The sequence below is a fragment of the Bradyrhizobium sp. Unk1 genome (assembly GCF_059512345.1).
In genome coordinates, this window is the sequence record NZ_JCAMOP010000018.1 from 115344 (window position 1) to 173014 (window position 57671).

Consider the following 57671-nt stretch of genomic DNA (forward strand, 5'->3'; position numbering starts at 1 on the left):
AAGACGGCACGACAAGCGCTGCGGTCCGTCAGCCAGAAACTCACTCCGGTTGAAGTGAGCGAGCTGAAGTCCGCCGCCTTTTCATTACCAACTTGGCTTGCTGAACCGGTAAGCGAACTGCGTGTCGGATAAGTTCTTAAATCTATCAGACACCGAGCGTCGAGAGGCGCTCGGTGTTGCTGCCTCAAACTCCGGACGGCCAGCCCATCTGCTTGAAAAGGATGTTTTGGTCGTCTGGTGTTTAAACACGCTCTTTTCCTCGCCGTTGGGCGAGCATCTCGTCTTCAAGGGCGGAACGTCCCTCTCAAAGGCATACGGCGCAATCCGCCGTTTCTCGGAAGATGTCGATCTCACTTACGACATCCGGGCGATCGCACCTGATCTCGTGAACACAAACGAGGATTATCCTGTTCCCCAGAATCGTAGCCAGGGCAGGAAGTGGAGCGCCCATGCTCGAGAGCGTCTTCCAATCTGGGTCAGAGACAAAGCGTTACCCGTTCTCAATCAACGATTGCAGGAAGATAAGCTCAACGCAAAGGCTGAAGCCAAGGACGACAAGATCTTTGTTACCTACGATCCCTTGGAAACCGGCAGCGGTTATGTGAGCTCCGCTGTCATGCTCGAATTCGGCGCACGATCAACGGGCGAGCCGAGCGAAGTTCATGACGTCGTTTGCGATGCTGCCCAATATCTTGAGATGCTCGAATTTCCGACGGCCAAGCCGAAGACGATGAAGGCAGAGCGTACCTTCTGGGAGAAGGCTACTGCGATCCATGTTTTTTGCGTTCAGGGCAAATTGAAGGGCGAGCGCTTTGCGCGCCATTGGTACGATCTTGTACGATTGGACGAGGCCGGTATAGCAGAGAAGGGTCTGAAAGACCGGAAGCTGGCTGGGATTGTCGCAGAACACAAGTCGTGGTTTTTCTCAGAGAAGGACGCTACGGGATCGTTCATCGATTATCGCGTGGCCGTCGGCGGTGCATTGAAGCTTGTTCCCGAAGGAGAGTCCCGAACCGTCTTGGAGCAGGATTACCAGCACATGATTGATGACGGGTTGTTGTTAGATGTGCCGGACACGTTTAACCAATTGATGCGCCGCTGCGCGGAGATCGAAACGCGCGCGAATAAGCCGGCTTGAATTTTCTCTTAAATTGCAGGCCTGGCCGATAAACGTCTACTGGTGTGCTCCGCATTGAGAGTGGGTATCGCTGACGATCCAGGTATTGGGCTTAGGAACCTCAGTAGAGAGTTAGCAGCCAGTCTGCTCCAAGCGTCTACCTGACCAGCATCTAGTGGCAGCATAATAAACAGGAGCAACGCCGGCTTCTCCACCAGAGGAACTGCAACAGAATAAGAGATTCTACGGCGAAGGCCGCTTCACAGGGGGGGGCCGTGCTCATTGAGCACCTTGTCTCTAAGAGCCCCCTTGACCTCACGGGCGATCTCTTTGCGAATTGCGGGGCCCAACGTTCGCTTGGCATCTTCAACCAGGTCAGCTTCAGCCCCGGTCAACCCTTGGTCGGCGAGCTGTTGCTCCAGTCTGCTGTCGAACTCCGTCCCCATTGCATCAATGAGCTGGTCCTGCGCCTTGGCGTGGTCTTCAGGTGCGATGCGACGCACCACATCGTCCCAAGGCTGCCAGTCCATTGCCAAGTAGTCGGCAAATTCAACCGCCTCCCTGTCCCTTACGGATGTCTCTGCGCGGTCAACGTCGGCGTCGGTGACGCCGGAGACCTCAAAGAAGCGCATCTCGGGCGCGACGTGTTGCAGGCCCAGCCGCTCGCGCAGCTTGTTCTGATAGGCAAGGAAGATCTCAATATCCTCGATGTCTTCGACATCGTCAGCCGAGCCGAGAGAGTGAGCCTTCTCGCGCGCAATCGCCTCGAGCGCGTCCATGCGGAACATGACACGCCCCAAATCGACGAGATCGGCAAGCCGTGCCTTGTCGTCATAGAAGCCGTTCTCGACTTCTGCGATGAGGCGCGCGGTCTGCATGCCGTTCCACGTTAAAGTTCTACGATCCTCGCAGCTTTGGTTGGCATCCCACGCCAGTTGAAAGTACTGCGCACGCAATTGCGGGACTTTTGTCGCCTGCCGCAGATCATTGGCCACCGACTGCCGGAATCCTTCATTGCTAGAGTTGACGGAATTGAACAGCTTGCCGAGGAAGAGCCCATACTCCCGGGCGCCCGGCTCTTCTGCAAAGTTCCGCCAAGCGGCGAGCACCTCCCGATCGCCCTCCCGTGGATCGCTCTTGAGCCATTCTGCAACCGTTTCAGCGAGGGCTTCCGCCTGCTCATCGTCTGTCCCAGACGTTTCACTTTCGTCGTCGCGCGAAAGGTGGACGGTCGGACCGGCATAACCATCCGCGCTTAGGACTGTATTCAGGTGCGTCAGCACGTGCTCGGATAGCGGATTTTCCGTCAAAACTATGGTGGCGCCAGCGTCCAACCCCGTCAGTAGGTCCCCGGGTAAACTAGTCAACTGGTTTAGGCTTGCGTCGAGAAACTCGAGCGAAGCGGGGAGAGCCTCAGGCAGCTCCGTCAGCTGGTTTTCGCTGACATCGAGAAACCGGAGCGTAGCAGGAAGGAGCTCTGGCAGATTTGTTAGATGATTGTGGCTGGCGTGGAGAAATCGGAGCGAAGAAGGGAGGCCTTCGGGCAGGTTCGGCAACCGATTGTGGTTGGCGCACAGAAACTGAAGCCCGGCAGGCAGCACGGTAGGGAGACTCTCCAACCGGTTGGAGTTTACGTCGAGGCCTCTGAGCCCGCTTGGCAGCGCGGGCAGGCTGCTCAGCTGATTGCCACTGACATTGAGACGCTGGAGCGAAGCAGGAAGTTCGTCAGGCAAATTCGTAAGCCGGTTGAAGGGCACATCGAGCACAACGATTTCGCTTGGAAGTCTGGGCAGACTGGTAAGGGACAGCGATTCGAGATCCAGTATGGCGTCTTCACCCAGGGCATTCATCCGCCTTGCCGCTTCTTCCCGGTCCTCGAGGGGACCCACGTCCTGTTCGGCAAGCCAATTTTCGAGCGCCTCGTCTTCTTCAGCCGCCCCCTGGGGTGAATGCCCAGAGTTCGATGCGAAGCCAGTGACGACTTCATCCCACTGTGCCGCTCCCCCGTCTTCCCCCGCGTCTTGTCCGGAAGATGCAGAAGAAATGCTTTCGCGGCGCCGAATCTGTCCTGCTTCAAAAGGATCCATTCCACTTTCCTTACCACACCGAGCCAATCCGGCCCGTGACAACGCGGTCCAGGACTTAGGACACTTATCTTTCGACAAGCTGACAGACCTATCGTGGCAAGGTTATCGATGGCTTCGAAGCCGACATGACTTCGGTACAACGATTTAGAATAGCGAATCGATCGCGGTCGCGGGCAGTCATCTCCCATCCATACGTTTCGGCATCTAACCGACACAGCGGCGGCTTAACATCGCGCCCCAGCGCGGCAGCGGTGCATTATCTCAATGGCAGCCAAAGGAGCTTCTTTCGGTTGAGTGCGTGAAAAGGAAGAGCAGCAGTCGCTCGAACGCTCAACTCCGGAGCGGTCCTTTCATGTGGTAAGGCAATCGGTGCAACGCTGGTCTTTTCCTTGGGTAACAAATCGTGCAACTTTGTATTTTGCCGCGAGACCCGTCAGCTAATCGACAGGTGGCCGTAATAGGGGCAAAACGCTTTCACGTTGGCGGTCCCCTAGATCTGTCCGGTCAACGGAACGGCAGGAAACGTTGCAGCCGCATCGATTCATTCGCCACCTCAAATCGCGTGAAGCTGTACCGCTTCGGCCAGGAGTGGGTCGACGCGTCGCACGTGCGGCCGCTCGAATGATTATTGCGCCAGCGCGCAAACTCCTGCTTCGCAGCATTGCGCGGCGGCAGGCGTATTCCTTAAGTTTCTGATGATGGAGAGAAATGGTGGACACCGGACAGGCACAGCGGAGCGCAGGTTCCAGCCCGGACACTTTTGAAGAAGGAGAGCGTGAAAGCTACATCGGCGGCTTCAACCGTGCCCTGGCGAATTTGGTCGAAAGCTTGACAGGATATCGGACCCCGGCCTCCGCTCGCGCGCGAATCCTGGACGACTGGGTCGCCGAGCAGGGGCAGGGCGATGTCGAGAACAGGCGACAGGGGCGCTCGCGAATCAGGGCTGCGGATAACATGCGCTCGAACTCGGTCGATTTGTCATCCCTGTCTTTAACCGCGTTGCCCGACGCCCTTGCGCCGAGGCTACTGAACCTCGGCGCCATGCACAATGAGCTAAGTAGCCTGCCCGCAAGCCTTCCACCTGGTCTCCGCGAGCTTCTTATAAGCCACAACCAATTGACCAGTTTGCCGGATGCTCTTCCGGCGAGCCTCTATCGCCTCGAGGTAAGCGATAACAGGTTGACCAGGCTCCCAGACAGCCTCCCAGCGGAGCTGGGGATCCTGAACGCAAACAACAACCGACTGAGTAGCCTGCCCGAGGCTCTTCCAAGCAGCCTCACCTCGCTGTCGGTTAGTGACAATCAGCTGACCGAGCTTCCCGAGTCCCTCCCATGGGGTCTCGTTGAACTCGATGTCAGCAGCAATCAATTGGCCAACCTCCCCGAAACCCTTCCGAATTGGCTTCAATCAATCAATCTCAGCGGTAACCGTCTCACCAGACTGCCTGAACATCTCCTACCGGGAAGTTTGAGCTATCCGCTGGAGAACGTCGAATTCGGCGATAATCCATTCCCGGACGAGGTCCGCGTTCGCCTTGCGGCACCGCATCTTGGGCAGCTGCCTCTGTACGAGGCTGCCGCGCACTGGCTGGGGGACGATCCGGCGGCGCTGGCCGAATGGCTGCACTTTGCGGATGAGCCTGGCGCCCAAGACTACACCCGGTTCCTAGATCGGCTACGCGGGACCGTCAATTATGGAAGTCCCGAGTTTCGGCAGGCCGTGGCTGATGATCTGCGGCAGGCGGCGGCCAATCCGAGATTGCGCGAACAGTTTTTCACACAGGCTTCCGAAGCTAACGCCAGTTGCGAGGATCGTGTTACCCTGCACTGGAATGGTATGCGGACCGCGCGCTTCAATGCTGACGTGGAGAAGGGGGTGTATGATGATAGGCTCGACCAACTGATCCAGCGCGGCCGCGTTGCATTCCGCCTAGACGCGCTGGACGGGATCGCGCGCGACCGAGTGAACTCGCTCCTCGCCCTGCACCCGAACGTAGACGACGTCGAAGTCTACTTGGCCTATCAACATCTTCTGCGCGAGCCGCTGGAGCTGATCCACGTCGCCCCTGACATGCGCTTTCTGACGGTTTCTCACGTGACGTCCGACGATGCGGCGCGCGCTCTGGACTTGGTTCGCGAGCAAGAAGCGAACCAGTTTACCGACTACATGGCAACCCGCTGGCAACCCTGGGAGACGGTGTTGGGACGAATCGCTCCGGATGAATATGAAGCGATGCAAGAACGGCTCGTCGAAGCCATGGGCGAGGAGTTTCAAACCCGCTTGGATCAGCGACTGGCCGAGCACGGTCTTCTAGGCGATCCGGACGCCGAGCGGGTGCTCGGAGCCCAAGTCCGAAACGAGCTCGCCAGCGAGATTAAAGGCGAGGTCATGCACCGCGTGCTGGCCGCGCGGGGCGGCCTCGAGTTATGAAGTCTCAAACCGTCGCAGGTATATTATCATTGCTCTGCGGCGGAAGCCAAAGATCAATGCTGCAGTCTCGCCAATCGCTGACGAGGTGCTTTTGCGCTTCGAAGGCGCGCTGCGTCGATCAGTTCCTCCCGGTCTTGCCGAGCTATGAAAGCTGGGACGCAAGGCTAGTTTTTACTCCGCTCGAAAGCCTCGTCGGGACGAGAGCTCCCAGTTGAAAGTTGTTGATAAGACCAAGATGGCGCGGCGGTGAAAGGAGTGCTTCCATAGGCGCTACCGCAGCGAACCAACTCGCTTTGGCTGACGTTCAAGACAAAGGTCGCCGGAGTGGCCGGAACTTAATTGATCTGTGACTGCGCGATAATCCTTGTCGAGGCTGAGTGATCCCCGCTGTGATGTTTGAATTCCTCTCACGATCGACAGGGCGGTCCATTGATATCTCGTTGATTGGAATAGGTCCGGCGAAGAGGTGCGGAAAAGCGGGAGCGCCCCTGTCCTGTCGCCAAGCGGGCGGCCGGACGAGAGGCCGTCGATCGCGCAGCAATGTCCTGATCTCGTCAGCTTTTCGAAAGGTTGCAGCTACAGCGATCGAGAATCGTGTCTCGCTAGACGATCTGCTAGCGGCCGTGCGGATTGCTGCATTGCCAATAAAAACATGAGGAGAGCAGGATGGATCCGGTTGACCCTTCTTGAATTCAGGAGCCTGGATGCGGGAGTACGCTGCTTTGCAGGGGCGAAATGGGCAGCGAGAGGGTAATCCCTCCGAGAAGGGTGAATTTGAAAGGCGGCTGGAGGGCTTGAACCTCGATCCTTCTGATGAAACCAAATCAACGTCGCCTGATCGGGCTCACCTCAACAATCCGCCCGATTTCCCTGGAGAACTAATGACATCCTTTTCCATAATCCTTTTAGCTGGCCGTCCCCTCATATCCGACCTAACCGGCTCGTCTGGCGCAGATGCGGCCGATCCTTTCAAAGAGATCGCAAAGCTCAGGTCCCATGCGTCACGATAAGGTGGGAGCAGAAGGGCGCTTGCGATGATCAGAAGAAGATCAAAGTAGACACTAACAGATTCAGCGCGTGTTCCGTTTGGGGCGTATGTGTGATGCTGGTCGGGTGATGAACGTATGACAGTCCGACGCTTGCATATATCCCCGGAGCGAGATGCGCCGTGTATGTTCCCGTGATTGCCGTGCTATCCCGGTGCGCAAGCTGGCCTTTAGCCAGGGCAGCATCCACTGCAAGCTTGCTCCAGGCCGTGTTGGTCGCAACGAGAGCAATCAGATCACTGGGCCGGTTATCAAAAAGCCCCTTCGCATAAAGACGCAGCTCGTAATACCGGCTAATCCTGTTGCGCTCAGGTGGAGCTCCCATGACGGAGAAGCCGCCGTAGATGCCGCGAGACGGCGACCCAAGGGTGTCACTCTGCCAGAGCTGTCGGTCGGCGGCGATGTAGTGAAAATTATTCCCACTCTCCCTTTGTTGTTTGGGATCCGCCAGATTCGTGTAGCGGCTGCTGTTCAAACCAACGCCCGCCCGCAGCCACGTGTCGGGTACGCCGGGTGCAGCCTTGCTCTTGTAGCCGGCTTCGTCGACGAGAAGGATGCCCGCATTGGCCGTGCTCCAGTTCAAGCCGGTGGGATTCTCGGCTATGTGGGCATAGGCACCATCTGGACTGATTGAGCGCTGGACCGAGACCTTGTTGTACAAGCGATCGTCAAAATTGTACTTCAAGTTGACCGCCGGCGTCGGCGCCGCATTGGTGCTCATCCCTGCCTGGAACAAGGCAGACATGTTCGATCCTGTAATGCCTCCGAACAATGTGCCGGTGAACTCATTTTGGTTTCTGAGGTAGCCAAGTTTGAGTTCTACTGTCCTGTCGAAGAAAGTCTGGTAGTAGGCGAGCGTATTGATTCCCACTCGATCTGGCCCCGGGCGATCCCACGTCCAGTATTGCTGCTCGGCTCCTACGACAATCTGTCCGTCGGCGATGCCAAACCGGCTGAGATCGTAGGTGACGATCATGAAGTTTGCCGACGCGAAGGTCGGATTCTGGCCCATATAGAGCTGGTTTGCGATAGTGCTTCTGGCCGCATTCGGCAGCTGGTTGTTTGCAAAGCTATTGTGTGTCCAGCCGATGTAGCCGATGCCGACGTCTGCCAGCGCCGATCTAACGCCGTCCTTGTCCTGGTCAATCGTGTCCGCAGGGCCAGGTATGTTGAGCCACAACGCTTTTTCACGCAGGTTGTCGTACCTTGCGAAGGGATCGATCGTCTTTTGCGGTCTCGTCTGAGCAGCCCTGTCCGCATTGCCGCGCTTCTCGAAAGGCACTTCGGGACCTGCCGCTGGCGCCGGGGCAGGAGGGCGGATTGCCTGACGAATCAGGTTGATCGGGAGCTTTGCGGCCCGATCGGAGGTCTTTCCTGTCTTGCCGGCCTGATCCACAGGGAGGTTACCAGGATCAAGTCCGCTCACGGTTTGTGCCAGTACGGAATTGCCGACCAGACAAGCCGCTAGCGAAAATGCGATAACAAGCGCAGATTGCTTTCCCCTTGGTCTGACATTGAAAGAAAGTGCTGCCGTAGCCGAGTATGTCCGAGGCGAGGTCGTCGCAAGAAGGCAATCACGCATGGCGTACTTCGGGTCCATCTCTGCCGGCCATGAATAAATTGAACTGCGGAGTGAGCTCCCGGCGCTTTCGCGTCCGAGGGCGAGGGGACGAGCCACAACTCGATCTATCCGAAGGGAACCACTCAGGCTTCCTGAACCTCTCAGTTCGCGGCGCGATGATGATCCGGTCCGAAACTTTGCTTGTGCATGACGCCGGTGCCCGAGAGCTAGCGGAGAGCGCTGGCTCGGCAAATGCTCACGACTAGCACGCGGGGGGGGGCTGCCCTGGCCACCAAAACATTGCGGATGTCCACCTTGCTCACTGTGAGTCAGGCGAGTCTGGCGGTGCCGCGCGTTTGAATCGAAGGCGGCTTTCTGGACGAAGCGGCAGCTACCAGAAAGCAAGGCTCGCCGTGCAAGAGTCTTCGCTTCACGAATCGCTTCATTAATATCGTTGTCAGCGAAACAGGAGACAATCGCCGGGCTTAAAGGCCGAAGAGCCTTAGAATTTGCGCGCGCGGCAACCACCCCACAACATCCAACGTGATGGCGCAGGAGACCGAAGGAATCAGCCGTCAAGCAGCTTTGGCGGGTATCGGCGAGCAGTTGCTGGCTGCCGTCAGCGCCGCAAAACCTGTCTTGCATCCGAATCCTTGACGTGCGCGGCGGTCGTTGATCACGCTTGCCACGTGCCCGTCATTTCGAACAACCTGCCGGAATTGGCAGTTGATCAGGTGCAATGGTTGCCGCTCCAATTCGCCATCATAGGAGCAGGGCAGCCTATCGGGAGGCTCGGCAAGATTGATTAATTTCAAGGCTGGCAGCTCCTGGAGCGCGTGAGCATCGCAGCCTATCGCGTCGAGATCTTGAGCGAGGGAAAATGGACTTGATTGATCAAGCGGCCGCTTCAGACTTGCGGCCGCTCTTGCACGGGCCGTCAAGACGGATTCTCCCGGTTTTGGTGCTCCCGCTTATTCTCGTCGGCTCGTGTGCTGCTGGCGCCTGGCTTTGGGCTAACCTTGAAGCGTTTGCACCGGAAGCCCGGGACATCGCTTCAACGATGAGCCTGTCACTGGAGGACAGGGCAGCCTTGTTTGAGATAAACTGAGCACAGCAGAAAACTGGCGATGAGATCGCAGTACTCAACAGCCGGATCAATGCCCAGCGGGATGACCTCAAAGGGATCCTGGATCAGATCACCGTGCTGACTTCGCGGATCGATTCGCTGCGGAGTTTAACGCCTGTCCCTTCTGCTGCTTCCGCGCCTCCTTTTTCGCCAGCCCGGGCTGTTTCGAGCGTCGCAAGGAAACGCTTCGGGCGGTCCATACCACAGGCACCTGTTTCCGTTGGAGGCGCGCCAGTGATCGCCGGACCGAAGACAGCCGAGCCTTGAGGTCTGAGACGCTGCAGGCGTGGTCAACTGTGCTCGATGAAGTGGACCGTAGCTTCGCAAAGCTGCCTCCGGCCGTAAAATACCCGAAGCTTGTGCGGGCGCCGTCGTCTCCAGCGGCATGTCACTGAGGCCGTCACTATCATCGAGCGCACTCCAGGACAGGTGGCGCAGAGCACTTTCCGCATGATCGAACCGTGGCCCTGAACGTCGGAATCCGCTGCCCTTTCCTTTAAATCAGCTCTCTTCTATTCAGTCCCCGCCAGTTTTGAGATCATATGTGAAAGGTCGTGTCATCACACCGCCGCTGCATCTTCGAAATCTGGCTGTCGGCCCGAGGCGCTTCTTCGGATCGCTCCCTCGCGAAGAGCTGAGAGGTTTGGGATCTGCTCACATGCGTGGCTTAGTTAATAGGGATGCGGTCGAGATAAGCGTCGAACGCGGCAGCAACAGCGCGAATGACAAACCGGTGCTCCTGCTTGACTCGAATGAATCCCTCTTCAATCTCCACTATCCCATCTTCTGCAAGCATTCCCAGGCGGTCGGCCGAATCGAGAAGAGGAATCGGATCAAATCCGTGAGCAGCACAGATCGCTGGTACGTCGGCCTGCAAATCGCACATCAGACGCTCGATGATTGCGGCGCGGAGGCGATCTTCGGCGGCGAGACAGTGGCCTTTTGAGGTTGCCAGACGGCCAGCCTGAATGTGTTGGTGATAGGAAGCGGTTGCGATCTCATTCTGGACGTAACCGTCACGCAAACGGCTGATGGCTGACGGACCTAAGCCGATCACGGTGCTGCATGTATCAGCCGAATAACCCAGGGAGTTGCGGCGCAGCCGACCAACTTTCTGTGCCAGCGCGAGCTCGTCATTGGGCAGGGCGAAATGGTCGAGCCCGATCTGGCGGTAGCCGGCCGAGACCAGCGTATCTGCAATAGCCGCGGCTTGCTCGGCGCGGGCGACATTATCCGGCAGCGCCGTCTCATCGATCTGGCGCTGACGTTTCATATAGAAGGGGACGTGAGCATAACCGAAAACCGCAAGCCGGTCTGGCCGCATGGCCAGAGCCGTCCGCGCGGAGTCCACGCAGGACCGCACCGTCTGATGTGGCAGTCCGAAGAGAAGGTCGAAATTGATGCGGCTTATGCCATGCCGGCGTAGACTTTCGACGACAGAAGCTGTTAGCACCTCGCTCTGCACGCGGTTGACCGACCTTTGAACCACCGGATCGAAGCTTTGCACGCCGATGCTCGCGCGGCTGATCCCGGCCGCTTGTAACATTTCAACCATCTCGGCCGTGACCCCACGCGGATCGATTTCTATCGCGATGGAAGCTGATTTTCTGAATGCAAAGCAGTGGCGCAGGAGTTCCATTAAGGCGAGAAAATCGCTCGATGAAATGGTGGTCGGCGTCCCGCCGCCGAAATGCACGTCGCTCACCGGCAGAGCACGCGGCACTTGCTCTGCGACCAAGCCTATCTCGTCCCGCACTGCTGCCAAGTAATTGCGGACCGGTCGCTCGCCGCGAGTGAGGCTTGTAGGGAAGCCGCAATACCAACATATAGAGCGACAGAACGGAACATGGATGTAGAGCGATACAGGTTCCTCGGGCGGCAGTCGCCTCAGCCATGTCTCACAAGTCTTGGCACCAACCATCGCGGAGAAATCCGGTACGGTTGGATAGATGGTGTACCAAGGCAGGCGAGCATCGCAATATTTGTTTAGAAGGGAGGTCTGCAAGGCCTAACTTTCCCATGCTCAAACAGCATGAAGCTGACGGATGCCCTCTCTAATGTCTTTGCGTTATGTCAAACCCGCCTAATGGCTTCTGAGATCTGGTCCCGTTTTCGATGTTACTGCCAAAGCGGCTTAGGGGCAGGGCAGGGATGAGACCCGCTCGTCGGCGATTATCTGGACGTTTAGGATATGAAGTTTCTCGTGCGAGCCGGTTGAAGCGGCTAGTCGTGCCCGACGAGCCGGCGCGAACGATCAATCGCTCATCCGAGGGCACGTCGTTTCGCATTGGCTGACGGCCAGTCATTTTTACGACGAAAACATGGACTTGTAGGTCTCACCAGGAGCAGCTGAGCTTGCCGCTGGATCTTCAAACCTGGTTTTCAAGCAAGAGCCGATTTGGTTGCTCACAGAGTTCAACGGATGCCTCCCGTTCAAGGCCGGCGTGCCACGGAAGATAAGTTGGTTGCTAGATGAGAGCGCGAGGAGGGCAATAGCACAACCTGACGCGACGTGCGGTTAAAGTCCTTTGGCGCAACCGACGAACAAGTTTTGATCCCTAGTATCGAACGCATAAGCCTCAATTCCGCCACGCTGGTTGTCTCATTGCCACAAGCATCATCACGGATGTACTGATGATGTTGGGGCGACCCCAGCGCACTTTCAGCCCCCCCGGCCAAGTGCGTCGGGGCGCCTTGGTTCAGCGGCGTCTCGTCGCTGTCTAATGCAGCTCAGCAACTCACAACGACTTTGGACGTCGTGTGGTGGCAAAGCGAATCCCGGCCAGATGCATCGGACGAGACGCTATCTGCAATAGTTTCTATTCCGCTTCACCAACTCGGTTGGTTTCTTTTTAACATCGCCTTTGCAGCTATCGATCCTGCCAGATCGCGCATATCTATTCCGTTAGCCTTCATTGGCGTCGCATCGATGCGATGCACCTGCAGCTTTCAGCTTCACATAGACCGCCTGGTTAGGCCTCGACCATCCCGTCACTATGTTCTCGATGCTGCGAGCCGGAGCCGTCCATGCAGGAGCCGGCTGGGAAAACTTGCGCCTGTTCATTGCTTGAAAATCGCCTTCGCATCCTGGCATTCCAGTCCATCCACGATGGATTGAGGAAGTTTGTGGTTCGGTAGGCTAATCGAACTGAACGTGGAGCTCGTTCTCGTGCGAATGAGAGCTGAGCCTAACCAGGCGTCAAGGAGATTGCTGCCAAACGGCTTGATCGGTCGAAAAGTGGGCACCCCACCCAACCTCTGTTGTACAACGCCGACGGCATCGAGCTCATCGGGGACCGGTAAAAGGATGACTATTTTGGTGCGTCCTGATTTCAAAGGCAGCACGCGCGACATTTTGATGGCTTCGTGGCCGAGGGCTCTCATTGCCGCGCCTTCGCATCCATGCCATCTCGAATTGACTGCGACTTTCTGGCGCTGAGCACATCATCTTCCCTGACATTCTCCATGAGAATGTAACCGACACACGCGCGGGAAACGAGATTGCGCGGCGTTGCAGTTCTACATTGAAGTAGATCTTCCGGGCCCCTACCGCTCTTGAGGAAGTCGAATGCGCCCCTCTGTCGCGATCCGCAGGATAGCGAGAGCTTGCCCGATCGCCTCCCATCAGATGCTCTTCTTCCTGCAGTTACTGCGCGCCAGATAGAGGGCCGCGCAAGCTATAGACGAGATGAAGGTACGCCTCATCCCGCTCGCGCGCCCCGCCAACATTGACCCTCCTGTCAAATGGGAAGCGCGAACGGGATGCGACTAGGTGCGGACCGCTCGGCTCATGACGATCAGCTGGGATGCACGAGGTGACCCGCCCCATTGTCGCTCCACCCTACAGCTTTTCGTAGTCCGCGCTGGCGGCTTTCAGAGTTAGGCTAGGCGCGCGGACCAGACTTAAGCTGCGGCCTCCATCATGTTGCCCCCCGATTTGACCGTGCTGGATCTCCTGCCAATCCCACGAAAGATGGGAGTTGAGACTTTCAAGCGAGAACCAATTGGATGCCGGCAACGAGCAGAACCGCCACGAAGATAAATCTGATGCCTGCCGGGTTCAGCCAGTTCAGGCTGACTACCGTTCCAGCGACCGCACCCGCCAGCGCGGAGATAGCGTAAAGAGCCAAATCCGGAGAGGGAAATTGGCCGCTGAAAAGAGCTCCGACGAAGCCGACTGTGGAATTGGCCAGAATAAAAGGCGGTGATAGCGCGACGGTCTGCTTCGGTGATGCCAAATTCAGTGTGATGAGCGTCGGCGCGAGGAACACTCCGCCGCCCACGCCGGTCAGGCCGGAAACCAGGCCAAGGGCCGCGCCAATGCTCACGCTTAGCGTGAGCGGAGTTTCGCAAATGCGATCGGCAGCTCGTCCCCGCTGCGTGATCATCACTGCGCTCGCCAGAAGAAGAACAAGCCCGGTCAGCGTCTTGTACATGTGGTCTTGGAGTACAATCAAGCCACCGGCAAGCGACGCTGGCATCGACGAAAAGAGAAGCGGGCGCAGGATTGCCCAGTCAACGACCTTGTTGCGGTTGAAGAGCCACGTAGAATAAGTCGCGACGACAATGTTGAGACCGAGCGCCGTCGGGCGCATCTCTGTCGATGACACACCCAAAAATGCCATTAGCGAGACGAATGCAGTGCCACCAGCCTGGCCAACGCTCGCATAGAGCAGTGAGATGATCGCGAAAAGCAGAGTAGCCATGCTTCACCGATCTTGGTGACGATCTTCGCCGCTTTCCACCGAGCCCATCATGATTCGTGCCTCAGGTGCGGTCTAACTGTATTTCTGCTTGGGGCGGATCTAAGCGCTTCGCCGGAATCGCTGGCTCGAAGTGCAGTCAGTCAAGTTCCTTAACGAGTGCCATGTTTGGACCGTCCCATCAATTGCCGAACTTGGTACTTGACTGGGCTGGAATAAGGCTGCGTTTGGGTCCTAAGGGGGCGGCACTCGAGGGGGCCGCCGAGGTGAGCTGCATTTCTTGCTGTAGCTCACCTCGTGCCGCGCCTCGCAATGGTGCTGTCGCCTTTCCTCCGGATGTCATAAATGCTTCGACGCTACTACGTCGCAACCAACCGTGAGCGTTCGAAGCCCTTTCTGCGACGTTTGATTTTGGTGAAATCAACAGTTGGTATGAGGCTTGCTAGTCTGGCGCCGGTCCTCTCCCTGCTGGAGAAGCGCATGCAAAGTGTCCTCCGCATCAAGCAGATCTCGCGGTTACGAGTATCTCTCGTTGCGCCTTTAACGTGGCCCCTTTCTGCACGTTCGGTACGTTTGCGCCAAGCCTGCCGGACGGAATCGATCAGACGCCGCACAATGAGGCGAGGAGTATGGCTTCTGCCTCGACTGTTCCGTGTTGCTCATCGATCGCGTCCCCGGCGCCGTCGTACGGCGGAGAATCGGCGAACGGTTAGCGATGGCAATTCGCAAGATTGCGAAAAGACATGACTCTCCTGTTGTCTTCGTCTCTAAGCAGAGAATGGATGCTGACAGGACGCTCCTCGAGTCCCGCGCCGCCAAACCGCTCGAGCTTAGCTGTATCGCGCAGATCAGAGCCCAGGATCTCGTCGTGCTCCGCCTCGAGAAAAACCAAAGCGTCGTTCGGCTGCGTTTTCTCGCCATGCAAGCTCAACAGAGCCAAGCCTCTAGCCGCTGGAGCTGTTTGGAAGTGCAGTCCAGGACCCGCGGAGCTTCTATCGGTGCCGGCATCATCAAACGGGACACCGTTGGGTATGGATGACGGCCGATGATCTCCGATTTGGCCAGTGCGCTATCGGCGAACTGGACCGATCACTTCCGTTCAGCCTCGGAGGTAGGGATGATGGCGCTATCTCGGGTGTTTGATGCGTTCATACCGGCGCATTCGGCGGCTGGGCAGCGAATTCGGTGAATGGCGCCACAGCGCGAGCGCTCAGACTGCACGAATAACTAACCCTCGAGTTCAGCTCATGGACTGGAATTTGGCTCCGCCTGAAACAAGCGCAATCGAACACGATGACGGGGAGCTCGATCGTCGTACTGAAGCGCCCATCATGGACCTCTTTAGCTTTACCGAATGCGCGAACCAGACGCATTCACTCAGAGCGCTATTCGAGCTTCTTGTAGGCTGTGCCACCAAGGAAGGCTTCAGTGAAGTCGCATACGGCGCTCTCAACTTCGTTGAGCCACTTCGGCTGGCGGAGTACCCACCCCCGACTGTGGCTGTGAAGTGGCCGCCAGACTGGTGCGACCGATACTTCAAGCGCAAGTACCATACTATCGATCCGGTGGTCCGGCGGACGCCGATGCTTTCCCGGCCATTTTTGTGGGATCAACTCGCCGACCACTATCAGCTTCAACCGGACGAAAGACGCGTACTGGATGAGGCGAGAGAGGCGGGGCTGAAACATGGCATGAGCGTGCCGTTGTTTGGCCCGTTGGGTCGGATATCTGTGGTGTCGTTTGCATCTGCGTTCGACGATGCTGATCCTCAGGACCGCATCGGTCATCTCAACGCGCTGGCCTGGCAGTTTCACACCGCCTATGGCGACATCGCTCGTCCCTGCGATAATGGTTGCGAAAGAAAAGTGGCATTATCGAAGCGAGAGATCAGTTGCATGCGGTGGGTGGCAGAGGGGAAATCGTCATGGGAAATTGGGAAGATCCTGGGAATCAGCGACAATACAGTCAACTTTCATGTCAAGAATGCGACGCGCAAGTTAGGTGCGACCAGCCGAATTCAAGCGGTCGCTATGGCTATTCGCCTCAATGTTCTTTGAATTTTGAGAACGGGGCACTAACAGTCAAATCGTGGGCTTCCAGCTTCTGGCATGTTGAGCGTGGCGCCTTCGGCGAGCTGGCAGATACGACGCTCCTTGGAGCAAGCCCGCTATCTCACGCTGCGTGAGGTTGTGGGACTTCATGAGATCGATGAATTGTCGAATCGACTGACCTGTTCCCCCAGTGTGTTGGCGGCATCTCGGCCACACTCCAGCCAGCCTCTGGATCCAGTGCTACAGACGAGCTCGCATCTGGTGCTTCGGAATTGGATTGGGCCGGAAGGGAGAGGAGAGCTGAGGGAAGAACCCCGACCGGGGGTCGGGGTTCCGATTCACGCAACCGCGTGGAGGTCTCTATTTGGCAAAGGGCGAGCCAAACTTGTAATTGAGCCGTGCCGTGATGAGATCGATGTCCTGGTGGGCGCGGTCCGTGCCGAGAAACCCTGGAAAGCTTATGTTGCTGCGCTGCATGAACAAGTGGTTATACTCGACGCCAGCTGACCAGTTCGGCGTGAGGCTGACTTCGGCACCGGCCCCGAGCACGCCACCCCAACGCACATCATTGCTGTTGGCAAGTTCGGTGCGAGAAGCGACCGAATTGAGGTGATAGGTGTTGCTGGTCACCGCAGCACCACCCTTTCCGTAAAGTAGGACGGCATTGAACGCGTAGCCGATATGTCCCGTGAGTAGACCGAATGCGTCTGTCGTGGTGCCAACGGTGGTTGCCGGAAAGGCGGTGCTGACATTGGAGCCGCTGAGGTCGGCCCAGTTGCCCTGACCTTCGATGCCGTAGACCATGTTGAAGATCTGCCAACGATAGCCAATCTGGCCGCCAATGGTCCCGCCAGTCGAATTATGGCAGCCCTCGGAAGTGACGCCATTGAAATCCCAGCAATTGTGGCTCGTTCCCCAACCGCCATTGACTCCGATATAGTAGCCGGACCAGTCGATAATCGGGGCTGCGACCGGCAGCGGTGGCGCCTTGACGTTGACGGGCTGCCCGGCCAAGTCCGTGCCGAATGCCGGAGCGGCCGCAGCGAGTGCGCCGATGCTTGCGGTCAGAATCAGAAAAGTCTTCATTCGAGTTCGTTCCTTTCGATGCCCCCCGGTGCCGTGCGTTTAACAATATGATCGCGAATTGCTGTAACTGCTGCACAACATGTCTTCGAAAGAAATGGGTCGAATCGCACGCCGCGTCAGATTGTGAGCGCGCAACTTGGCACTGCCTCGACCGAAATGCTGGGGCCTGCCACTGGTCGCTTCGCGCAGATGCTTCTTTGAATACGATCCGTTCGTGATGGCCTGTGACGGGACGCAAGGCTGCGAGCTGTTTGGCTCCCGCTGTCGCTGACTAGTGACAAAGCCAGGCGGCGCCAACACGTCACGTGCACGCTCGCTATTCAGAGAGTTCGGCAAATGAAGACCGCTGATCGAGGACGCGTCTCGTGCGCTCCAAGCTCATTCCTCCGGCAGGACGGTCGTGCTGCTTGCAATCGTGAGCGATGCGGCGATGATCAAAGGCCTGGATCGCTTTGGCTTAGGACCTATCGCAAGTGTAGCACGATGTTCCTCAACCTCGACGTCGATCGACGGATGTCAAGGAGCCGATGCGGCTGTGCTTGACGAGGCTCTTGCTTGAACTTGCGCAAGCTCGTGCCTGGCGGCAGCGAATATTTCTCGGCTGTCGCGTCTGGTCGCCGACTTGCTCTGAGTTCCAGGTTACTGGTCTGGGGTCACCAGAAGAGCTGCATAAGTGACAGTCGTCGCGAACGTGCTCGTCTTCCGCGGGGCTGAACATGAGTGGAGGAAGGTCAGCTCCACCACGCCCTGCCCCGGTTGTTTTCCCACCGCATAAAGTCCCCAAGAGCCTTAACAAGCCAAGCTCATGTGGCAGTAGAGGTGCAAGCGCCTTATTGCTCGGTCGACGGCGCCAGTTCAGCCCGCAAGCTGCGTATCGCCTCGTTTGCCAGATTAAAAGTATTCCGTTCGCCCTTCCTCATCGAAGACTCAAGGAAAGTGCGCAACCGGCTGTGGAGGACCGTCTTGAGATTATGCGCCAGCAACGGATCCTTCTCAACAAAGCGCCAGGCCTTATCAAATGCGACGCTCACGATAGCATCTGGCATCTGCACTTGCTCGGATAACAACTGATCCATCTCAACACTCCACGACGTCATGATACAAGGAAGTACCTTGGCAAAAGCAAACCGAGAGTCTGTGGCTTGTCCCAGCAAGTAAGACATCAGAGCCGCAGCACGCTCGGACCTCGAGCTGCTCTCGGTGCTTCAATGAACTTATAGATGTTTGTTGAAATTCCGATGACCCCGAATGTCGTATTGCCAGGCGCAATTCGAATAATTCTGAGGCGGTTGAAACCAGCTCGCGTTGTTCGCGCGGCTTCGTTGCCAAAGTGCTCTTGTTGCTCGGTATCGGTCAATAATTGGAGCTCTTCTTCCTGCAATCGTAAGATCGGCGCCATGCCAATCACGACTAAAGCCGAACATCGATTAAAATGGATCGTTCCGCTCCTTTCGCGGTCTCAAGCTAAGAAGCGTTTCTGGAAGAGCGTGGCGTTTTCCGGACGCTGCTTGTTTGCTTTCTGACATGTGTCCGCGGGCACTCGACCTTTGCTCGACCCTGCGCGGTCTCGTGCTCTGGGTGCGGGCTGCAGCTTTCGAGCATAGTGGCGAACAGTTGTGATGGAAGCCAGCGGAACCGGCGCGCTTACGGGACGGTGAGCCCATAAACGCCAGGTCGTCGATCCTTGGTCCGTACGGCCGTAGCACTCAGCCCAGCGATAGACGTTCAATAAGGGGCGCCATCAACCGCAGAAAAAGCTAAATGAAATCTCAGTCCGCTGCTGCACGTGACAGAATTAGTTTCGCGATCTTCATTTGGTTGGCGGGAGTGCGGAGCACTGCCGGTAATGCCGCCACGGCCTGATCGAGAAGGCGTCCCAAAACCTGAAGGTCTTCCGGGTAGTAAACGCCACAGTCTCGCGACAGTCGCGTCGTTTGCCGGTCGCCGGCGCGGCCCCCGGCTCTCGTATCGCCGAGCTGGCCGAGCTCCAGTTCCGCCGTAATCATTTGGTTTGTCAGGGCGTTTAGCAGTCGGATCGCTTCGAGCTCGTTGCCGTCTTCGCGTATGAGGGCGGCCAGGATGTCGAGTTGCAGGTAGATGCGATCCGCGATGTCCTCTGGGCGTGAATTGGAAGGATCAATTTCCACAGTGTTGCTCCAAAGTAGTTAAATGCAGGGGGCGGACTGAGTAACGGTTGTGTCGTGCTTTCCCGTTCGCAAGACGGCAGACGCGGCGATGAAACGAATGTCTGCTGCACGAGGCAAGGTGCGCACGCACGGTCGCCGAAGGGAGAGGTGGCAGGCATGGTGCCGCGAAACGACCGCGGGTTCGCCTATAGAACGCCGCGAACTGCGTTGTAGATGGCCCGTCATTTGATTCGACCGTCGAGCCGGTCCAGCGCGTCGGACAGTGGCAGTGACTCCAACCAGCGGGGACACCGCTGATGACGGCAGGTCCAGAAGTGCGGCCCGAACGGCTGCGGGATTGCTTGCCGCCTGACATAGCGATCCAGACGTAACCGGAAACCCAGCCGGGCAGAGTGCCATAAAGGGCGCTTGGGGCTGGACGAAGCTGTTGCTGAAGGCGCGCCGTCAACTGGTCCAGACCGGTCTCCTCATCATGCCAGAAAATTATGTCCCAGCCCATGCCAGGCAACCCAGAAACAACATCCGCTACATACGTCTGCGGTTTCTCCCTGCATTCGTTGACAGGCGATGCCTGTCTCGGTGAGGGTGCAGATGGGCTCTTGGAGGGTGGGCGCGCTAAGAGACAAGACCGGCAGATCGCGCACCTCCACCCCTCGTTGGGGTGGTGATGTAAGGATTGCTGACAAGGGATAACCGCGCCGGGATATGGTCGAAGAGCGCCGGCGCATAGAATGAGATAGGGTGGCGTCAGTCTGTCGGAAATGGCTGTGGAAGCTGCCCGCCGACGAAGACTGAGGACCCGAGCAGAGTGAGAATCCACGATCACACCACGTACAGGGGTGGGCAGTAAGATCGCGAGGATATGCGGCATGCACTTAGCGTGGTCAGATAGCTGACCGCACTGCTTTGTTTGAAGGCCGCGACGGCGTCGGATTGTCGGCGGTGCCCGCCTGGTCAGGGCAAAAAGTCCAGCCCGCAGCACCGGTATAGAGGGCAATTCGCCTGCCCCAATTCTATGCAGCGCACGCATTTACCTTGGCCAAGCGGTGTGCGTGAGAGTCGATCTTCGTGTAGGGCCTTAGTATGATTGAAAAGGGGGAGGCGCCAGCGCGATAGATTACGTGCCAGACGTTGCGATTAGCCATCCAACCGCATTTGCGCCGCACGTGCGTCGATTCCAAAGATTGATGGGGCTCGTTGGCGATGCAGCCACGAGAACCTCGAATCGGCCTGCGACTATGCTGAAAGCAAAAAGGGTCCATTGCTCACACGACATTCGTGAAATGTGCTTTCCGGAAACCGGCGACCGACTTATGGGGTATTTGGCTGAAATTGGTAAAATCGAAAGTGTTGATGGGATGCATCCAGTTCGTGGATCGCGCACGCGGGTAATCTCATCTATTACATCGAAAGCGGGTCAGTTAGTTGTTTTCCTGCCGTCTTGATGCAGTGAGCTTATGGGCCTTTTAGGCGAGCCTGCCGATTCGTTGATGACCGGCCATGATTGAGAAGAAAGAACGGTCGCAGGGCGCTCACAACGAAGAATTTCGTTCGAAAGCAGAGTTCATGGGCCCGAGTAAGAAGAAGCGCAGTCAGGAAAGTCAACGGCTTGATCACTGCCATTGAGGCTGACGATCGCCTTTCCGCCCAGGGCAAACGACGACCAAAATCGCAACCAGCTTCGGATAACCTCAGTGCGTCGGTCTACTTGCCAAGCATACGATCCCCCAACTCCAGACATTATCCGCCAAAGCTATCGAGAATTTCAGCTTTGATTGCGGTTGCGGTGTACAGCGAAATCTCCAGCGGAAGGTTTCCGAATGCAAGCTGGCAAAGCAAGTAGTTGGCACCTGCCACTTCCATCTGCTGAAGAAGGAGCTGTCGGACGGAGGCCGGCGTTCCAACGACGCACAATTCGCTCTCGAGTGCTGCATCGAAGGTCAGCGGAAGGGCGGGCGGTGTCGGAATGGCGTTGAGCTCGTAAAGGAACTTAAAGCTCTCCAGCCATCGCCGATACGCGGTTTCGGCCGCCGCATGAGCGTCCTGATCAGACTTCGCAATCACGACCATGCGGGCCAGCCCGAGGAATGGGTCGCGGCCGTGTGCGGCTGTATTGTGGGCTTGATGGGAGCGGTAAGCGTCCGTAACGTTCCGGACAACACATGCGGGGCCTATGCACGCCAGATTGGCGCCATTTGCAGCGGCCCACTGCGCCGACTCAGCCCGATTGCTCGCGATCCAGGTAGGCGGATATGGACGTTGATGAGGCCTCAAGGTTAAGGGTATTTCGCTCAACTCGAAGTGGTGTCCCTGATAAGATAGCGTATGTCCCTTCAGCGCAATATTCAGGATTTCACTGGCTTCTGTATAACGGCTTGGTGCGGCGTCGGCGCTGATGCCGAAATAACCCCATTCAATCGGCTGTGAGCCGCGGCCTATCCCGACCTCGAGTCTGCCGCCGCTCAATTGGTCAAGCATGCAGATCTCCTCGAATGCGCGCAATGGATGATAAAGGTTGAGCAACAGGACGAGCGGACCGAAGCGTAATCGCCGGGTGCGCTGCGCGACGCTTGATAGAAACAGGTTTGGCGAGGGCCCTCTGCCATGAGGTGTGCAGTGGTGTTCGGCCAGGTGATAAGCGTAGAAGCCGAGGGAGTCGCAGACCTCCGTCAGCTTGAGACGATCTTCATATTGTCGTGCGGCATCTCGGCCGTCGTCATCCAAATGGTCGAAAATGCCGCACCTTAGTCTTGAAGGAAGGCCACTCTTCACTCGATCAATCTCCGATTATGGGTCAGATGGCGAGTCCTGGTTGCTTCATGCCGTCGCGCTCAAAGTGGTCTCGTTCGTCATTTGACCGCTTAGGCCGTTTCTCTTGGGAGCCTGGATCTGGGCTTGCACCATATGAGTGGGTCACGAGAATCCGGAAATGGGGTCCGGCCGTTACCTTGATAACGTTTGCGAAGCGCCTCCACACCGAGGATGTGCTCGACCAGAAGCATTGTTAGCCGCTAGAGGCCCTGTGCCTGCGCACCAGATCAGCTCAGCACGGCTACTATTTGTCTATCATCGGACGTAGCGTCTCCTTCAGGTCGACATCGGGTAGCTCTGCGAGCGCTGCAACGAACGCAAAAAACGCTCCGAAAGCTGCAAGTATAAGAGAGCTTGCGAGTATCGTTGCTCCAACGACCTGAGTGTGTCTCATCATCCGTGTCACTTTGGGTTTGGGGAGACGGCGTTGATGCCAATCAGTTCTGCTCGACAGTTTCAACACGGCCGTCTCGCCAGCGGTAAACCAGAAAACCAGGAGCCGCATTGTCTCCCTTTGCATCGAACCGGACTGGGCCAATCACGGTATGGATCGGCCCTGAACGAAGTGCGCTGGCGACGCGCGCAGCATGGAAAGAGCCGGTCCGGTTCACCGCCTCAGCCCATGCTTGCACGGCTGCATAGGCGTAAAGCGTGTAGCCTTCAGGGGACAGGTTGGAAGCCTTGAGTTCGGCCACCACGCCGGCCGCATTGGCATTCCTGGCGGGGTCCGGCATGAAGGTAAACAACGTGCCATTTCCAGCACTGCCTGTAATGGCCCAGAATTCGGAGGTCATCAGCGGATCGTTCGCCATGACGATGAGTCCCGCTCTTGCTTCTGACGCCTGACGTACAAACAATCCGATTTCGGTATGATAGCCGCCGATATAGACGACGCGCACCCGATCCTTCTTCATTCTTGAGACCAGCGCCCTGTGATCCTTTTCACCGGCTACATAGCTTTGCCGAATGACTTGTTCACCGAAACTCTGAAGCTGTGCTTCAACCACGTCGGAGATACCCTTGCCTGCGGTGCTCTTGTCGTCGAGCACTGCAATCTTGTCGTTAGGGTAGTTCCGGTGAATGTACTCTGCGGCAACGATGCCCTGTTGGTCGTCGCGGCCGCAGATCCGAAAGACACTCTCAAGGCCGCGTTCTGTTAGCTGAGGATTTGACGAGCCTGGTGACACCTGAATGATGCCTGCTTCGGCGTAAATCTCGGAGGCCGGGATCGACGAAGAAGAACAAAAATGGCCAACGACCAACCGGACCCGCTCTGTTGTGAGCTTGTTCGCGACTGCGACAGCTTGCTTCGGGTCGCAAGCGTCATCGGCGACACTCAATATCACCTTGGTATCGAGAAGCAGGCCAGAAGCGTTCAACGCCTTGACCGCCGCAGCCGCACCATCGCGCATTTGCGCGCCGAACGCAGCGCTGCTTCCGCTCATTGGGCCAACGACGGCAATATCGACCTCGGAGCCGCGTGCAACCGAGACGAGGGCGCAGAAGAGAAGCGCTGCCCTGGCGGCAGAAGCGTAGCGCCCATTTAACATTGTAGAGCTCCCAATGCTCACCTGAAGTGAGCCTTTAGCAGTTGTATCAGACGTGCCTGCACGTCGAGGCTGTCCGCCAAGTGAAGCTTGCGTTAGGTCGGCCAGATTGCGACCACGCTAGAGCCTACAATTTGACGTTACGTGCGGTTCAAGCCCCCTTGAAGGGAGCCTCGATCAGTGCGTCAGGGAGCGCCGATCGGCGAGGTCATGTCGACTGTCCGGTTGAGTCAATAAAACTGTCGGCCCGCATCAGAGCCGCCGATCAACCAAGCGTCAGCGCGTTTTCAGGTTGCCAGGGCCGATCTGCAATGCCGTGCGGAGCGGGCCATGAGGACGTCAGTACGGCTGATCCTCCAACCCGCCAAGGGCGAGATCGAGATATTGCATGAGGCAGGGATCCCAACCAGCCAGACTACGGGGGGCGCTTAATCGTGCAAGTACCTTCAGGATCATCGAAACGCGTGAATCGGCGCCGGCGATTTCGCTGATCAGCAAGCGTGCTGCAACTGCGACAGCCCTTGCCCGCTCGCCGCAAGGATGCTCGCCCCGATCCATACAATCACGCAGGTCGTTGCGGATCCGCCGCCACCGCTCCTCGCGATCTGCAGCTAACTTGCAGGTGCATCGGGACGTCTGATTATGCGTCTCGACCCGCGACATGGCATTGAGGGCGGCAGGCAGCTCATCCACACTTACCTGGCTAGCACTGTCGATGGTCATGTTGCGCAAGCGATCTCGCAGCAGCGTTGTTCGAGCGACTTGAAGTTCTATCCGCTCTAAATGTTTGCGCAGAAGATCGGTAAGTGAGGTCGTGCCCTCCATAGCTTTACGGATCTCGACAAGGGAGAAGCCAAGCTCACGTAGCGCCCGGATCTGGTGAACCCGTTGCACGCTTTCGCGCTCGTACATCCGGTGGCCGCCGTCAGTACGCTCTGAAGCTGCTAGTAGCCCGGTGTGTTCATAATGATGCAGCGTGCGTACCGTTACTCCGGTCGCCTCTGCGAGTTCGCCAATGCGCCATCGACGCCTTCGTGGTGTAGCTTTGCTCATGTTGTTCAATTTCAAAGCCTACAACCTGACGTCACGTGTGATTCAAGCTATTTCAAAGCTCTAGCTGGATCGTCTTCCATTCCAGCGCGAGAGTGGTGACTATCCTCAGAATGGCGGGGGATCAACCCGGTGGGGAAATGGTGATCAACAAGTTCGTCAGGCATGCCAGTTGAGCCTCGCCAGCCGCTGTACGCTCCAGGATGAGTTTGGCGATTGCTGTGCGATTTTCCGGACTTCGCATCGATGGGGGTAGCGCGGTGACCGCACTATCATAAAGGCGTCCCAAGACGGAAAGCTCTTCCGGATCGAACACGCCGCTGCACTGCTCCAACGTTCAGCTCCTTGTGTGTCATTGCGTCATGGCAGCGCACGTCGTCAAGACGTTTGGCTGCGATAGGGCCAAAAGAAGTCAGACCCGCGGCGCGACGCGACGAAGACGCGATGTACTCCCAGGTGATGCGACAGGGCAACACGCGTACGCGATGCTTGCTTCGACAGCGCAAGAGATCGCCGTCATGTGCATGATCGGTGACCACCACGCTCACGGTGCGTGATGGTACGACTCCGAAGAAGCCGGAGCGTTTCCGCTCATCGGGAGCCACTACTAATTCGGAGAGTTGACAAGGACAGCCCAGCGACGATTCTGCTGTGTCGAGGCAGGTGCGCCCTGCGGCCGGGTGCAACGTACGTCCCGGTCTCTAAAACCAGGCCAACAGTCTGAGCCGCCGCTCGCACGTCGAGCCTATTGCCAACGTGCGCAATACCTGCACAACGTCGTCATGATAGCCGTCCGCTGCGACGATCTTTATAGAGCGACCATGAATTCGAGCGAGGCGAGCCTAAATTGTCTGCGCTGAGGTATACGTTGGGATATGAGGATCGCAGATCTCGCGAACGTCCTTACGAAAACGGCGAGACAGATCATGCGAAATCTCCAGCAGTATTCGCTCGTTCCGAAGCGCAGATGATGGAGGGCTCTTCTCCAGTCGCCATGCGGGTGGCCTCCTGCAACAATATCTCTCGCATCCACACGCTTTCCGGGTCGCTATTGTCAAGCACGGGCCATTGGACCGCCTCAGTGAAGGCGGGGAATGGCTGCGGGAGCTCCGCAATGCGAAGGGGCATCGTTCTTTGGAAATGCTTTACGAGCCCTAATGGCATCGTCGCTATGCGGTTCGTGCCTACCAGCAGGGGCGGGATCATGCTGAAGCTCTGCACGAGAATGTCGATGCGCCGGTTGAGACCGAAATCGAGTAAAAAGTATTCCTCGACCGGCGACTTGCGCGCACCTCCGAGCTTAACCGCCACGTGGCCCATCGATACGTACCGATCAAATGTAAGACGCCGCAGTAGTTGGCTGTTCGTGCGGCAACCTACGCAGACGAGCCTCTCCTCGAATAGGGCCGCCCTGGGGTGCGCGCTAGACATGAATAATTCGGGCAAGATAACAAAATCGACTTCGCCGCGGCGGAGAAGCTCATCGTGCTCATCGGTGAGCGCCACCAGTTCGAAGCTGACGGCGGGGGCTTCTCGCGCGACGCGCTCCACGACATTTCGAAAGAATACGACTGTTATAAAATCAGAAAGGCCGATCCTAAATCGCCGGTTCGATCGAGCTGGATCGAACACGTGCCGCGCGATGATTGAGAGCTCAATGTGCGTTAGAGCCTCGCGCACAGGACCTGCGAGTCCTTCCGCGCGTGAGGTCGGGACAAGTTCCCGCCCCCTCATCCCAAACAGCTCATCACGGAAGTAGGAACGCAGCCGGGCAACGGCTGCGCTCATGGCAGGCTGGCTAAGGCTAATCTTGCGTGCCGCTGCGCTGAGGTTGCGCTCAGTCATTAGAGCATCTAGCGCGACGAGAAGATTTAGATCCAGACCTTTGAAACGCATGTCTACTTATCCGGCATGAACGTAATTGCGGCGCATACAACGAGCGGTGACCGCTGCGTCTGGAGGGTCCTATTGGCTTGCTGACATCGTTTCCGTCCTGCGATCGCGAAAAGACGCTCGTGAAATGACCGCAACCATGGATAGCAAGGCGGTAGGCCAACCAGCAGTGGCCGGAAACCGTCAGGAATCCCGTTGATCGGTCTCGCCGCTTCCGGCGAGCCACGCAACAGGACCCGGTCAGTTGGTTAATGGCAGATGGACACCGTGTCCGGCCAGCGCCGTGAGTTCGCCAAAGCGCGCAGCCGACCGCCAAGTACCGCAGCGTTAGTCACGGCGGCCAACCTACAACCTGACGCAGTGTGTGGTTCAAGCGATTTTATCGGGCATGCCAACCAATAGTGTGCTGGAGGAGGCGTGTTCTGCCGCGATAGTGCCGGGCGTCGCCTGTTTGTAGTGCAAGCGCATCAAACCTCACCTGCGAGGTCACCATGCGCACCACTCGGCAAGTCTTTGCAACCGATCGCCGTCTCTGGCAGCTTCGCCCACTCACGTTGAAGTGGCGAAAGCGGCCGAGCACTTCGAGGATTGCTAGTCGTATTTGGAACGTGCCGGGGGCGGCTTATGGTGAGCCTAGCAGCGCCTGCGAGTTGGAGGCTCCTGATGCCCAGATGCCATGTTGGATGCTTCCTCCAGCAATATCCGCCGCATCCAAATGCTCGCCGGGTCGGTATTGTGGAACGCAGGCCATTGCACAGCCTCGGTGAATGTGGGCAGGGGGAGCGGTGGTTCGACGATCCGCAGTGGCATCCGCTTTTCGAATTGTTTGGCGAGTCGTAAGGGCATCGTGCCGATACGGCCTGTGTCTAACAATATGGGCGGAATCAGGCTAAAGCCCTGCACAACGATCTCAATGCGTCTCTTGATGCCGTGCTCAAGCAAGAACCATTCTTCGAGGTTTGGTCTGAGCGCCCGTCCGAACTTCGCCGTAACGTGCCCCATCGAAATGTATTTCTCGAACGTCAGCTGCCGCGATAGCTGCTTGTTCTCGCGGCATCCCACGCATACGAGGGTCTCGTCGAACAGCGTCGCCTTAGGATGCGCGCTCGACATGAACAGTTCCGGCAGAATGAGAAAATCCACCTCGCCCCGGCGGAGCAGCTCATCGGGTTCATCGGAAAATGGCAGCAATTCAAAGCGCACCGCGGGAGCTTCCTGTGCGATACGGTCCACAATTTTGCGAAGAAAGACGATGGTCATGAAATCGGAGAGAATGAACCTGAAGCGTCTGCTCGACTGAGTAGGGTCAAACGCGTCTCGCGATATGATCGAGAGTTGGATGTGCAGCAGGGCCTCGCGGACCGGACCTGCAAGCGCCTCCGCGCCAGGTGTCGGGACAAGCTCGCGACCTCTCATGGTAAATAGCTCATCGCGGAAATAGGTGCGCAGCCGCGCGATCGCAGCGCTCATAGCGGGCTGGCTCAGGTGAATTTTGCGCGCCGCCGCTGTGAGGTTGCGCTCCACCATCAGAGCATCGAGCGCAACGAGAAGGTTTAGATCAAGTCCCTTGAACCGCATTTTGTGAGTCTATCCATCGTGTGGATGTGTTCCATCGGAACAATCGATTTTACCAAATTGCGGGATGTTGGATAGCAAACATCAGTTTGCAAAAGTAATCAGGCATACCATGATGGCTGCTGCTCGTTCACGCTGGCTCAGAGAAAAACTCCTGGACGTGCGAGCAGCCGGCGCATCCGCTTCGAGGGCGGCTATGGGCGCGCCGTGCGAGCGGCGTCGCTTCTTCTCGGTGCAAAGCTCGCTCGATCGAGACGCCAGGCAGATCTCCATAAACCTTGGTATGCGTGCTTCATCCGTTTCCATATTGGAGGTTTACCCGCGTACACTTGAGAGCGCGTTCAGCCGCATTCTAGTGTCGCGAAATAGCGGCAGGCGCAGATTGCGGATGCCAAGTAATTCAGGCGACTCTCCAAATGGCTCGCCTGTCCACCGCATTCAGGGCGTGTCGAAGATGTATAAGGACTAGTGTGATCTGATGTCACTCGGATGCGCCATCGATGAGGCCCCGCGCATAGAAGGCCTGCCCGCAGACGTCAGAACGTCGACAGCGATGCTAGACGAGGCGGAAAAGCCCCGTGGTGCAGAGAGGTACTGGCTAGTCCAATCGCCTCGTCGTCATCTTCCGGGATATCTCGCGCAGGGCATTGGCCGGATGACGGGTGCGAACCATGAGATCGCTTCGTCGCGAGCGAAGGCGCACGGCGCGGTGCAGGCGAGGAGTGCCGCGCTCCGACGGGTCATGGCAGCTCATTTCAGTATTGATCAGCGGTTCGACGACTAGCGAGCTCACGTGACCATCTCCGCTCATAATTCCACCTGCGCAGGGAAGCTAGCCATGAACGTTGCCGTATCCCGGACTGCGGAACCTCCTTCTGCACGCGCCCAAGTGCAGTGGAGTCGTCGCTGGGAAAGCGAATTGCAGCTCACCGATCATGCCGAACTCGCCGAGTTCTTCCGCAAGTGTTACGGGCCGACCGGTGCGTTCAATGCGCAGGCATTTGAGGGCAACCGAAGTTGGGCCGGTGCAAGACCTGAGGTCCGCGTAATCGGTTACGACGCGCGCGGGATAGCTGCTCACGTCGGGCTACTACGCCGCTTCATCAATGTTGGTGGGGTCGATCTTCTCGTAGGCGAACTGGGGTTATACGCGGTGCGTCCGGATCTTGAAGGGCTGGGAATCAGCCATGCAATGCGCGTGATGTATCCCATGCTGCATGAGCTTGGGATTCCATTCGGCTTTGGCACGGTTCGGCCTGCGCTTGAGAAACATATGACCCGACTGGTCGAAAGGCAGGGGCTCGCAACCCTCATGTCTGGCATTCGCGTCCGCTCCACGCATCCGGATGTCTATCCCAATTTGCCGCCGATCCGGATCGAAGACGTGATCGTAGTGGTTTTCCCGGTTGGACGCTCGATAAGCGAGTGGCCGGGTGGGACGATCATCGATCGGAACGGGCCTGAGTTGTGAAAGAGCTTTTCCCCATATCTGCTGTCCGTTGCGACTACGCTGACGTGAGCGGAAGTCGCCCCGTCTATTTGACCTTTGACGATGGGCCAAATCCATTTTGCACGCCAGAGGTGCTCGATGTGCTGGCGCAACATCGGAGTCCGGCGACGTTCTTCGTGATCGGCACGTACGCGGCCGAACAACCTGAACTCATTCGACGAATGATCGCGGAAGGGCACGAGGTTGCGAACCACACGATGACGCATCCGGATCTATCCAGATGCGGACCAACGGAGGTCCGCGATGAAGTTCTGGCGGCGAGCGAGGCGATCCGTTCGGCGTGCCCGCAGGCCTCACCCAGGCACATGCGAGCACCTTACGGCATGTGGACACAAGAGGTGCTTGCTGTGTCATCGAGCGCTGGTCTCACACCTGTGCACTGGTCGGTCGATCCGAGAGATTGGTCCCGCCCCGGGACTGATAGAATTGTGAATTCAGTACTGGCGACCGTTCGCCCGGGTGCAATTCTGCTCCTGCACGACGGATATCCTCCTGATGAGGAGCGACCGTGCACTGATGCCACGCTGCGTGATCAGACCACGAGCGCGCTGTCGCATCTGATCCCGGCACTACAACGGCGCGGGTTTTCAATCAGTCCACTCCCTCAACTTCACTGAAAAAACACCATATGGACCTGTTCGCTACAACCAGTGCTGTCGCTGTTTCGTCTTATGCGCTGCTCTCGACGATCTACAAGAGCGCACAAGCGCTTTATGCCCAACCGGCGATGGACTCATCGCTGCAGGACAATCTGGGACGATCGGAGGCGGTCCTTCCCAGTGTAGACGTCATCGTACCATGCTTCAACGAGGATCCAATCACGCTCGCCCAATGTCTGGAGTCGCTTGCGAATCAAGACTACACCGGAAAGCTGCAGGTCTATGTGGTCGATGACGGATCTGCAAACCGCGACCTTGTCGCGCCTGTACACAAAATCTATGCGAACGATCCGAGGTTCAGCATCATCTTGCTGGCAAACAACGTTGGAAAGCGCAAGGCGCAGATCGCCGCAATACGCAGCTCATACGGTGACCTGGTCCTCAACGTCGACTCGGATACGATACTTGCCGCTGACGTTGTCACGAAGCTTGTACTGAAGATGCACGACCCGCAAGTCGGTGCGGCCATGGGTCAGTTGATAGCGAGCAACCGCAGCCAAACCTGGCTGACCAGGCTGATCGATATGGAATACTGGTTGGCATGCAACGAGGAGCGCGCGGCGCAGGCGCGTTTCGGTGCGGTCATGTGCTGCTGCGGCCCATGTGCCATGTATCGTCGCTCCGCGCTCGCCTTGCTTCTTGATCAATACGAAGCGCAATTCTTCCGTGGGAAGCCGAGCGATTTCGGCGAGGATCGCCATCTGACGATCCTCATGCTCAAGGCGGGATTTCGAACCGAATACGTCTCGGACGCGATCGCAGCAACAGTCGTCCCGGACCGCCTTGGGCCATATCTACGTCAGCAACTCCGCTGGGCGCGTAGTACCTTCCGGGACACGTTCCTTGCATTACGCCTGCTGCCAGAGCTCGATGGCTATCTGACGCTAGACGTTGTCGGGCAAAATCTCGGCCCGTTGCTTCTCGCCCTTTCAACATTGGCTGCGCTCGCACAGCTCCTAATCGTCGGCTCTGTGCCCTGGTGGACGGGATTGACGATTGCAGCAATGACAATGGTCCGGTGCAGTGTGGCAGCCCTTCGTGCTCGCGAACTGCGGTTTCTCGGCTTCTCGCTCCACACACCGATCAATATCTTTCTCTTACTTCCCTTGAAGGCCTACGCGCTTTGTACATTGAGCAACAGCGATTGGCTATCGCGCAAGGTCGCCGGTGGGCCGGCCGAAGGGGAAAAGCAGACTGTCATCCTGCATCCGAAGGCTGGACGAAGTGCTGCAAGTAAATGGGGAATGTGTGGAACAATTCGTAAGGCGGGGCTTCCGTACCGTGAATCGAGCCTGACGGCAACGAAGAGTGTTTGCGGTCGCGATCGTTCGACTGGCTGCAAGTAGGTGATAGGCTCATGATCCCGGACGAAAACCATCAGCTATTAGAGCGAGAGTTAGCTGTCGACGACCCATGGCGCCTCGACAGTAGTTCTTTCGAGCAGGAGCGATACGCGCAAATGCTCCGGATGTCGCTTTGCAATGGAGATGTTGCGTATGCCCTCGAAGTGGGATGTGCAGCCGGTTCATTCACCGGCATGCTGGCGCCGCTATGCAAAAGACTCACCGTGGTCGATCTCATGCCCCAGGCGATCGAGCGAGCGCGACGACGGACCAGGACGTGGTCACATATCACCTGGGTGACCTGCGACATTCAGCGGTTCTCGACCACTGAGCAGTTCGATTTGATCGTCGTGGCCGAAGTTCTTTACTACCTCAAGGACATTGTCGAGATGCATGCGGCTATCCGCAATCTGGTGAGAATGCTTGCGCCAAATGGAGCTCTGATTTTCGGGTCCGCACGTGATGCCACATGTCAACGATGGGGTCATGCTGCTGGGGCCGAAACGGTGATCGCTCTCTTCAACGAGAGCCTATCGGAGGTCGAGCGTCTGCACTGCCACACCGAGTCGGTCAACGAAGACTGCTTGATCGTCCGGTTCCGGAAGCCGGGTCACTCGTCAGAACAATCAAACGTCGGTCACTAGACCAGGGGATCTTATGCGCATCTGCGGCATCAAGTTGACACATGACGGGGCAATTGCTGTCGTCGAGGACGGGCGGCTTGTCTTTTGCACCGAGCAAGAGAAGCGCGGCAACGGTCCACGCTATCAATCCATCGAAAATCTCGATGCAGTCGTGCTCGCTTTGGCAGAGCATGGCCTGGATCCGCGGGATATCGATCAGTTCGTCATCGACGGCTGGGATGGGGAGATTGAGTCGGAGTTCCAGGTCCTAAGTGGCGCTGTGCCGATCGCGCTGAAAGGGGCGCCATATGTCGAGCGCCATGCTGAGGGCCTTCTTGATTCCGTCGACGGCTTTGGCCTGATCCTCGGAGGCAAGGTGTTTCCATATAAGAGCTACCCGCACGTCACGGGCCACGTCGCGTCAGCATATTGCACCAGTCCCTTTGCCAGCGCGGGAAAACCCGCGTTCTGCCTGGTATGGGACGGCTGCATCTTTCCACGTCTTTACTATGTGGAACCTCGGGGGGCACGGCTCATTGCATCCTTGTTTCCGATGATTGGCCATGCCTATGCTGCCGCGGGCCTTCACTTCGGCCCTTATAGGCAGCCGATCCGCTCCAGTTGGGATTTGGGCATCGCCGGCAAGCTGATGGCCTACATCGCGCTTGGCTCTGTCGACGAAAGCATCGTGGCGGTGTTCCAGGAGCTCTATGAAAAGCGCTTCGCCGCTGACACGGAGCAGGCTCGTCGCTACCGCGCTGACATCAACAATGCGGAATCGTCGCTTGCAGCTATGCACGACTTCTTCGAGGCAAGCGCATTGCGCCTGACGGCCAAGCGAGCGGAGGACGTCCTTGCGTCGTTTCATGTGTTCGTGGAACGTCTTCTTGTCAAGGAAATGGCGATGGTTCTGCTGCGACACTCGTCGCTTCCAGGAGCACGAAATCTATGTATCGCCGGAGGGTGCGGTCTCAATATCAAGTGGAACAGCGCGCTTCGTGCGGCGGGATTGTTTGATGACGTTTGGGTGCCGCCGTTTCCGAATGACAGCGGCTCGGCAATCGGCGCTGCTTGCGGCGCGATGGCGGCGCAAAATGGCTTCGGGCCATTGGAATGGTCAGTCTACAGTGGTCCGGTCCTGCAGGACAGCGAGCTTCCGCCGGATTGGGAGGCGGCGCCATGCAGTCTGCGTGAACTTGCGGCGGTTCTCGCCGACAACAAGCCGGTCATCTTCCTTTCCGGGCGCGCCGAGCTTGGGCCGCGGGCGTTGGGCGGCAGAAGCATTCTTGCAGCGCCGACCTCCCCAGCAATGAAGGATCATCTCAACGACATCAAGCGTCGCGAGCACTTCCGGCCAGTGGCGCCGATCTGTCTGGAGGATCGGGCGCCAGAAATGTTCAGCCCAGGTACCCCAGATCCTTACATGCTGTTCGATCACCAGACCCGGGCGGAATGGCGCGACAAGGTCCCCGCTGTGGTCCATCTTGACGGCTCGGCGCGGCTGCAGACAATCTCCCGCAACTCTCCGCACAAGGTCGCCGCGCTTCTCGTCGAATTTGAACAACTCACGGGGATACCGCTGCTCTGCAACACGAGCGCCAACCTCCACGGACGGGGATTCTTCCCGGATGCTGCCGCGGCCTGCCAATGGGGGCGCGTCGAGCATGTGTGGTGCGACGGCCAACTCTGGACCAAAACGGTCGTCAAGAAGCCATCGTCTGCTGAACGACTTCTTTCAGTCTAAGATGAACATGTCCACGGTAGCGATTGACCTTGCCGACGTGAAAAAGTCATTTGGCGACAAGGTCATCGTCAATGAACTATCGTTCTCGGTTGCGCGCGGAGAATGCTTCGGCCTGCTTGGCCCAAATGGAGCTGGCAAGAGCACGATTGCGCGTATGCTCCTCGGCATGATTTCGCCGGACGCAGGCAAGATTACGGTCCTCAATGAGCCTGTGCCTTCCCGCGCTCGTGTGGCGCGTATGCGCATCGGCGTGGTGCCGCAGTTCGATAACCTTGAACTCGAGTTCACCGTTCGAGAGAACCTGCTCGTGTTTGGTCGCTATTTCGGAATGAGCGCTCGTAAGATCGAGGCGGTCGCACCATCGCTGCTCGAGTTTGCGCGCCTCGAAAGCAAGGCGGACGTGCGCGTCTCCGAGTTGTCCGGTGGCATGAAGAGGCGGCTGACGCTGGCTCGCGCCCTGATTAATGATCCACATCTACTCGTGATGGACGAGCCTACAACTGGTCTTGATCCGCATGCACGCCACCTGATTTGGGAACGCCTGCGAGTTCTGCTTGCGCGTGGCAAGACGATCCTCTTGACCACTCACTTCATGGAAGAGGCCGAACGCCTGTGCGATCGGCTGTGTGTCCTCGAGGGTGGATGCAAGATCGCCGAAGGCAAGCCAGACGGCCTGATCGATGAGCATATCGGCTGTAACGTGGTCGAAATCTATGGCGGTGATCCACATCAGCTCTGCGAGCTGATCAGGCCGCACGCACGGCACATCGAAGTGAGTGGAGAGACGCTCTTTTGTTATGCGCCATATCCGGAGCAGGTACGCGTGAAACTGCGCGGGCGAGCGGGCCTTCGTATTCTGCAGCGCCCCCCGAATCTCGAAGACGTGTTTTTGCGGCTGACCGGGCGCGAGATGGAGAAGTGAGCGATGGGTGAAAGTTATGCGGCGGTGATGCCCGCTAACGCGTACAACTGGATTGCGGTATGGCGTCGGAACTTCCTCGCATGGAAGAAAGTCGCACTTGCATCGATTCTCGGCAACCTCGCAGATCCTATAACCAATCTGTTTGGCCTCGGCTTTGGCCTTGGACTGATCGTGGGGCGCGTTGAGGGGACGTCGTACATCGCGTTCCTGGCGGCAGGCATGGTCGCGACCAGCGCCATGACGTCCGCGACCTTTGAAACCATGTATGCCGCCTTTGCACGCATGGACGCCAAGCGCACCTGGGAAGCAATCCTCTCCACTCAGCTCACGCTTGGCGACATCGTTCTGGGTGAACTGGTGTGGGCGGCCAGTAAGTCCGTTTTGGCCGGAACAGCGATCGGGATCGTCGCTGCCACGCTGGGTTATGCGTCATGGCCATCCATTCTGTATGCGATGCCCACAATCGCCCTTACTGGCCTTGTCTTCGCCAGCCTGGCGATGGTCGTCATATCTCTTGCGCCAAGTTACGATTACTTCGTGTTTTACCAGACACTTGTCCTCACTCCTATGGTGTTTTTGTGTGGCGTGGTATTTCCGACGAGCCAACTGCCCGGCTCATTTCAGCATTTCGCCGGCTTGTTGCCTCTCGCACATTCGGTCGACCTTATTCGCCCAGCGATGCTTGAGCGCGGCGCCGACAGCGCGGCCCTGCACGTAGGTGCGCTCTGCGTTTACGCGGTCTTGCCCTTTTTCGCGTCGACAGCACTATTTCGGCGCCGCCTGCTGCGTTGACGTGAGTTCAGCGCAAATGGAGAAAGTCACAGCGATGCACTGTCACGATGCGTTTCTGCGGTAGCTCTGGATGACCTGGTCTGTCACGGCAGCTGTTGCAATGGCCTTAAGAGTGCGATCGAGCAAGGTCAACGGCCGTCTGTTTGGTCGATCGGTGCGGACGCCAGCACCGTTACTTCTGAGCGCCTGTCGCTAGGCGATAGTTGCGCTGTCTGGCCCGCGCACCCGACGGAGCGTGACTGTACAGATTAGATAGGTGGGACGCAGTTGGCGTTTCCGGCATGATCAAATGGAGAACGGGATGTTGTGCCTGGGAGTGAGTGGCGGTCTTGACAAAATCTATGAACGCTCGCCGGAGCTGCCGAATACATTTCTTCATGATGGCGCTGCGGTTCTTGTGCAGGATGGCCGCGTGATTGCTGCTGTCGAAGAGGAGCGCCTCAACCGCGTCAAGCACTCCAACAAGTTCCCAGGCAATTCGATCCGATACTGCCTTTCTTCCGCAGGAGTTGAGCTCGGCGAGATCGACCGTATCGCGTTCTACGCGACTGAAGCCTACTGCAATACCATGCTCGAGCGCCTTTCTGTTTCTCAGCCCGTTCCGTTGGACGCCAAACTGTTGCTACGCCAGCTGCTGGCACGGGAGTTCGGCGCCGAGATCGATCCGTCGCGGCTTTCCTTCGTGAATCACCACGAAGCGCATGCCGTGAGCGCATTTGCCATGTCCGGGTTCGATCAAAGTCTCGTTTTTGCGATCGACGGCGGTGGCGATTTTCTCTCCGGCTTATTGGCGGTGGGGTCTGGCACCGAAATTGCGCAACTTGCAAGCTTCCCAGAGCATAACTCCCTGGGGCTGTTCTATCTCGAGACGATCCGATATCTCGGCTACGGGTTGTTCGACGAGTACAAAGTGATGGGGCTTGCCCCGTATGGCGATCCCGCTCCTTATCGCAAGCTCTTCGCGCAGTTCTACGAGTTGTTGGAAAACGGTGGCTATCGCGTTCACCTGGATCGGATCGGTCCAGACCTGGTTCGCAACATCGAGGTTCGGCGAAAAGGAATGCCATTCACCCAACAGCATCGAGATGTCAGCGCTTCGCTGCAGGAGGCGCTGGAGCAGATCGTGTTTCACATCCTGCGGCACCATCGTGAAGCGACGGGCATGACACGCTTGTGCCTGGCTGGGGGAGTAGCCCATAATTGCACGCTGAACGGTAAGCTGCTTTATTCCGGACTATTTGACGATATCTTTGTTCAACCCGCGGCGCACGACGCCGGTTGCGCACTCGGCGCTGCGTTGATGCTGTCAAACGAGCTGGGCAGGCCGGCGCCGCGCGAGCGACTTCCGGACGTTTATTGGGGGCCCGATCTCGGCAACGAGCAAGCCGTAGAGTATGAGCTCAACGCATGGTCAGGCCACCTCGACATTCAACGAAGCGATGACATAGCAGCCAGTGCGGCAGACTGGATGGCAAATGGCGCTGTAATCGGCTGGGTTCAGGGCCGCTCTGAGTTCGGCCCACGTGCGCTTGGTAACCGCAGCATTCTTGCGGACCCGCGGCCTGCGGAAAACAAGGACCGCATCAACGCGATGGTCAAGAAGCGCGAGGGCTATCGTCCCTTTGCGCCATCTGTACTGGAGGAGGATGCGAGCGAGTTCTTTGAGCTCCCGGAGGGCACGCAGCAGCTCCCCTTCATGAACTTCGTGGTTCGTGTGCGTGAAGCCAAGCGCAACGTGCTCGGTGCGATCACACACGTTGATGGGACCGCTCGGCTGCAGACAGTATCGCGCAAGACAAACCCCACCTATTGGGATGTAATTTATGCGTTCAAGAGGCGAACAGGCATCCCAGTTCTTCTGAATACCTCATTTAACAACAATGCCGAGCCCATCGTGGAGTCCGTGTCAGATGCGATCACAACGTTCTTGACGACTGACCTGGACGGACTTGTTGTTGGGCCTTTCCTCGTCAGGAAGCGGCCAGCATCGCTGCAGGATTGGAGTACACTGGGCGTTTCATTGCCGCCGTATGCATCCCTTCATCGTGTTCGCTCCCACACAGCGCCAGATCGTCAGGAAACGGTCTGCGAGATCCGCACGGGACATTCCGCCCACGATAGTATGCGTATCTCACATGAGCTTTTCGAGATCTTGATGCGGATCGAGGGCGAGGCGTCGCTCGACCGGCTTCTTGACGCAACCATGCTGGACCAAGCCGAGCGTGAAGATCTCGTGAAGGAACTGCGGCTCGTGTGGGAGCTGCGGGGCGTTCGGCTGCATCCGCCGCGCGCGGCTGCAATAAAGTGCAAAGCGAAACATAGCCGGAGCTCATGAGCATGGCCATGCCTATGCCTGCTGTGAGGAGGCCAGGCTATCCGACGCACGGGGGGGCATCGGGCATCCGACTGAACCGCTCAAGAAAAGACGGAGTGTTGCGAGAACGCGGCCCATCACGGATAGCGCTGCTATGAAGTTCTACCGACGCAGCTCGCCGGCACCGCGATTTCAGACCATGACGTCGGACAAGATGATACGTGAGATGTCTGTAATGACGTCTCTTGTCCAACCAGGAGCCCGGGAACAGGCAATGCAGAGCGGTTCGAAGAATGATAGGTTCGTAGTTTCCCGGCGACGCACGGGGTTCGGCGACTGCCTGTGGTCACTGGCGGCAGCCTGGCGTTTTGCAAAGCAGACAGGACGGACGCTAGCCATCGATTGGCGGGGATCTTGTTACCTCGATGAGCCATCCACCAACGCCTTTCCAGTCTTCTTCGAACCGGTTCAAGACATTGCTGGCGTGCGGGTGATTTGCGACGACAAGATCAATCAGTGTTCATTTCCGGGACCATTCTTCCCGACATGGTGGAACAAGCCATCCATCGATTGCGTCTATCGCCCGGACGAGCAGATTTTCCGGGAGCGCGACGAACTCGATAAACTGTTCCAAAGTCGCAAAGATAGTGACGCGAACACGGTTGTGTGTGATGCGTGCCTGATGTGGCGCTGCGATCAGGAGGCCGAACGAGAAATCTTTCGGAGCATCAAGCCACGACCTGAAATTCAGGCTCGGATTGATGCTATCTACCGCGAGCACTTTGAATCGTACAGCGTAATCGGCATCCATGTCCGGCATGGCAACGGCGAGGACATTATGGGGCATGCTCCCTACTGGGCTGACCCGGAGCGCGCCTTGCGACAGGTCTGTAATGCCATTGATAAGGCCAGGGTGTTACCCCACGCAAAACCCGTGAGGGCTTTCCTGTGCACGGACAGCGCGCTCGTTCTTGAGAAGGTTTCGACTATATTTCCTGATGTTTTCACGATCCCAAAACGATTCCAGGCACCTCAGGCCGGCCCATTGCACAACGCCGCGCTCGGAGCCGAGGGCGGCTTTTCCGCCCTCACCGATATGTATCTCCTTGCGCGCTGCGATACCGTGATCCGTTTCCCCCCGACGAGCGCCTTCACGCGCTATGCGCGTCTCTTTGCCCCACGCGTGATAGAATTCGATTTGAACGATCCGAGCCGATTGATCCTGATTGAAGAATCCTCGCAAGAGCTCGTGGCTTCATGAAATTCGTAGCTCGCCTGATCGATCTGATTGCCGCTATTTGCATCCAGCAGTATTGGCAGATCGTTTCAGAGCGGCAATTGTCTGCCCAATGTGATGCTTTGTTGCGAACTTCCACCGGAGAACAGAGCGACGCGGGGTCCGAATGTCTTCCGCTGAAGCTCGACGTCGACAACAATGACCTTACGCGCTGCCGCCGCGGTAAACAGGTGTAACACGTCTCGTCTTCGCCTCGGGGGGCCGCGAGTCGAAGCTAATCGGTGGTCAATCGCGGATGAACATATCGAAAGGGTCTCCGTTCAGCCGGCGAGTTCCGTCTTGGCGGTCGGTACTCGCTGGTACGAACGGGCGCTCTCAGGATCCACTATTTTGAAGAAAACATTCAGTACGCCAGGTCGTGGCCCGGAATCAATCCGCCCGGCGATGTGCCAGTGCTGGACACAGCAGATCGGGGCGCGATGAAGTCGGCATCAGCTGCCGGCGAATCTAACGTACGAAGCTGGTAACGTCAGCTTTCGAGTTGAAGCGGCTACTGGCGGCGGCCGCTATCCTTATCGATCGTTGCCCCGACGAGAGCGCTGGCCATTTTTTGGCTCTTCCGGTTGTGCGATCGGGAAAGAGAGCACGGCTCGTAGCCTTGTCTTTATAGTGTGCTCGCGACATTACGTAGCTGATGCACCATCGCTGTCACAAAGCACACCCACCGTGTCTTGAACCAGCCAAGCATTTCGCGTGCGCGACATTAGGACGCAAAACCGAAGCGGATTTGCATGCATCGCAGTGGCCCAAATCCTGCTACGCGTGCGGCGCGCAACAGGAGAGGAGGCGGGCGTGGGTCTGGATCTGCCAAATGACGATCTAATCAGAGACCCGCTGCCCGAAACACATTTGGCTTGCCCCTTTCAGGCCGATAAAGCCCGTGTTCATGGCGGAGAACAGAAGGCGATGTTCCTCACCGGAGCATCGCGCGGAATTGGTCATGCCACTGCCAAGCTGTTCTCGGAGGCGGGCTGGCGCATCATTTCTTGCGCGCGTCAACCGTTCGACGGCGAGCAATGCCCCTGGCCGGCAGGCAGCGAGGATCATGTCCAAATCGACCTCAGCAATCATCGAATGCTGCCGCGCGCGATCACTGAGGTCAAGAAACGCTTGGCCGGTGCACCTTTGCACGCGCTAGTGAACAATGCCGGTGTCTCGCCGAAAACGCCCGCTGGCGATCGGATGACGTCGTTGACGACGTCAATCGAGACTTGGATGAGGGTGTTCCATCTCAATCTGGTGGCCCCGATCCTGCTGGCGCAGGGTTTGTTTGACGAGCTAAGAGCCGCGTCAGGGTCGATCGTGAATGTGACTTCGATTGCGGGCTCGCGGGTGCACCCGTTTGCGGGCAGTGCCTATGCCACGTCGAAAGCTGCGCTTGCGAGCCTCACACGCGAAATGGCCCACGATTATGCGCCGCATGGCATTCGCGTGAATGCGATCGCGCCCGGCGAAATCAGGACGGACATGTTATCGCCCGACACAGAAGCGCGTCTCGTGCCAAGTATCCCGCTGCGCAGAGTGGGAACCCCGGATGAAGTGGCCAAGGTCATCTTTTTCCTGTGCTCGGATGCGGCGAGCTATGTCACAGGGGCCGAGGTGCCAATCAATGGTGGGCAACATCTGTGAATCGGCCGGCCGTGGCGACACAGTTGACTTGAGCTGCAGCAGCGGTACGCTTTTTCTTCGCTGACGACGCGCACGCAATCCGTATAAATGAAATGAAGGCACACCGTAAGTTTACCATCGTGCCATGAAAAGGTGTCACGGTTCTATGTCATCTCGTCAACACTTGGCGTTAGATCGAGCGTGACATGCAAAACGAAGCTCGCCAACCAGGACAAGGTGCCAGGGAGGATGATCAAGACAACGGAGGCCGCCTCATGCTGGATATCCCTTCCTCACGCGAAAGACCGGCCTCGCAACCTGAGCCGGAGGGTAAGCTCTCGGGGGAGCCGTTGCGTGAGAGCGCGCTGACCGGCATCTTCGAAATATCGAAAATACTCACCGCTCCTTGTCGGCTCGAAGTCACGTTGGCCAACGTTGTTGGTCTTCTGCAATCGTTTGTGCAGATGCGACACGGCATCGTCTCGCTGTTCGACGACGACGGCATGCCAGACATGACAGTGGGCGCGGGCTGGAGCGAAGGCAGCGACGAACATTACCGGATGCGACTACCGCGGAAGGCAATCGACCAGATCATCGCGGCGGACAGGCCTCTTGTCGCCGAGAACGTGGCCGCCGAGCCGGTATTCAGCGCTGCAGACCGGGAAGTGCTCGGCGCCTCCGACAATATGCCAGTGTCGTTCATCGGGGTTCCGATTCGCATTGATCCGAAGGTCGTGGGTACCCTGACGGTTGATCGTATCCGGGACGATAGGTCGAGTCTCCGGCTCGAGTACGATGCGCGACTGCTCGCCATGATCGCCAACCTGGTGGGACAAACAGTGAAGTTGCATCGCTTGTTCGGCTGCGATCGCGAACGACTGATGGCGGAGAAAGACCGGCTACAAAAGCAAGTACTGGAGCTCAGGCAACCCGCTCGGGAGCGCAAGAAGCTACACGTCCACGGGATCATTGGCGACAGTCCGGCGCTGCGCGGGTTGCTCGAGAAGATTGCGGTTGTAGCCAGATCGAACAGCACGGTTTTGCTGCGTGGCGAATCCGGTACCGGAAAGGAACTCGTAGCCAAGGCCATTCACGAATCATCGTCCCGCGCCAGGCGCCCGTTCGTTAAGCTGAATTGCGCGGCGCTTCCTGAGACCGTCCTGGAATCCGAATTATTCGGACATGAGAAAGGCGCCTTTACCGGTGCTTTCAGCTCGCGCAAGGGTCGCTTCGAACTTGCCGACAAAGGAACGCTGTTTCTTGACGAGATCGGCGAGATCTCAGCTCCGTTCCAGGCGAAGTTGCTGCGCGTTCTGCAAGAGCAGGAGTTCGAGCGCGTCGGCAGCAACCAGACTATTAAGGTCGATGTTCGAGTGATAGCTGCGACCAACAAGAACCTGGAAGAGGCTGTCGCAAGGAGCGAGTTCCGAGCGGACCTCTACTATCGCATCAGTGTAGTTCCATTACTGTTGCCACCACTGCGCGAAAGACGCAGTGATATTCCGCTGCTTGCCAGGGAGTTCCTCAGAAATTTCAATAACGAGAACGGCCGTACGCTGACCTTGGAGGCGAGTGCGATCGATGTACTGATGAACTGCGGCTTTCCGGGAAATGTCCGCGAACTTGAGAACTGCATCGAGCGGACGGCGACGCTGTGCTCCGGATCATCGATCGTGAGAAGTGACTTTGCGTGCTCCCACGGCCAGTGCCTTTCTGCGATGCTGTGGAAGGGCACGTCGGACGAGAGACCAGCCCAGCCCGCACCCATGCCATCGGTGCCCGCAAAGTCCACCATTCCGCTAGTTGAAGCGACCCAGCCGGCCCAGTCTGTCGGCGGCGAACTGGCCTCACTAGGGCCTCCCGGCGCAGTTCTCGTTAGTGGCGCGAAGATGGCCGATCGCGAACGGGTCATTGCGGCCATGGAAAAATCTGGCTGGGTGCAGGCAAAAGCAGCGCGCCTGCTCGGACTAACGCCGCGCCAGATTGGCTACGCGCTGAGGAAATTTGGAATCGAGATAAAGCGGTTCTGAACGACGACGTCGGTCGGAACTGCCACTGCCAAATATAGCTATATGAGCACGATCTCCGGTAGGCAATCTCATCGCTCTGAAGGGAATGGGTCCGCCCTCGGGGACGACTTGGCCCCGAGCAAAACCACCGCGCCCGCTTGCGGGACTGCTGTCGAAACGCGGGCTCACCTGATTCGGTGAGAGAGGAAATTGGGCGCCATGACATACTTAGCGTCACCCGCGGGCCATGCAATCGCGAACAGTCGGTTGGCTGAACATCTAACAAGCGTCATGCCTATCCGTCGATCAAGCTCGGACTAGTGAGCGGCAATGCTCATTGAACGTCAACCGGTCGGCCGACGCTGGTGATTGGGTAATCAGTCGCAAGCTGGCCTCACTCAGCTGGCGTGCCCTGCGGAAAAGCGCTGTCGCAATCCTGACTATGTTAGCATTCGTTGGTGGGGAAGCGGCTAGAGGGCCGCAGCACCCGGTCTAAGCCTCTGTGATGGCAAGCCGATTCCAAATGGACGGGCGATGGTACAACACTTGCTGTGCTCTCCGCAGCTGTCGCAGCTTTTGGAGCAACACCGTGCACAATGTCGTCTGCATCAAACAGGTTCCGGACTCGGCGCAGATCCGCGTGCACCCCGTGACCAATACAATCATGCGTCAGGGAGTGCCGACCATCATCAACCCATATGACCTCTTCGCGCTCGAGGCCGCGCTGGAGCTGCGCGATCGGTTCGGCGGCGAAATAACCGTGCTTACAATGGGGCCGCCATCAGCGGAAGATTCTTTGCGAAAGGCGCTGACTTATGGCGCTGATCGCGCCGTCCTACTCACCGATCGCTGCTTTGCGGGCTCCGACACCCTGGCCACAACGTATGCACTTGCAACAGCCATCCGAAAAATTGGTAGCGAATATGGCCCGACAAACGTCATCTTCACGGGAAAGCAGACCATCGACGGCGACACGGCGCAGGTTGGCCCCGGCATCGCAAAGCGGCTAGGCGTACTGCAGCTAACCTACGTTGCGAAAGTCAGATCCTTAGATCTCGCCGCCCATACAATTGAAGCGGAACGACGCTCCGAAGGTGGTGTCCAGGTGCTGCACACGAGGCTGCCCTGTCTCATCACCATGCTGGAGGCAACGAATCAGATTCGGCGCGGCGCGATGGCGAATGCTTTGCGTGCCGCGCGTGCCCAAATCGTGAAATGGAGCGCAAGCGATGCCGGTATCGAGGACGTCTCCAAATGCGGCCTCAAGGGATCGCCGACCGTCGTCAAGCGAGTGTTCGCTCCCTCTGCGCGGGCTGAGAAGGCGAAGCTCGTTGAGGCCGCCGAGCAACCGGCGCAGGCGTTGATAGACGCGATTTTCAAGCATCAGCCGAAGCTCGAAGCCGATCTTGCTGCACTTGTCCGTGACGCTTGATCTGGATAGTCGTGATCGAAACGGTCCAGGATGTACCAACACCATGAGGCACCCGCGTCCAGTGAGCGCGCAAGATGTATGCTAGACTAGGCATCCCGGCCCGCGACCTGCGCGTTCTGGCCCATAGCGTTCTTCGATTGCTCGCGATCACCCGGGACCGCATGTTCCGCAGACCCCCTCGATCGATGCCCGGAGTTGACCGCGATTGTCAGGCGCATCGACAAAGGGCTGCGCATGCGTCCAGATCCCACAATAGGGTCGTGTTCCGAGGGCGTTGAGGCGACTGCTTCGCACGTAGTTGTCACGAGCGAAGACGGATTACGTCAGCGATCGGGATCACCATGCTAGCGCACGAACGCCCAAAGCGCTGTCGCGCCGTTCAGGGCGCGAAGCCCACCTATGTGGTACCTTTGAACCAATCTCCGCGATTCAAAAGCCCTATACCCGTTGTGAGTGGCGGCTGGCTCTTCGCCGTCTGGTGTCCGACGGCCGTGCAAGCGCTGTCAGGTTCAGTACACTGCAATGAGGAGTCGGTCGCGAGCGTTTTGCCAATGTATTCAGACTGTGGGGTGAATGCATGAGTTGGCACGGTGATTGCTGTAAACGCGCAAGAAGGCAGCGTGATGGCGCTCGCAAACGCGAAACATAGCGGCGGTCTCTTTGAGAAGCTCGTGCCGGCGCCAGCAGCCGGCATTTCGCGCAGCTTGCGCCCGAAGGCCCGAAAACCAGGTAGATGCGGATAGTCCTTGCAATGCTGCACGAATCTCATAGCGGTTCGATCGACTGGCAAGAGCAGCAACCGCGACGGCCTGCGCGGCGCAATATCTCACCATGACTCTGCAAGCGAATGCTGGCCGGGCCGGAAATTCGCGGCATCGGACTTTTCGTGGACCGGAATCCGTCTGGATCGCCGCCGCTCAGTTGATCTACGCGCTCCCTTCGATTCGGGTGAGCGGCACTGAGCACGCCGCTGTCTGCTACCGCGAAGGTGGCGGCCAAGAATGTCGCCTGGATGGTGAACGCGATCACAAGCCCATCGAAACCAACGAACTCGCGGTGGCCAATAGTTGGCGCGGATACGAAGTTGCTCCGTCAAAGACCGTTCTCTTCTCATCGCCAGGGGTCAAATGACATCTCAAGCGTCTCGATTTACACCCGATCAGCCTCCGCAGATATGCTGCGAGTATTTGATTGAGCAAGCGCGAGTCCTGTTCGGCCCGCACCCGTTCGCTGCGGAGATGTCCCAGGACCAGGTCGCAAGCCTGATGCCTGAATATCTGGCGATGTCACAAGCGTTCCCGTACCTGCTGGCGGGGGCGCAAAGGGATCTCATATTCGATGCAATGAATCACAATCGAGATCTTACGAGGGACATTGAACTGACCAGCGTGGTCGCAAATTTCATTTGTTGGGATGAGACAGGTGGTTATAGCCAAAGTCTCCAGGGCGGCAAGGCGGCGCTACCCGATATTCTGGTGACTGAGAACTTCCACTCCAACCTGTTTAGAAAGGATGCGTCGAAACTACTCGGCAGAGCAATACGGCCCAACTGCAGCGCCACGACAAGGCGGTACCTGCATTCTCTCTATGCCGGATTGTCATCCAAGGATGCCTTAGTGCGTTGCGCCAACATGGTTGCTTTTGAGCTACATGCTGCGGACATGATCCAATCGCTATGGACCACTCTGGTCAAAACCTTTAAGGCGCGACCTGACGATCTTGAGTACTTCCGCAGCCATGTCGGCGGAGAAGATCCCGCGGAGAAGTATCACGGAGAAATGACAAGCCGGCTGATTGGCGAACTTGTCCCGGCTGACCGTAATGCTCGCTTTTTGGATGAATTCGATCGAGCCTATCGGCTCAGCGTACAGTGGTGCCACGATATGCTCCGAATTGTCCCATTGACGGGAGATGATCACTCGGAGATCGAACACCGTGGCCGTTGTCATTGTGGTTCTGTCAAGTTCTACGTCAAAGCACCGCGAGAGCTCTCTGCGGTTCGATGCAATTGCTCAATCTGCCAAATGTCTGGATTTCTGCACTTGTTCGTACCTGGCAATAAGCTTGCAATTGAGTGCGGCGAAGAATTCCTCACGACGTATCAGTTCAACAAGAACATCGCTCGGCACACGTTTTGCCGGGTTTGTGGCGTAAAGCCATTCTATAGGCCGCGGTCGAACCCCTCGGGCTTCAGCGTAAACATTCGATGCCTGGATAACAGGACCATCGAACGCACAACAATAAGCGAGTTCGATGGCGAGCATTGGGACCAAGCATTCCGCTCGATGCACCAGGACCTGGAGTCCTGCGTCGAAGATAAAACCCTGGAGTGAACTCGAATGGCGCGCGCAATGAATCATAAATCCCGCCTGCTTTCAGAAGAAGCTTTGACAAAGTACCGCATTGAGCTGTTGGTGAAGGGGACGGTCGTGATCGGCCCCCAGATATTGTTCACCCAAGATGACTTGGCCAAGATCGATCAGCTTCAGGCTGAGATTCCCGAAGAAGAAGTGAGGGAGGGAGATGCCGGCGACTCGCACAATGTTTTCGTCAAACGCGTGAGGGTAGACCCGCCCGGCCGCGCTCCTAGCGACGCGAGTGGTGCAGCTCCAGGGCAGATCATGGAACTACTTGAAAGGAAAGACCGAAGCTTCGCGCTAAGTAAGATTTTGGGAGCCACGTCAGATTACTTGATTCGCCGATGCCAAATGCATCGGATGCCTCCTGGTTCCTTTGTTGGCATTCATCTGGATGCTGCGAGCGACCCGGATTTCGAGTACTCGGTGATTGTGCAGCTGGCGAGGGACTTCGAGGGGGGGCAGTTCGTGGTATATCCAAGCCGGTACGAACACCAGGTATTCCGACCACCATTCGGCGCCGTGCTTGTCACCACATGTAAGCTCCGCCACGAGGTGAAGCCTGTGCTGTCCGGCGAGCGCCGATCGCTGGTCTACTTCTGTTCAAAACGCAGCGGCGCGAACCGCCGGATCATTGAAAGCTCTACCGCTGACGTATGAGGTGGGGTGGCTGAAATTGGGTAAAGGGTGAGCTCTCAGGAGAGGGTGGTAGCTTGGCTATCTTGTGTTGCTCAGACTGTCCCCTCGCAAAGACTGCCACAATGCCGGTCGGAGGCCACGGCTAGCCTTGATGCCTGTAAAGGCCACCACGCGTAATCCGAGCACAGGTTGCTCAGAGTAGTTGTGGCAAGTCATCGTCGCTGCGTCGAATCGGCGCGCGTGTTGGCGCGCGATGATGTACGCGCGCTGCGCGCATGAAGCCTGTGTTGTCGTCAGGTTCTCAACAGCTACCAGACCTAGCAAACAGCCGAATGCTCGGGGCGATTTGGGACGTTATGTGCGCGCTGGGGCTTTGCAGGATCCATCAGAAGAGAAGACTCTTCTGAAGCCACGATCGGCCTTTTGCTCGATCGTCCTGCAAACCGAGTCTTAAGTATTTATTTCGAAAGTGAGAACGGATGGACTTTACCTCAACTCGCGGGGGCTCCAGCAGTCGGGCAGCGCGGGTCCGGAAGTGAACTTGTCGGTTTTCCCCCTCCGGCAGATGCAGCGGCTTTCGAGCAGTCAGTTGCGGGAGATCGCCAATGCAGGTGACGGCGTGCCGATGCAAGTCTCCATTCACCGGGTCGGTGCACCCTTACCTGAGGGACAGCCGCTTACGGAGGCGGGCGAACACGAATACTCGCAAATACCGCATGGCGGAAGGGGTGAGACGATGCCTTCCGTCTCGGCGCGGCAGCCGCGCTGGGCAACCTGGGCTTTCGTAGGCCGCAGGGGTGAGCCTCTCCATTCTGAAGATGCGCGGCTTGTCGAGGCGCTGAGGGCGGCACTCATCAACGGCGGCTTCAAGGAGCGCACTGCCAAGAGTCATGTAGACTCTCTTCTTAGATTGGGACGAAGGCTCGTCAAGAACAACAAGCAGGGCATAGCCGAACACCTTTACGAGGGCACGCTGGACAGCGATGCAAAAAACCTTCACGCCCCAAACAGGGGCAGTACCTCCCCTTCATCCACCTCTATACGCGGCTGCACCGCAGTCCCCCGGCGGAAACGGACATGCAGGAATATTTCCGCGTCAGCCCGCCTTCGGTTCACCAAATGGTGCTGACATTGGAAAGGGCCGGTCTCATCAGAAGGCTGCCAAGGACACCCCGCAGCATCGAGGTCCGTGTTGATGCCAAAAGCCTGCCGCAGCTAATCTGACCGCCGTCCGACGCAGCCCGTCATAATCACTATGCAGAGCGACTACGACGCGCCGGCTGGAGGCTGGGAAGAGCGAACCGGGAGCCGGCTCTCCGATGATCTAGGGGCTTCTGACCGGATTTTCGGCTACAGTCTACTTATGCGGGCTGACCCGCTGGACGAAGGGCGCGAGGTGAAGCTCCTAGAATGAGCTGAGACAGATAGGGAATGTCGCGCACGATTCGGCGCACCATCAGCGTGACGAGAACAATCGCTCCCCCTAGAATACCCGCCACGGCCAACCTGGTTGTGAGATCCGAAGGCTCTGCGTACTGTATCGAATCCATGAGGCGAAATACCGTACCCTGAATCAAGTACAGCACGAGCGTGCTCTGTCCTATTTCCACGGCGATAAAGCAGACCACTCGATTTGAGCGGCCAAATCTCCAGCATTGCAAGAAGAGCTCAATCATGATCGCTGAGGCTGCCGCAGAGCCAAAAAGCATCAGAAGCACGTTCTTCGCCGACAGCATATCTTGAACCAGGGCGAGATTGTTGTAGACGTAAGTGTCCTTCTGCCAGGCTAGAAAACACACCAGTGCCGCTATGCAGAGAGACGCGATCAAGAGCAGCTTGTGAGAGCGTGTTATGCGCGTCCAGCGGTCTCTCGACTGGGCAAATGAGAAGCCCAGGCAGAAAAACGGGTAAGTATACTTTATAAGAGGAAATATGGAGAATGTCACGGGCGCAAGCGCGACCAGTACGACTGATACGAACAAGATCCAGGGCGAGCAATGATCGAAGATCGAAAGAAGTTTAACGAGAAGAAAACAAACGAACGCTGCCCAGATGAACCAGTACGCGCCGGTAACATCGTATAGAAATGGCAAAATGTCGCCCGATGCGTCAGGCGCGCGGGGAAGCACAGCCCACTTTGCTGTCTCCAGGAGAGCGTACCAAAACAGCATGGGCAGCAAGAGCTGCATCGCCCGATCGCCGACGGCCTGCGCCAACGACTTTCGCAACAGCGCACGGCAAGCAAGATATCCGCTTATCGCCATAAAGAGAGGCATGTGGAACATGTAGATCCATTTGAAGCATGGCGAATCCCAGAAGCCTTCATTTCGGTAGAGGATATACTGGATGAGGTGACCGACGATCACCAAAATGATCAGCACTCCTTTGGCGAAATCCAAAGCTAGATCGCGATCGTTCGCCTCTGGCGCACCAGGCGCAGTCGATCCGGTTAAATTTCGCAATGTTCAATCATTCGTTGCTGCAGCTTTGCTCCATGGGGATCGATCCGACTGACATTGTGGAGGCAATTGCCATCGAGAGGCTACGCTCCGATAGCTGGCTGGGCACCAATGTTCAATTATATGAAGGCGGTTGATCGGTATAAATAAGAGGGAACGAGTAATACGAAGGTTTGCCGTTTCAGGTCATGAAATGCGTCGCCTTGTTGGCGCCGGCGGGATCGAGCGGGCCGTTGGGGAATGTTGGAGGACCGTCCACAGTTGTCGATGTCAATCAACCCTGAGCAGGCGCAGGAGATAGAGCAAGCTGCAAGACGGGAAACTGCTAGGTCCATCTCAAGCTGGTCGCTGCCCACCCCGTCTAACTTTGATTCGAGCATGTTGCCGGGAACGCCATCCTCTGTCGGCCTCGGTCGTCTGATGTCGAACGCCGTGGGGAGCTCTGGTTGATTGGCTATCGCGCTGCACCTCGAGCACCTCATCGACGATCGGCCAGCACTTCAGGAGCGACTTAAGGCTGGTCGGAATTGGGGCTGACAGAGCTCGAGCGAGATGAGGCAGACATTCACGTCGCGTGGTCAGGTACCGCGCGCGATCGAAAGCAGGGACAAGTTCCGATGAATTGAGCGGTTGAAGATATGGTCGCTGGGATCAATCAAACCATTCGCAGTAGCTGGTGCTGCAGATCGCGGGCCGCGGGCCTATCGCGCGCAATCACAAGGCACTCCGCCGTGCCAGCCGCTTGGTCGGCGGCAAGCGGGATCACGCCCTCCTTGCGTGTGCGGTCGAACAGAAATCCTCCCTTGACCAAACGATCATGCGCTGTTCGGAGGGATCCTGATCGAACATCTCTTACGGATAGAATAACGTTGCAACCGGAATAGTCGAAGCCCAGCAGCCGGACGGCAATGCTGTGTAACACCGAGCCGCCACCCCAACGGCCGTTCGCTTCATTAAACAGCAACCGTCCGTCATCAGCGAAAATGGCGTCAATGTTGATCATTCCGCGATATCCCAGGTTTCGCGCAAGCGCTACAAATCGGTAGGCATGCGCCTGGGCAGTCAACCATTGCTCGTTCCCCAGGTCGCTTGGAAGCTCAAGTCCTGTCCAGATCAGAGCTCTTTCAGATTGATCCGTGCTTTTACGCAGACGTATGTTTCCACTGTTCATGAAAACGATTGAGCCATCATCCTCGATTTCATACTCGAGATAGAACAAAGACTTGGCCAGATGGTATGACTCCACGACCAGCGTCTTACACGATGCCGTTGTCATCTCAGACCAAAGCGCGTCAGGATCAAACGACGGCCATGGAATCCGCCGGGTATCTCTTGCCCCAGGTAGTGGATCGCTTTCATTGCCGGTCAGGATGATATTTCCGACTCCGCCCGCTCCATTGTCCAGCTTTACAATGACGCTGCCGGTCTCGGTTCTGAGGGAAGTGACCGCTCTGAATAGTTCGTTTGAGTCCGTCGTGACAGATCCATTGGGCAGCGGAAGTGCGACGCTTGTCGCCAATTGACGGAAGTGGCTCTTGCGGTTCAACAGATCAGGCCCTCGCTGCAGAGCGAAGTCGTCGCCGGTCTGCGGTATGCCGAGGATGGCAGCCAGGCGTGCGACGCCTTCAGTAGAGTAGCAGGGATACAATCGCCAGGTTGATTTCTGACGAATATGTCTGTTGATTTGCTCAACAACAGTCTTGGACAGGAGTGTGCAATCATCAAGCACCGGCGATTGGCCGCCGCCTTGAGGTACAAGCAGACAGAGACTCGATGCGTCGAAATCGAGCGTCGCGCCAATGAAGGATAGCAGATCCGCCGGGATGACTACCGGGGAGACTATCAGGTCACCCTCCTGAGCAAACCACGCTGAACGGTATGCCGAGTTGGCGGCCAGCGAAAGTTGAGCTGGTGTCAGATCGGCGCCCGACATTTGAGCCGTACCGGCATTCATGATCAGGATCCGCGGCATCCGGGACCTCCGGGCATTTGGACGCGATCGGACAGGGATCGTGATGCAACAACGCTGAACTTGCTGCGTCGTGGTGAGGCACTGATCGAAGCTTGATTTCGCGCCGTCCTGCTCCGAGAGAGGATAGGTCGGTGCTTTCGCATCGACCATTGGATCCCCAGATAATTCGGCCTGCTGAAGCTGAGGATCGCGATCTGGTCTCCCCTCCGGACGCCGAGCTGGCTCTGAAGGCGAGCGATCCGCGCAGTCTGTCGGTTGAGGCTGACGTAACTGAGAGTCTGCCCTTCGAAATGGATCGCAGCTTTGTCGGGAGCATACGCAGCGTTTCGCTCGATCAGGCTGCAGAGATCCAACTCGTTATTCATGGACGTCAGACCCGCACAGTACGTTCGCCGCGAGTTGCTTCCGCCGCAACCCGGAACTGCTTGGCGAGGCCCCGATCACATGCTTCGGTTGGCCCTTGTACAGGCTATGATCACACGGCCTTGGTAGGACCCGGTTTTTGATGATTCTCATGGATTGCGAACAATGGATACTGCTTGAGGGATCTCGACTGATTGATCACTCTCTCTGTGCTGCTGGGCGGCGGTCGTGTGCATCTGTCCGTAGTGATAGACACACCACGAAGACAGTTTCTTGCCGCGTCTTTGATATACAGGCTCGCCGCACATATAGGCCTCTCTGGCATCTCCATCTTTGAAGCCGATGATGCAACGGCATTGGCCTTCAATATGGTCGATCAACAGGACCTTCTTGAGGCCGTCGGGCTCTTTCAACTTGCTGCTCCATAATGCCAAGCAATATCTTCCGATGCCGCGCTGGTCACGCGGAGCGACAATTGCAGCTCAGGCTCTTTGAAAACCTGAGTAGGCCCGCCGTCTGTCGCACCTTTGCGCGATGGAAATGCCTTGCCACCACGGGAAAGCAGTTTGAACCGAGCGGAAGGCCGGTTCGGCGAACTGATTTTGGCGCGATGTCGCGCCAGAGGAGGGGCTTGGTTCAGAGCCGGGAAGCAGCGTTCCCCACTTAGGGGTTTCGGATGGAGGTTTACGTCGGTCAATTCTGACCTGGTCGGCTCTGGTGCCCCGGCCCAGAACAGCCACATAGTCTCGCTTCCGGAATGGCGAGCCATTTAAAGCTACGTTCGAGCCATAGCGTCGCAGTCGGGACTCGCTGCAGAGCCCCTCCGACCGACCGGCCACGGGGATGAAGTTCATGACCGACCATGGGGACGGGGATCTGACCAGCTGAGACATCGCAATCCTTCACAATCCCGGCCACAGACCGAGATAGGCGCCCACCTCCAGACCGTACAACTTAACGTTACGTCCGATTCAAGCCCTTTTATGCAGCCGTGTGACGTGGCCAAGCTCTCAAATTGGGCCGCCGGCCGGTCTGGTGCCGCACGCATTCATCTCTGCGATTTGCGTCAAGAAAGTTCGTCTCCCGTTGAGATCAGGGTCGCTGCCGACAAGCCTATTGTCGGAAACGCTCGTTTTGCGACCAAGTGCTCGCTACCTTTGCAGCCGATTGCCCGCGGCTGCCGTCATTGGATAGCTCAGTCACTTCTATCCGACGCTGGTGAGGTCGGCCTGATGGGGGCGCAGTCTGTAGCCCTTGGGGGAGGGCGAGGAACGATCCTGCGAATGTGCCGGCAGCCGTCATCAAACGCACGTCGCGGTCACTGACTTCGCCTGGCGCCGGGATTATCGCAGCGTCTGATACAGGCGGTACAGCAACCGCGCGCGAGGTTCAATCGACGAGATGTAGAGTTGCTCATAATGCGTATGCGCGCCCTTGCCCTCCACGCCAAGGCCGTCAAGGGTCGCGGTATGCGGCGCGGTGAAATTGCTGTCGGAGCCGCCGCCGCTGAACGCGTCGAGCAGCTCGAAGCCAAGCTCGGCGGCGAGCTTTTTGGCGTGTGCGTAAAGTGCGGCACCGGCGCTGGTCTTCTCATATGGCGGACGGTTCAATTCGCCTGATACCTTCACGCTGACGCCCTCGGTGCGCGAGCTGATGCCGCGAATCTTCGGCACCAGCTCCTCGGCATGGGCCATGGTCGGGACGCGCATGTCGACTTGCGCATAGGCCAGTTCCGCGACCACGTTGGGCCTGGTGCCGCCGCGGACGACGCCCACATTGACGGTGATACCGCGCGTGAGATCGTTCATCGCCTCCAGCGTCTGGATCACATGGCCGAGTTCCCGAATCGCGCTGCGGCCGTCCTCGGGGCGCGTACCTGCATGCGCGGGCGCGCCCTTGATGAATACGTCAAAGCGCGCAACGCCCTTGCGCCCCGTGATGACCTTGCCCCCGTCGCGGGCCGGCTCGGTCACCAGTACGTATTTGGCCTTGCGGCCCTCGGCCTCGATCAGCGCGCGCGAGGTTGGGCTGCCGATCTCTTCGTCCGAGACGTAGAGCTGGGTGATGCCGAGCGGCGGGCGTGCATCATCGGCGCAGAGTTGCCGGAATGCGTGATAGGCGAGGTAGGCACCGCCTTTCATATCGTAGATGCCGGGGCCGAACGCACGGTCGCCCTCGATCTTGAATGGTAGCCGTTCGATTGATCCCATCGGATGAACTGTGTCGAGATGGCTCAACACCAGAATGCCTGGTACGCCTTGCCCCCAAGAAGAGCGGGTGACCAAATGATCGCCGCAGCCGTCACGCCCCGCAACGCGCTCGACGCTGGCCGGCAGGTCGCGATAACCTGCTGCGACAACATCAGCCAGTTTGTTGATCTGATCCGGCCGCTCCGTTGGAGATTCGATCAGGACCCAGCGGCGAATGCCCTCGAGAATCCGGGCGATTTCGAACGCGTTGCTGGACATAGTTGTCTGACGCCTTATTCGAATTGTCATCGCTTCCGCAAGATCATAACATCACCGTGTCCCTCACATCAGAATCGAGCCCGAAGTTCTAGAGAAGCGCCAACCGTTGTGACCCGGGGCGTGCCTCTGAACCCGATCCTGCTGCGGCAACGATGCTACTCGCCTGTCGATCACAACTGATCTACCAAAGCTGGTAGTTTTCGACGGGATTATGCAGCCGAGGCCGTACTGGAGTTGGACGTTCTGGTGAGCTGAGATTGGTTCTGATCAGGACCTTATTGCGATATCGGCAAAACGCATTGTCCAGACCAGGTAACCCGCACGCGTCTCGACGCGGGAGGTCGCAGACCGGCGCCAGCATAGCACGACAGGCGAAGCGCCGAAATCGCCGGAGCTGATGAGACCTTTCAATGCGAGCTCTAATCTGTGAAACCAGTCGCAGCCCGAGCAATTGTTCGATGACTGTCGTGGAAGCGACCAGGGATTGAGGCCATCGACCGTTCTGCTCTCCCGACGGGATCTGCGCAAAAACCGCACTCAGTCAAGCAGCAAAGTACGAAGCGCGCCCCGGATATTGATCAATGGATTTCCATCGCTTTGTTGGGTCGCGATAATTCGTCCGATAAAGACGGTGTGTGTGCCAAGCACCTTATGGTCATACAAAACGCATTCGAGCGCGCAAAATGCGTTGGGCAATAGCGGTACATCGAGGACGCCCTGATCCCAGGGCGCGGTATCGAAGCGGTGAACGCCTTTCGCCCCCTCACCACCGCCAAAACGCAGGGCAAGTTCCTCCTGGTCACTGCGGAGAACACTGACTCCAAAGCTGCCGTTGGCAAGGATCTCATCATGTGCCTCGGAGCGGGCATTGATGCCAACGACCAGGCACGGCGGCTCCATGCAGATGGACGTCACAGAACTCACCGTCAGTCCACGTCGTCCGGCTGCCGTCCCGGTCGTCACGATGGCGACACCGCTCGCCAGGCTTTGCATGGCATGACGGAACTCTGCCGGTTGGATAGACGGCACATCCCGAATCGCAGGAGAGACTGGTGGCTCATGATCAGCCTCTGCGTTGAACCCCACTTCTAGTGTCTCCAAACCCAGAGACGACTTAGATCTCTATTGGGCCTGTAATGCGGTACCCGGTGTCGAAATTGCGTGACGAGTCGGCTCAGATTGAGACGAGGTGTGACTTCGATGTCCTCTGGATCAGCTACAGTCATGACCGGACGGACTGCAATATCTCGGCGCGTTACGCCGGATGGCGATCGCAGCGGCAGAACTGAGAATCGCCGCCGCCACTGTTTCAACAGGGCTCCCATCAAACAGCAAACCGCGAAGAGCAGCCCGGCGACGCGCCAGTGCACATGGAGCGGTGGTCGCGATCCGATCCGCTGGGCTGGAACTTCGCTGGGCCCCGTGCAGACGGGATGATGCCGATTGCGGTACCGGAGCGCGCCTGCCAAAGTTTCTAAGCATGTAGACCGCATCGGCGCACCTAATGTACTTTTAGGAGAACACGTGTTTTTGCCTTGAGAAGATGCTCATCAAGCGTCGCGTGCAGCGCAGCCCGCAGCTCCGGCGGGATCGAGCTATCTGTATCGATCAATTCCCGAAACTTCCGAATGATGTGTTCTATCACTGCAATAGATCCGAGTGTTTCAATCCTCTGCCAGGACATCATCGATTGTCTCCTTTGGTGCGCAGCGCGCGCTTCATCGCGGGTCCTCACCTCGGCAACCCGGGCTGCAACAGGCTCTCGTCGACAAAAAAGTTGGCCCTCGCGCCTCGTGCTCAGCGCGAATTGCTTTCGTCAGGGCGAGCGCAGGCGGCGCAGGCTCCTCGAAATCCCGCAGAAGTGACGTGCATTCATGGCTGCAATATTTTCGCGCTCGTGAGCAGCAGACTTGGTCGCAATACTGGAACATCGGCCAGCTCGGCTGTCAGGCGTTCGAAATCGCGATCAGGCGTTTCAGTCGAGCGGCCGCGGCGCCGCGATCAAGTGATTCTTGTCCAAGTGCTACGCCCTCCTGCAGTGTGGAGGCCCGCCCGGCCACGACCAGCGCCGCCGCCGCGTTCAAAAGCGCGGCGTCGCGAAATGGACCCGGTACGCCATCAAGCACATGTTTCAGCGCAGCGGCATTAGCGTCCGCATCGCTCCTCTCCAGCGCGTCGTTGCGGCAGCGGCGGAGCCCGGCTTGTTCCGGCGTCACTTCGAAGGTGCGGATTATACCCGCCTCAAGCGCAGCAACAAACGTTGGGCCGGCGAGGGTTATTTCGTCGAGCCCGTCCGAGCCATGAACAACCCATACCGACTCGGCACCAAGGTTCTTCAAGACGTGCGCCAGAGGCTGCACCCATTCGGGAGACAATACCCCAACGATCCGCCGCTTGACCCGGGCCGGGTTGCACAGAGCCTCGATCAGATTAAAGATCGTATGGGTTCCAACTGCGTTCCGGATCTGCCCAATGCGCTGCATCGCCGGATAATGGGCTGACGCAAACATGAAGCCGATGTCGGCTTCCTGCACGCAACGTGCGATGGCCTCAGGCTTGAGATCGACCTTCACACCGAGGCGCGCCAACACGTCTGCGGCGCTTGAACCCGAAGACCCAGCGCGGTTGACATGCTTGGCGACAGGAATACCGGCCCCGGCGACGATGAAGGAAGCGCACGTCGACACGTTGACCGAATTCGTCAGGGTGTCGCTCGTGCTAGCGAGACCGACGGGTTCGCATGCCGCCTCGACCGGCGGCATTCTATTCCGCATCGCCGAGGCGGCACCCGTGACTTCTTCGACCGTCTCGCCCCGGACCCGCATCCCCATCAACAAGGCACCGATTTGCGAGGGAGTTGCGTAACCCGACATCATGCTGTCGAAGGCTGACGCAGTTTCCTCACGCGTCAGAGTGGCGCCCGTGGCAAC

At 57.8% G+C, this 57671-nt stretch carries 44 protein-coding genes (2 of these 44 cut by a window edge); 19 read left to right on the forward strand and 25 right to left on the reverse strand.

Going from position 1 to position 57671, the window contains the following annotated elements; all coding sequences use genetic code 11:
- Together AC5ZFO_RS23680 and AC5ZFO_RS23685 are read left to right on the forward strand one after the other, a co-directional pair.
- Positions 1–132 carry the end of a DUF6088 family protein gene (locus AC5ZFO_RS23680; RefSeq protein WP_496122668.1) on the forward strand. The gene continues 462 nt to the left of window position 1, outside the view, so the window shows 132 of its 594 coding nt (coding positions 463–594); its start codon lies off the left edge, out of view; its stop codon occupies positions 130–132.
- Positions 122–1138 carry a nucleotidyl transferase AbiEii/AbiGii toxin family protein gene (locus AC5ZFO_RS23685; RefSeq protein WP_496122669.1) on the forward strand — a complete coding sequence of 339 codons (1017 nt, stop codon included), beginning with the start codon at positions 122–124 and terminating at the stop codon, positions 1136–1138. Before AC5ZFO_RS23680 ends, AC5ZFO_RS23685 begins: the two co-directional genes overlap by 11 nt.
- 239 nt (positions 1139–1377) lie before the next feature.
- On the opposite strand, the gene AC5ZFO_RS23690 is transcribed toward AC5ZFO_RS23685, so the two are convergent.
- Positions 1378–3204: an NEL-type E3 ubiquitin ligase domain-containing protein gene (locus AC5ZFO_RS23690; protein WP_496122670.1), complete on the reverse strand. Its 1827-nt coding sequence runs from the start codon at positions 3202–3204 to the stop codon at positions 1378–1380.
- Positions 3205–3912: 708 nt separating this feature from the next.
- On the opposite strand from AC5ZFO_RS23690, the gene AC5ZFO_RS23695 reads away from it, so the two are divergent.
- Entirely contained in the window at positions 3913–5634 is a 1722-nt protein-coding gene (locus tag AC5ZFO_RS23695; RefSeq protein WP_496122671.1) for an NEL-type E3 ubiquitin ligase domain-containing protein, read from the forward strand.
- Positions 5635–6672: 1038 nt separating this feature from the next.
- Here the strand turns inward: AC5ZFO_RS23695 and AC5ZFO_RS23700 are convergent.
- From AC5ZFO_RS23700 to AC5ZFO_RS23730, 7 genes are all read right to left on the reverse strand, one after another.
- The gene (locus AC5ZFO_RS23700) at positions 6673–8106 is read right to left on the reverse strand and encodes a carbohydrate porin (protein ID WP_496122672.1); all 1434 of its coding nucleotides are present in this window, start codon (positions 8104–8106) and stop codon (positions 6673–6675) included.
- A 710-nt stretch (positions 8107–8816) separates the two neighbouring features.
- Positions 8817–9182 (reverse strand): hypothetical protein, encoded by a 366-nt coding sequence (locus AC5ZFO_RS23705; protein WP_496122673.1) that lies wholly within the window; start codon positions 9180–9182, stop codon positions 8817–8819.
- A gap of 250 nt (positions 9183–9432) precedes the next feature.
- Positions 9433–9567 carry a hypothetical protein gene (locus tag AC5ZFO_RS23710; RefSeq protein WP_496122674.1) on the reverse strand — a complete coding sequence of 45 codons (135 nt, stop codon included), beginning with the start codon at positions 9565–9567 and terminating at the stop codon, positions 9433–9435.
- Positions 9568–10034: 467 nt separating this feature from the next.
- Entirely contained in the window at positions 10035–11372 is a 1338-nt protein-coding gene (gene hemN / locus AC5ZFO_RS23715) for an oxygen-independent coproporphyrinogen III oxidase (RefSeq protein ID WP_496122675.1), read from the reverse strand.
- A 1055-nt stretch (positions 11373–12427) separates the two neighbouring features.
- Positions 12428–12751 (reverse strand): hypothetical protein, encoded by a 324-nt coding sequence (locus AC5ZFO_RS23720; protein ID WP_496122676.1) that lies wholly within the window; start codon positions 12749–12751, stop codon positions 12428–12430.
- A 605-nt stretch (positions 12752–13356) separates the two neighbouring features.
- Complete coding sequence (locus tag AC5ZFO_RS23725; RefSeq protein WP_496122677.1) at positions 13357–14073, reverse strand: sulfite exporter TauE/SafE family protein; 717 nt, start codon at positions 14071–14073, stop codon at positions 13357–13359.
- A gap of 706 nt (positions 14074–14779) precedes the next feature.
- Positions 14780–15010 carry a hypothetical protein gene (locus AC5ZFO_RS23730; RefSeq protein WP_496122678.1) on the reverse strand — a complete coding sequence of 77 codons (231 nt, stop codon included), beginning with the start codon at positions 15008–15010 and terminating at the stop codon, positions 14780–14782.
- 391 nt (positions 15011–15401) lie between these two features.
- Between AC5ZFO_RS23730 and AC5ZFO_RS23735 the strand changes: the two genes are divergently transcribed.
- Entirely contained in the window at positions 15402–16127 is a 726-nt protein-coding gene (locus tag AC5ZFO_RS23735) for a helix-turn-helix transcriptional regulator (RefSeq protein ID WP_496122722.1), read from the forward strand.
- Between the two features lie 354 nt (positions 16128–16481).
- Here AC5ZFO_RS23735 and AC5ZFO_RS23740 read toward each other — a convergent pair whose 3' ends face one another.
- The 9 genes from AC5ZFO_RS23740 to nodD1 form a co-directional block, all read right to left on the reverse strand.
- Positions 16482–17207: an outer membrane protein gene (locus tag AC5ZFO_RS23740; RefSeq protein ID WP_496122679.1), complete on the reverse strand. Its 726-nt coding sequence runs from the start codon at positions 17205–17207 to the stop codon at positions 16482–16484.
- Positions 17208–18037: 830 nt separating this feature from the next.
- Positions 18038–18283, reverse strand: coding sequence for a hypothetical protein (locus AC5ZFO_RS23745; protein ID WP_496122680.1), 246 nt, complete (start codon positions 18281–18283; stop codon positions 18038–18040).
- 86 nt (positions 18284–18369) lie between these two features.
- The gene (locus tag AC5ZFO_RS23750) at positions 18370–18606 is read right to left on the reverse strand and encodes a hypothetical protein (protein ID WP_496122681.1); all 237 of its coding nucleotides are present in this window, start codon (positions 18604–18606) and stop codon (positions 18370–18372) included.
- 370 nt (positions 18607–18976) lie between these two features.
- Positions 18977–19354 (reverse strand): NolY, encoded by a 378-nt coding sequence (locus AC5ZFO_RS23755; RefSeq protein ID WP_496122682.1) that lies wholly within the window; start codon positions 19352–19354, stop codon positions 18977–18979.
- A gap of 1740 nt (positions 19355–21094) precedes the next feature.
- Positions 21095–22126, reverse strand: coding sequence for an LLM class flavin-dependent oxidoreductase (locus AC5ZFO_RS23760; protein ID WP_496122683.1), 1032 nt, complete (start codon positions 22124–22126; stop codon positions 21095–21097).
- Positions 22127–22602: 476 nt separating this feature from the next.
- Entirely contained in the window at positions 22603–23715 is a 1113-nt protein-coding gene (locus AC5ZFO_RS23765; RefSeq protein ID WP_282525608.1) for a branched-chain amino acid ABC transporter substrate-binding protein, read from the reverse strand.
- 336 nt (positions 23716–24051) lie between these two features.
- Positions 24052–24765, reverse strand: coding sequence for a MerR family transcriptional regulator (locus AC5ZFO_RS23770; protein WP_282525629.1), 714 nt, complete (start codon positions 24763–24765; stop codon positions 24052–24054).
- Positions 24766–25686: 921 nt separating this feature from the next.
- Entirely contained in the window at positions 25687–26658 is a 972-nt protein-coding gene (gene nodD2 / locus AC5ZFO_RS23775; protein ID WP_496122684.1) for a transcriptional regulator NodD2, read from the reverse strand.
- Between the two features lie 630 nt (positions 26659–27288).
- A complete protein-coding gene (gene nodD1 / locus AC5ZFO_RS23780) occupies positions 27289–28233 on the reverse strand; it encodes a transcriptional regulator NodD1 (protein ID WP_282525610.1) in 945 nt (314 codons plus the stop codon).
- Between the two features lie 835 nt (positions 28234–29068).
- Here nodD1 and AC5ZFO_RS23785 point away from each other — a divergent pair.
- The 15 genes from AC5ZFO_RS23785 to AC5ZFO_RS23855 all read left to right on the forward strand — a co-directional run bounded on the left by AC5ZFO_RS23785 (position 29069) and on the right by AC5ZFO_RS23855 (position 47500).
- On the forward strand, positions 29069–29701 hold the full coding sequence (locus tag AC5ZFO_RS23785) for a NodA family N-acyltransferase (protein ID WP_282525611.1): 633 nt from the start codon (positions 29069–29071) through the stop codon (positions 29699–29701).
- Positions 29698–30357, forward strand: coding sequence for a chitooligosaccharide deacetylase NodB (nodB, locus tag AC5ZFO_RS23790; protein WP_496122685.1), 660 nt, complete (start codon positions 29698–29700; stop codon positions 30355–30357). The genes AC5ZFO_RS23785 and nodB overlap by 4 nt, the downstream gene beginning before the upstream one ends.
- A gap of 11 nt (positions 30358–30368) precedes the next feature.
- Positions 30369–31745 carry a chitooligosaccharide synthase NodC gene (nodC, locus tag AC5ZFO_RS23795; protein WP_496122686.1) on the forward strand — a complete coding sequence of 459 codons (1377 nt, stop codon included), beginning with the start codon at positions 30369–30371 and terminating at the stop codon, positions 31743–31745.
- Positions 31746–31756: 11 nt separating this feature from the next.
- Positions 31757–32386, forward strand: coding sequence for a nodulation methyltransferase NodS (gene nodS / locus AC5ZFO_RS23800; RefSeq protein ID WP_496122687.1), 630 nt, complete (start codon positions 31757–31759; stop codon positions 32384–32386).
- Between the two features lie 13 nt (positions 32387–32399).
- Positions 32400–34109, forward strand: a complete 1710-nt coding sequence (gene nodU / locus AC5ZFO_RS23805; protein WP_496122688.1) for a nodulation protein NodU — start codon at positions 32400–32402, stop codon at positions 34107–34109.
- Between the two features lies 1 nt (position 34110).
- The gene (nodI, locus tag AC5ZFO_RS23810; protein WP_282525616.1) at positions 34111–35031 is read left to right on the forward strand and encodes a nodulation factor ABC transporter ATP-binding protein NodI; all 921 of its coding nucleotides are present in this window, start codon (positions 34111–34113) and stop codon (positions 35029–35031) included.
- A 3-nt stretch (positions 35032–35034) separates the two neighbouring features.
- Positions 35035–35823 carry an ABC transporter permease gene (locus AC5ZFO_RS23815; protein ID WP_496122689.1) on the forward strand — a complete coding sequence of 263 codons (789 nt, stop codon included), beginning with the start codon at positions 35035–35037 and terminating at the stop codon, positions 35821–35823.
- 301 nt (positions 35824–36124) lie between these two features.
- A complete protein-coding gene (locus AC5ZFO_RS23820; protein ID WP_496122690.1) occupies positions 36125–38158 on the forward strand; it encodes a carbamoyltransferase family protein in 2034 nt (677 codons plus the stop codon).
- A 133-nt stretch (positions 38159–38291) separates the two neighbouring features.
- Complete coding sequence (locus AC5ZFO_RS23825) at positions 38292–39398, forward strand: nodulation protein NodZ (protein ID WP_496122691.1); 1107 nt, start codon at positions 38292–38294, stop codon at positions 39396–39398.
- Positions 39395–39610 carry a hypothetical protein gene (locus AC5ZFO_RS23830; protein WP_496122692.1) on the forward strand — a complete coding sequence of 72 codons (216 nt, stop codon included), beginning with the start codon at positions 39395–39397 and terminating at the stop codon, positions 39608–39610. The genes AC5ZFO_RS23825 and AC5ZFO_RS23830 overlap by 4 nt, the downstream gene beginning before the upstream one ends.
- Positions 39611–40226: 616 nt before the next feature.
- Entirely contained in the window at positions 40227–41063 is an 837-nt protein-coding gene (locus tag AC5ZFO_RS23835) for an SDR family NAD(P)-dependent oxidoreductase (protein WP_496122693.1), read from the forward strand.
- A gap of 254 nt (positions 41064–41317) precedes the next feature.
- On the forward strand, positions 41318–43072 hold the full coding sequence (gene nifA / locus AC5ZFO_RS23840; protein ID WP_496122694.1) for a nif-specific transcriptional activator NifA: 1755 nt from the start codon (positions 41318–41320) through the stop codon (positions 43070–43072).
- A 568-nt stretch (positions 43073–43640) separates the two neighbouring features.
- Positions 43641–44483 (forward strand): electron transfer flavoprotein subunit beta/FixA family protein, encoded by an 843-nt coding sequence (locus AC5ZFO_RS23845; protein WP_282525622.1) that lies wholly within the window; start codon positions 43641–43643, stop codon positions 44481–44483.
- Positions 44484–45748: 1265 nt separating this feature from the next.
- Positions 45749–46816: a GFA family protein gene (locus tag AC5ZFO_RS23850; RefSeq protein WP_496122695.1), complete on the forward strand. Its 1068-nt coding sequence runs from the start codon at positions 45749–45751 to the stop codon at positions 46814–46816.
- Between the two features lie 6 nt (positions 46817–46822).
- Positions 46823–47500, forward strand: coding sequence for a 2OG-Fe(II) oxygenase (locus AC5ZFO_RS23855; RefSeq protein WP_496122696.1), 678 nt, complete (start codon positions 46823–46825; stop codon positions 47498–47500).
- A 1340-nt stretch (positions 47501–48840) separates the two neighbouring features.
- Here the strand turns inward: AC5ZFO_RS23855 and nolL are convergent.
- The 8 genes from nolL to trpD form a co-directional block, all read right to left on the reverse strand.
- A complete protein-coding gene (gene nolL, locus AC5ZFO_RS23860; protein ID WP_496122697.1) occupies positions 48841–49941 on the reverse strand; it encodes a nodulation factor fucose acetyltransferase NolL in 1101 nt (366 codons plus the stop codon).
- A 652-nt stretch (positions 49942–50593) separates the two neighbouring features.
- Complete coding sequence (locus AC5ZFO_RS23865; protein ID WP_496122698.1) at positions 50594–51910, reverse strand: preATP grasp domain-containing protein; 1317 nt, start codon at positions 51908–51910, stop codon at positions 50594–50596.
- Positions 51895–52275, reverse strand: coding sequence for an AMP-binding protein (locus AC5ZFO_RS23870; protein ID WP_496122699.1), 381 nt, complete (start codon positions 52273–52275; stop codon positions 51895–51897). The genes AC5ZFO_RS23865 and AC5ZFO_RS23870 overlap by 16 nt, the downstream gene beginning before the upstream one ends.
- A gap of 147 nt (positions 52276–52422) precedes the next feature.
- On the reverse strand, positions 52423–52686 hold the full coding sequence (locus AC5ZFO_RS23875; RefSeq protein WP_496122700.1) for a hypothetical protein: 264 nt from the start codon (positions 52684–52686) through the stop codon (positions 52423–52425).
- 930 nt (positions 52687–53616) lie between these two features.
- The gene (locus AC5ZFO_RS23880) at positions 53617–54741 is read right to left on the reverse strand and encodes a M20 family metallopeptidase (RefSeq protein ID WP_496122701.1); all 1125 of its coding nucleotides are present in this window, start codon (positions 54739–54741) and stop codon (positions 53617–53619) included.
- Between the two features lie 537 nt (positions 54742–55278).
- Complete coding sequence (locus tag AC5ZFO_RS23885) at positions 55279–55827, reverse strand: flavin reductase family protein (protein ID WP_496122702.1); 549 nt, start codon at positions 55825–55827, stop codon at positions 55279–55281.
- Positions 55828–56242: 415 nt separating this feature from the next.
- The gene (locus AC5ZFO_RS23890) at positions 56243–56428 is read right to left on the reverse strand and encodes a hypothetical protein (RefSeq protein WP_496122703.1); all 186 of its coding nucleotides are present in this window, start codon (positions 56426–56428) and stop codon (positions 56243–56245) included.
- Positions 56429–56687: 259 nt separating this feature from the next.
- A protein-coding gene (trpD, locus tag AC5ZFO_RS23895) for an anthranilate phosphoribosyltransferase (protein ID WP_496122704.1) crosses the window boundary here: on the reverse strand, positions 56688–57671 show its 3' portion. The gene runs 30 nt beyond the window's last position; the window shows 984 of its 1014 coding nt (coding positions 31–1014); the start codon falls outside the window, past its right edge; its stop codon occupies positions 56688–56690.

Coding starts and splice junctions, on each gene's coding strand:
- AC5ZFO_RS23850 (WP_496122695.1), top strand. CDS start 45,749: ATGCCTGAATATCTGGCGATGTCACAAGCGTTCCCGTACCTGCTGGCG.
- nodS (WP_496122687.1), top strand. CDS start 31,757: ATGATCCCGGACGAAAACCATCAGCTATTAGAGCGAGAGTTAGCTGTC.
- AC5ZFO_RS23720 (WP_496122676.1), bottom strand. CDS start 12,751: ATGAGAGCCCTCGGCCACGAAGCCATCAAAATGTCGCGCGTGCTGCCT.
- AC5ZFO_RS23710 (WP_496122674.1), bottom strand. CDS start 9,567: ATGGACCGCCCGAAGCGTTTCCTTGCGACGCTCGAAACAGCCCGGGCT.
- AC5ZFO_RS23745 (WP_496122680.1), bottom strand. CDS start 18,283: ATGGATCAGTTGTTATCCGAGCAAGTGCAGATGCCAGATGCTATCGTG.
- AC5ZFO_RS23690 (WP_496122670.1), bottom strand. CDS start 3,204: ATGGATCCTTTTGAAGCAGGACAGATTCGGCGCCGCGAAAGCATTTCT.
- nodC (WP_496122686.1), top strand. CDS start 30,369: ATGGACCTGTTCGCTACAACCAGTGCTGTCGCTGTTTCGTCTTATGCG.
- AC5ZFO_RS23855 (WP_496122696.1), top strand. CDS start 46,823: ATGGCGCGCGCAATGAATCATAAATCCCGCCTGCTTTCAGAAGAAGCT.
- AC5ZFO_RS23735 (WP_496122722.1), top strand. CDS start 15,402: ATGGACCTCTTTAGCTTTACCGAATGCGCGAACCAGACGCATTCACTC.
- AC5ZFO_RS23865 (WP_496122698.1), bottom strand. CDS start 51,910: ATGCCGCGGATCCTGATCATGAATGCCGGTACGGCTCAAATGTCGGGC.
- AC5ZFO_RS23695 (WP_496122671.1), top strand. CDS start 3,913: ATGGTGGACACCGGACAGGCACAGCGGAGCGCAGGTTCCAGCCCGGAC.
- AC5ZFO_RS23740 (WP_496122679.1), bottom strand. CDS start 17,207: ATGAAGACTTTTCTGATTCTGACCGCAAGCATCGGCGCACTCGCTGCG.
- AC5ZFO_RS23825 (WP_496122691.1), top strand. CDS start 38,292: ATGAAGTTCTACCGACGCAGCTCGCCGGCACCGCGATTTCAGACCATG.
- AC5ZFO_RS23880 (WP_496122701.1), bottom strand. CDS start 54,741: ATGTCCAGCAACGCGTTCGAAATCGCCCGGATTCTCGAGGGCATTCGC.
- AC5ZFO_RS23765 (WP_282525608.1), bottom strand. CDS start 23,715: ATGTTAAATGGGCGCTACGCTTCTGCCGCCAGGGCAGCGCTTCTCTTC.
- AC5ZFO_RS23725 (WP_496122677.1), bottom strand. CDS start 14,073: ATGGCTACTCTGCTTTTCGCGATCATCTCACTGCTCTATGCGAGCGTT.
- nodU (WP_496122688.1), top strand. CDS start 32,400: ATGCGCATCTGCGGCATCAAGTTGACACATGACGGGGCAATTGCTGTC.
- AC5ZFO_RS23830 (WP_496122692.1), top strand. CDS start 39,395: ATGAAATTCGTAGCTCGCCTGATCGATCTGATTGCCGCTATTTGCATC.
- nodI (WP_282525616.1), top strand. CDS start 34,111: ATGAACATGTCCACGGTAGCGATTGACCTTGCCGACGTGAAAAAGTCA.
- AC5ZFO_RS23820 (WP_496122690.1), top strand. CDS start 36,125: ATGTTGTGCCTGGGAGTGAGTGGCGGTCTTGACAAAATCTATGAACGC.
- AC5ZFO_RS23750 (WP_496122681.1), bottom strand. CDS start 18,606: ATGGCGCCGATCTTACGATTGCAGGAAGAAGAGCTCCAATTATTGACC.
- AC5ZFO_RS23815 (WP_496122689.1), top strand. CDS start 35,035: ATGGGTGAAAGTTATGCGGCGGTGATGCCCGCTAACGCGTACAACTGG.
- AC5ZFO_RS23870 (WP_496122699.1), bottom strand. CDS start 52,275: ATGAATAACGAGTTGGATCTCTGCAGCCTGATCGAGCGAAACGCTGCG.
- nodD1 (WP_282525610.1), bottom strand. CDS start 28,233: ATGCGGTTCAAGGGACTTGATCTAAACCTTCTCGTTGCGCTCGATGCT.
- AC5ZFO_RS23770 (WP_282525629.1), bottom strand. CDS start 24,765: ATGAGCAAAGCTACACCACGAAGGCGTCGATGGCGCATTGGCGAACTC.
- AC5ZFO_RS23785 (WP_282525611.1), top strand. CDS start 29,069: ATGAACGTTGCCGTATCCCGGACTGCGGAACCTCCTTCTGCACGCGCC.
- AC5ZFO_RS23890 (WP_496122703.1), bottom strand. CDS start 56,428: ATGATGTCCTGGCAGAGGATTGAAACACTCGGATCTATTGCAGTGATA.
- nifA (WP_496122694.1), top strand. CDS start 41,318: ATGCTGGATATCCCTTCCTCACGCGAAAGACCGGCCTCGCAACCTGAG.
- nodD2 (WP_496122684.1), bottom strand. CDS start 26,658: ATGCGTTTCAAAGGTCTGGATCTAAATCTTCTCGTCGCGCTAGATGCT.